The organism is Paenarthrobacter sp. AR 02, assembly GCF_021538675.1.
GTDB lineage: Bacteria > Actinomycetota > Actinomycetes > Actinomycetales > Micrococcaceae > Arthrobacter.
Map to the genome: position 1 here is coordinate 1 of NZ_JAJUKH010000014.1, position 56447 is coordinate 56447.

The window sequence follows — 56447 nt, forward strand, 5'->3', positions numbered from 1 at the left end:
GGCTCCCCGGCGGGGCATTGGTCCAAATCGATTCCGTGCGCCGCACTGGCTACGGCTACGACGAACGGATCGAGATCATGGGCTCCGAGGGGATGGTGGAAGCCCGCCGTCACCGTAACGGCGCAGTGTCCAGATACTCTCGCAGCACTGTGGTGGACGACGGGCTTCACCCGGGTTGGTTTGAGCGCGTGCAACCGACGTATGCGGCGGCCCTCGCCGCTTTCGTGTCCTCGCTGGATGGCAGCACGGCGTCCATTCCTTCGCTGCAGGACGGACTGAAAGCCCAAGCTATCGCCGAAGCAGCCGTGCTTTCCCTGCGCTCGGGCCGCATGGAACCCATTAAGTACTGAAGCAAAGGGACACACGGTAGGAGCTGGACGTTCCATCTATCCGCAGTTCGACCGGAGCGCCGACAGGCGCAATTCCGTCGGCTGATACTGCTGTTCGTTTGAGTCGAACGTCCAGGCATCCAAGATCGGAGACGCTAAGCCACGTGCGTCAGGGCATGCCGAAAATGCCCGCTGAGGTCCTAACCAGGCTTTTTCAAAGTTTGTTCCTTTGGGCCGTGCAGCCGCCGGAGCGGCCATGACGCTCTGACACTGTGTGTGCCTGGCGCCGCGGGGTCATTTGGGTTGTGGGGAACGGCTTCAGGCTCGGCCGCGGCCGGCGGGGCCCTCCGCATGCGTGCTCATGCTGGGGTTATGCGTTCTTCTCTTGATTCGTCCGATAGGTCGTGGTTGTCCTCAACCTCTGCAGGGGCAGGGGCAGGGGCAGAGGGACCGAGCGCAACGTGGCGTCGAGATGCTCCGTCAAAGTTAGTGGTTGGGCTGGTTGCTGCCGCGAGGCGACCGACCCCGGCCGGTCCTTTTGTCAGACCAAAGTGGGAGCGGACATTGTCCACCTAAATCGCCTTTATCGAGCGAAGGACGTGAGAACGTGTTCGCGGTCAACATCCGGGCGTCTTTATAGGTTCCGAGGCCATAGACCACTTGAGCGGCGATTGGCGATCATCAACATCATCTCCACTGCCGGCGGATGTAGGAAAGACTGTCTGAACCCATCCCTCAACATCATGTCCATGTGGTTCTCCATCGCATCGATCGACCACAGCAGGCACAGCATCAAAAGGTGTTGCGGATTCAGGAAGACCGGGGGTTGCCACGTACAGTCCGCCGGATGTGGTCCGGGGTAAGCCCGGTCAGCGAAGCAAGTTCCAAGTCATCACAGACCTGCTTCCGGCGTGCCATGAGAATGAGGGCTTCGCGGCGCCCAAGGATCTGGTCCCGATGAGCTTCGGCGGTCCGGAGCTCCTCGCTTTTCGCCCGTAACGGGGACAGATGGGCCTGGCGGGGGAGTCCGCTCGGATAAAGCTCTTCATAAGCCAAAGCGATGGTCCGGACTGCTTTGATGTTCTCTCCGGCGACGGCAGCAACAGTGCCGACGGGAAGCCCGTCTTCTATGGCTTGGGCGATCAACTCGTTTCTTGCTGCGGTCAAATTCCGGATGGCACTTGCCGCGTGGGAGAGGAGTTGCCGGTGGGCGGCGAGGGCGCGCGTGAGCTTGGCATGTTCCTGGTCGTCCGCAGCTTCGGGTCGGACGGGTTCCTTGGCGCGATAACTGTATCTGCCAGTAGGCGGTCGGCTCTGGACTGACCCGACTTGGGCGCGCATTGTCTCTCTCTCCGACGATTGGCGAACACTTCTGAGCTATGAATCTAGGCAGCCTTCGTCCAGCCGCGGAAATACCAATAACGTGTGAGCCCATAAGCAAAGTGCATAGCCACAACCCGTCCGGGCTGGAAAACACCCTAATCAGCACACGGATCACCGGTACAAGGCCGGACGTCATAAGACCCTCTTATGAATCCACGCACATTAGGTCTTATCCACAGCGCCCCCGGATCCCTAGTCTCGAAAAAGGGATACGCGAATCCGCGCGTCCCGAGTTCCACATTCCTGGAGGAGACATGTCTGAGTTCCTGCCGGCGTCGAGGGTCACGCGTATCAAGTCCTCCGCCAGCGTTGCCGCGGCCGCCCGCGTCCGCGAACTGAAAGCTGAAGGCATCCCGATCATCGACCTTACTGTTGGCGAGCCGGACTTCGACACCCCGGACCACATCAAGGCCGCCGCCATCGAGGCAATCCACGCCGGCGAGACCAAGTACACCTCGGTGACTGGTACGCCCGAGCTGCAGACGGCCATCCTTCGAAAGATCGAAGGCCACACCGGGCACCACTACGAGCGAAACCAGCTCACTATTGGCGGCGGCGCCAAGCAGGTCCTGTACGTCGCACTCATGGCATCGCTCAATGAAGGCGATGAAGTAATTGTCCCGGCGCCGTACTGGGTTTCCTACCCGGACATGGTCCTGGCCAACGACGGCACGCCCGTGATCGTCGCGTGCGGCGAAGACACTGGCTTCAAGCTCACGCCGGACGCGTTGGAAAATGCCATCACCCCCAAGACCAAATGGCTGATCCTCAACGCGCCATCCAACCCGACCGGTGCGGTCTACTCCCGCAAGGAACTTCAGGCTCTTGGAGCGGTCCTCGGTGAACACCCCCACGTCTTCGTCCTCACCGATGAAATCTACGACGAAGTCAACTTCGGCGACGGCCGCGTAACCAGCTTGGTCACTGCCGCTCCGGCTCTCAAGGATCGGATCCTGTTGGTTAACGGCGTTTCCAAGGCCTACGCGATGACCGGTTGGCGGCTGGGCTACGGCGTCGGGCCGGCGCCCTTGATCGCGGCGATGAACAAACTGCAGTCCCAGACGTCGTCGTGCCCGTCGTCCATCAGCCAGGCAGCCGCAGCCGCCGCGCTGAACGGCGATCAGTCCTTCGTTCGCGACAGTGTGGAGGTTTACCGCAAGCGCCGGGACGCCGCCGTCGAGGGTTTGAACGCAATCGACGGCCTGTCAGTTGCGCCGGCGGAAGGTGCCTTCTATGCCTACGTGAACTGCTCAGGGGTAATCGGCAAATCCGCGCCTGACGGCCGGATCATCGAGAACGATCAGGATTTCACGCTCTATCTGCTGGACGCCGCGCGCGTGGCCGTCATCCAGGGTTCGGCCTACGGCCTTGGTCCCTACTTCCGCATCTCCTTCGCCACTTCGCTGGAGACCATCAACGCCGGCGTGGATTCCATCCGCGATGCCGTCAACAATCTCACCTAGAAAGACCCAGGAAATGATCCACGTCAAGACCAAGTTCGAGCGGCCCGAGGCTGATGTCGTCAGCCGCCTCGCCGCCTTCTCTTCTGCAACGATCCATGAAGCGCAGGGCCGCCGGGGCGCCTTGAGCTCCAAGATCAAGCCGATTGACCGCTCCATGTCCTTCTGTGGTCCGGCCGTCACCGTCGCCTGTGCACCGCAGGACAACCTCATGCTCCAGGTGGCCATCCACTATGCACAGGCGGGTGACGTCGTGCTTGTTGGCGCACAGGAAATGGCCGAGGCCGGCACGTTCGGCGACGTCCTGGGCAACGCCATGAAGGCCAAGGGAATCGCCGCGATGGTCACCGATTCCGGCGTCCGCGACACCCAGGACCTGATCGCGCTCGGCCTGCCCGTCTTCTCCGGCAGCATCAGCATCAAGGGCACGGTGAAGGAAACGCTTGGCCCGATCAACCACCCGATTATCTTCGGCGACGAAATCATCTACCCAGGCGACATCCTTCGCGGTGACGCTGACGGGGTAGTAGTAGTTCGCCGCGAGGAGGCCGAGGAAGTCATCGCCTTGTCCCAAGCCCGCGACGACCATGAGCGCGAACTCATCAAGCTTTACCACGACGGCGGCAACACCATTGAGCTGTGCGGCCTGACGGAGAAGCTGAAAGAGAAGGGCCTCCTGGTCGAAGACTAGGAGCTCCGGCCCGGACCGGCCGCTGCTGGTACATCAGCAGCGGCCGGTCTTTGGCGTGCCGTTGACTCTTTGGCTTGCTGTATTCGAGCACAAGAAAGGCGCCTTGCCGGTGGCAGGGCGCCTCAACGTGGTGCAGATTCGGTTAAGGTACGACGGCGGGTGGCCGGGTCAGTCGAGGCCGGCGCGACCGGGCCGGGTGTCCAACAAGTGCCATTCAATGCTGTTGCCCGCGTGCGCCGGCATCAGGCTTCCTTCAAAGACGAACAGCGGTTCGCCGATCCCGCCAAGTGGGCGCCAGAAGCCGTTCCGTGGGCAATGGAATCCGGTTCGTGCGCTGAGGGTTCCGCGGGTTGGATTCGACACCCATCCGGCTGTGCTGATCTTTTTCACCGTTGTTTCCTTTGAACGTGCCCGCGGAATCCGTGAGCTGGTTTCGAATTGTTTGCTAATTCGATATTAGGAAATTAGAACGGTCTTGAATAAGACCAAAGCTGTCTGTCCGGATAAGGCTTTGTTATGGATGGGCCGGGAGTTGCACGGGGTCGGTCCCGTACTTGTTGATCAGTTGCTGATGGAGCATCTCTTTGACCACCAGCAGCACGGCAGACGCGGCCTCGGACAAGGGCTCGTGGTCCGGGGTGCACAGGGCGATCTTGCTCTGCAGGCCGGGTTCCACGATCCGCAGCACCTTGAAGTCCTGGTCCGGGAAGAGGGCATCCGCTGCTGATTTGGGCAACACCGTGCCGCCGAGGTTCGCCCGGATGAGCCTGGTCAGGGAAGGGACGGATTCCACTTCGCCCACCAGCCTCAAAGGCAGGTCCTGGTCCGCCAAGCCTTTTTCGATGAGCTGGCGAAGGGTGTGGTTCTTCTCCGGCAGGAACAGCCCTACTGTGCTGGCTTCCGCAAGCGTGATGGTGTTCTTGCCGTCTTTGCCGGGGGCGAGGTCCACGTCCGGGTGCACCACCAGGTGGAGGTCTTCGACGATCATGGTGGTGAATTGAACGCCCCGGATCTTTCCAGGCTCGTAAATCAACGCCATGTCGAGGCGGCCGTTCTTGATGGCTTCGCTCAGGACTCCGCCAAAAATTTCGGTCAGGTGGACCACGATATCCGGGTAGCGGCGGCCGACCTCGCTGATGATCTGGGGAGTCAGGCTGGAGGCCATGCTGTACGGCGCGATGGCAATGGACACCCGGCCCGAGGGTGCGGCGCCGGAGGAAGCGACGTCCTGGCGGGCTTGCTCCACCAGCCGCAGGATCGACTGTGCATGGCGGTAGAGCGTGTGCCCGGCTGCCGTGGGTTCGACGCCTTGCTTGCTGCGGATCAGCAGCCGCTGCTTGAGATCGTTCTCCAGTGCCGAGACTTGCTGGCTGAGGGCCGGCTGGGCCACATGGAGGGCAGCCGCGGCCTTCGTGATGCTCCCGGAGTCAACGATCTGAACGAAGTATGAGACCTTCCGCGTGTCCATGGATGTACCTTCCTGGAGCCGTGCCCCGTGGGTGGGAAGTCCCCTGGGTGGCAGGTCCCGATGTTCAAATATAGACGCATCTCCCAGCAGGGTTCCGCTGGGACCCATGCCACAGGGCCGGGTGGTGTACGTCATAACGGAGACCTATCACGGGATAGCTATTAGGTCTTTGTGCAGGGGTCCCGACGGGTGCGAGACTTTTGGAACGAACTTCAGGCAACGCCCCCGATTTACTCCGGCGACTGCCATTTACCGGGAATTCTTTTATGACCCATTACGCGGCGTTGGCAAATTCCCGCATTACCTGCAGAACCACACGGAAAGAGAACCACGTGAACCCGATAATTGATCTTGTAGCGGATCTTGGAGAGGGATTTGGCGCCTACACCATTGGCGACGATTCCGAGCTCCTGGAGATCGTTTCAAGCGCCAATATCGCGTGCGGGTTCCATGCCGGTGATCCGGACATCATGGCGGCCACGGTGGCTGAGTGCGTTCGCCGCGGAGTCGGCATCGGGGCACATCCAAGCTTCCCTGACCTGCGAGGGTTCGGACGGCGGGACATGGGCCTCACTGCCGACGAGGTCCGGAACGATGTTCTTTATCAGCTGGGCGCGTTGAACGGCTTCGCCGCTTTCCACGGCACCAAGGTCACGCACCTGGCCCCGCACGGCCGGCTTGGCAACCTCGTCGCAGTCCGCGACGACTATGCCAAGGCTGTGGCTGAAGCCGCGGTCCGCGTCGACAACGAACTGATCGTGGTGGCCCAGGAAGGCGAACTGGCTGCAGCGTCACGCGACGCCGGGCTGGACGTCGCAATCGTGGGCATCGTGGACCGCGCCTACCAGGAAGACGGCACGCTGGTTCCCCGCAGCCAGCCCGGTGCCGTGCTGCATGATCCTACGGAGATCGTGGACCGTACCCTGCGCATGGTGGTTGAGGGCAAGGTCCGCTGCGCCAACGGTGCGGACCTGGACATCGCCGTGGACACCCTCCTCCTGCACGGGGACAACCCTGGCGCCGTGCAGCTGGCACGTCGGATCCGTTCGGAACTCATTACCGCCGGTGTCCACATCGCACCCCTGGCTGAGGTCATGGACGCAAAGAAGAAAGCGGCCTGACATGTCCGTCCTCACAGCGTCTCCCACCGAGATCTACGAGTCCGGAGATTCCGCAGTGCGTGTGGTTGCCATCTCCGAAGCGAGCGAACAGAACTGGCTCACCGTCCATGGGCTGGCCAACTGGCTCGAAAACTGCGGTGCCGAAGGTCTACACGGCGCGGTTCCCACCTACGATTCGGTGTTGGTGGAGTTCGATCCCCTCCTCGTTTCTGCCCGCCAGGTCCGGGCCTTCGTAAAGCTGGGACTGTTGGAGCTCGCCCACGCCGACGAGTCCGCAAAAGCACCCCGCGAGTTCGATGTCCCCGTCGTGTATGGCGGCGGGTACGGCCCCGACTTGGAGCGCGTCGCTGAGCACCAGGGGATCTCCGTGGAGGAGGTCATCCGCCTCCACATCGAAAAGACGTACACCGTTCGCTGCCTCGGCGCGCCCGCCGGGTCCCCGATGATGGACGGGCCCGCATTCCCCAAGCCCGTGCCGCGGCTCAAGGATCCCCGGCTCAGCGTCCCGGCTGGAGCCGTCTCTGTGGCCGGTCGGCAGGCAGTCATCGCTCCGGCAATGGCCCCGGGTGGTTGGTGCGTCATCGGACAGACTCCCTTTTCGGTACTGAACATTCGCCGCGAGCCTCTGGTGCCTTACAAGCCGGGGGACATCCTGCGGTTCCGCCAGATCCGCCCAGAGGAGTTCAGCGACTACGCCGGCCTGGAGCTGGAACCCTTGGAACCAGGGGTGCAGCCATGACCGGCGAAATCCTCATCCAGCAGCCAGGCAACTCGGTGGTTACTGACCTCGGCAGGACCCGTGGCCCCCGCTTCGGCCTTCCGGTCAACGGGGCCCTGGACCAGTACTCGGCCCGTGCCGCCAACATCCTGGCAGGGAACCTGGACAACCATCCCCTGGTGGAGATCACGGCCCTGGACTTCCGGATGAAGGCCACCACCGACATCCTGATCGCCGTCACCGGGGCTCCACTCACGCTCACAGTTGGCGGACGTCCGGCCAGCCAGTGGGAGCCCGTGTCCGTACGGGCCGGCGAATCGGTTTCCCTTCGCGGGATCCATCGTGGCCTCCGCGCCTACCTTGCTATCCACGGTTCCGTCGAGGCAGAGACCTTGCTCGGCAGTGCAGCCCCGGACACGGTCGTGGGCTTCGGGCTTCAGCTCAAGGAAGGAACTACGCTGCTCACCCGCAGGAGCGTGGGCCCAGTACGCCAGCCGTACTTCGACCTTCCCCTTTTCCGGCTCGGCCTTGAACGCCCGAGCATGGGATCAGACTTGTTGGTCGACGTGACCGACGGGCCGGATGTCGCCGAGTTCGGCGAATCCGGTGAATTGCTCTTCACCACCGAGTACGCAGTCAGCGGCCGCAGCAACCACATCGGTCTGCGACTCGGCGGGGAGCTTCCGGAAAGAACCACCACCGGTGAGGTGCTTTCCCGCGGCGTGCCAGTGGGCGCCGTCGAGGTTCCCTCAAGGGAAGAGCTGCTGGTACTGCACCGTGGACGTGGCGTCACCGCCGGGTATCCGGTACTCGCAGTAGTCACCAGCACCGGACTGGATGTCCTGGCCCAAGCGAGGCCAGGGGACAAAGTCCGTTTTCGGAAAACAACAGTGGCGGAGGCAACTGCCGTCCACAGGCGCTCGCGGGCCCAACTCGAAACCCTCCGCGAATCCGTTAACACCGTCTTCGGACTCCTCGGCATCGGATGCCGTCCCCAGTGGCAGGACCTACCAGTTGCGGCATGCAGCTAAAACCCTGTCGTCATACCAGTAGGCGTTGCTACGCTCATCTCAGTAAGGAAAAGTCATGACCGCAAGCACCAACGCTGCGCCCGCGCAGCATGAGCGGCTCACGGGCCGCCAAACCCGCAAGGTTGTCACCGCAGGTTGTGTTGGCATCTTCGTGGAACTGTACGACAACGGCATTTTCGCCTTCATGGCGGGAACGCTGGCCCTCGTCTTCCTGGCGCCCGGGAACCCGGACAACGCCCTGCTCTTCGTGTTCGCAGGATATGCGGTCTCTTTCTTCGTCCGCCCGCTCGGCGCCGTCGTGTGCGGCTACCTCGGGGACCGGATCGGCAGGCAAAAGCTCCTGGTCTTCGTCATTCTCCTGATCAGTGTTGCCACGGCCGGCATCGGCCTCTTGCCCTCCTACGCGGCCATCGGCATCGCGGCCCCCATTCTGTTGGTTCTCCTGCGTCTCCTGCAGGGCTTCTCCGTCGGCGGTGAAGCTGCCGGCGCCATGACCTTCCTCGCTGAGCACGCCCCGGAAGGCAAGCGCGGCATCATCACCTCCTACGCCCAGATCGCATCCTTCGCGGCACTGCTTACCGGTACTTTGGTCGCTTACTCCATGTCGCCGTGGCTCACCCAGGCAGCGATCGACGGCGGGGGCTTCGGCTCGTTCGCATGGCGCATCCCGTTCCTTGTCGCCATCCCCATGGGCATCATTGGTTGGTACATTCGCAAGGCCATCAGCGACACCCCCAACTTCGTCAAGCTGAAGGAAGAGGGCGGCCTTTCCAGGAACCCGCTCAAGGAAGCCTTCAAGTCTGCCGAGCACCGCCGGGCCATGCTCCTGGCACTCTTCATCCCGCTGATGAACGGCTCCGGCTACTACGTCCTGTTCTCGTACATGCCCACGTTCCTCAAGGGCAAGCAGCTGAACTTCACCATTGGCGAGGCACTGCTGGTTACCGCGTGCAGCCTGGTTGTCATCTGCATCGCCATCCCGTTCATGGGCGCCCTCTCCGACCGAGTGGGCCGCAAGAAGGTCATCGCCGGGTCCGCCATCGCCATGGCAGTCCTCGGCATCCCGTCCTACGCATTGATCGCCACCGGGGAAATGGGCTTGGCCATCCTCGGTGCCTGCATCATGGCAATCGTCTTCGCCGGCCACACGGCAGTGATCCACATCCTCATCGTCGAACTGTTCCCCACACGCGTCCGCTACTCCGCTTACGGCCTTGGGTACAACATCTCTTCGGCACTCTTTGGCGGTACGGCCCCCCTTCTCATGACTTGGTTGATCAGCAGCACCGGCAACATCTACATGCCGGCGTTCTACGCAGTGATCACAGCGCTGGGCACCCTCATCGCGGTCAGCACCGTCAAGGACCGCGCCCACGAACCGCTGCGCGACGCCTAACCCTTCCTAAATAGCGAAGTGCGCCGGATCACCCGGTCCGGTGCACTTCGCCTACCGATTCCCCACCTTTTTGGAGAACCCAATGTCTTTTTCTGACTACACCACAGCCCTCGTCACCGGAGCTTCAACCGGTATGGGTGCCGCCATCGCCGAACGACTCGCCAAGCGCGGCCTCACCGTCCACGCCGTCGCCCGCAACGAGGAACGCCTCGCCGAACTGGCCGACCGCACCGGAGCAGTTCCGCACGTGGTGGACCTGACCGACACGGCCGCCCTGGCCGCCGTCGTGAATGACCTCAAGGTGGACGTCCTGGTGAACTGCGCCGGAGTTTCCCGGCCCGGCAACATCCTGGACTCGTCCGAAGAGGATATCGACGAACTGGTGGACGTGAACCTGCGCGGCCTGCTGCAGCTCACACGGCTGGTGCTGCCCGGAATGGTGGAGCGCGACCTCGGCCACGTCATCAACATCAGTTCGATTGCAGGCACCTACAACTTCTACGGACACACGGTTTATCACGCCACCAAAGCCGCCGTGCACCAGATTTCCCGCCAGCTCAGGAACGACACCGTCGGCAAGCGAATCCGCGTCACCGAAATCTGCCCGGGCCGTGTGGAGACCGAGATCTTCGGCCGCAACATGGGTGGCACGCCCGAGGCCATGGAAGAAGCCTGGCAGACCTACTACGAAGGCTACGAGTCATTGACCACCGACGACATCGTGAACGCCCTGGACTACGCAATCGAAACTCCCCGCCACGTCAACGTCGGCATGCTCGAACTCATGCCGACATTCCAGGTCCCCGGCGGCCTCACCTTCGACCGCCGCTAGCCGCAGCCCCCACCAGACCGATTGATAGGTTTACCCATGCAAACTGTGCGCACCGTCAGCCTCCCGGACCGGCAGCTCCTCGATGATCTCTCTCCTTTACCCGAAGGGCTGCGGGGGGTGGTCTGGGACCTGGAAGCAGATCCCGACGGCGGGACGCTCGCAGAGATTGACGGCGTTGTCCTCCCGTACATCAACGCCGGCGCAGTGTTGGGTTCCCTCGCCAAGGTTGAGTCCCTGAAATTCGTCCAGACCCAGTCGACCGGGTACGACGGCGTGATTGAGGCAGCGGGTCCGGCGGTCGGAGTCGCCAATGCCTCCGGCGTCCACGCGGCAGCCACGGCAGAACTAGCCATCGGGCTAATCCTTGCCAAGCTGCGCGGTATCGACCAAGCGGTCCGGGACCAGCAGTCCGGCCTCTGGCGGCCAGAGCGGCGCCAGTCCCTGGCCGACCGGCGCGTCCTGCTGGTGGGAATCGGAGGGATCGGGCAGGAGATCCTCCGCCGCTTGCAGCCTTTCGAAGTCACGGTCACCCGGGTGGGCAGCTCCGCCCGCACCGATGAGCACGGTAACGTGCACGCCTCCTCGGAGCTCGTCGCGCTTGCCACCAGCCACGACATTCTTGTGTCGGTGCTTCCCCTGAACCAACACACCCATCAACTGATCGGTGAAGAGGTTCTTGCCGCCCTCCCGGATGGTGCCTTGGTGGTTAACGTGGGCCGAGGCTCCGTGGTGGACACCTCGGCGCTGACCAAGGAGGTCCTGTCCGGTCGCCTGCAGTGCGCCATCGACGTCGTCGATCCCGAACCGCTGCCGAAGGACCATCCTCTGTGGTCCACTACCAACGCCTTGATCACGCCTCACGTGGGCGGCAACGCGTCAGCGTTCCAACCGCGGATCCTGAAGCTCCTCCGGAAACAGCTCAAAGCCCTGGCAGATGGGCAGGCTCCAGCCAACCTGGTGCAGACAGGGCCGTTTTCATGAGTTCACTTTTCGACCTGACAGGTCGGGTTGCCTTGGTAACAGGTTCGAGCCGGGGGATCGGCAACGGACTGGCACGGGCTCTCGCCGACGCCGGCGCAACAGTGGTGCTGAACGGCGTCACCGAGGAGCGGCTCAAGGACGCCGCTGCCGCCATGGCAGCCGACTACGCGCCCGGCCGGATCCACAGTGTCGCTTTCGACGTTACGAGCGATACCGGAGTGGCGCGGGGCATCGCCTGGGTGGAAGAGCACGTAGGGCCGCTCGGGATTCTGGTGAACAACGCGGGCATCCAGCACCGCGTGCCGATGCTGGACCTGGACGTGAAGGACTGGGATCGGGTCATCTCCACTGACCTGACCAGCGCCTTCCTGGTGGGCCGGGAAGCAGCCCGCTTTATGATTCCCCGCGGCCACGGCAAGATCATCAACATCTGCTCGGTGCAGACCGACCTGGCCCGGCCCACCATCGCCCCGTATGTAGCGGCGAAGGGCGGACTGCGGAACCTCACCCGCGCGATGACCGCCGAGTGGGCTTCGTCCGGGCTGCAGATCAACGGGATTGCGCCGGGCTACATCCACACCGAAATGACCCAAAACCTGGTGGACGACGAGCAGTTCAATTCCTGGATCCTTGGCCGGACTCCGGCGAACCGGTGGGGGACTGTGCAGGATCTGGCGGGCCCGGCAGTCTGGTTAGCATCCGGCGGCTCGAACTTCGTCAACGGACAAACCATCTTTATCGATGGCGGAATGACGGTGGTGGTCTGATGAGTATTGATACAGCCCTTCCAGTGACAGGTCCCGCCGTGGTTGCTCATGCCGCCGGCGACTTACGGATCGAAGAACTCACCCTCGCCGCTCCAGCTCCAAACGAGGCAGTCGTTGAAGTTCACTACGGCGGTGTTTGCGGATCGGACCTGCACTACTGGCTTCATGGCGCAGCCGGGGAGTCGATCTTGAAGGCGCCGTTGGTCTTGGGGCATGAAATTTCCGGGACCGTGCTCCGCCCTGCTGCGGACGGAACCGGTCCCGACGCCGGGACCCCCGTGACGGTTCATCCCGCCACCCCCGGCCCCGGTGTTGCCCGGTATCCGGCAGACCGCCCCAATCTCTCGCCGGGCTGCACGTACCTGGGCAGCGCGGCGCGCTACCCACACAAGGACGGGGCTTTCAGCCGATTCGTGAACCTCCCGACGAGGATGCTCCGGGCGCTGCCCAACAGTATCGACCTGCGCACTGCGGCGCTGATCGAGCCCGCTTCCGTGGCCTGGCACGCTGTAGAGAGGGCCGGTGACGTCAATGGAAAGACGGCGCTCGTGATCGGCAGTGGCCCCATCGGCGCACTTGCGGTCGCGGTCCTGAAACGCGCCGGTGCGCGCCGGATTACCGCCGTCGACATGCATGAAAAGCCGCTTGAAATTGCCAAAGCGGTGGGGGCGGACAACGTCATCACCGCCGAGGACGCTGAGGCGATCGCTGCCGTGGAGGCCGACGTCGTGATTGAATCTTCCGGCAACCACCACGGCCTCGCCTCCGCCATCCAGGGCGCAACCCGCGGGGGCACGGTGGTGATGGTTGGGCTGCTGCCCACCGGCCCGCAGCCGGTGCTGATTTCCCTGGCCATCACGCGGGAGCTTGAGCTGAAGGGTTCGTTCCGGTTCAACGACGAGATCGACGAAGTCATTGAAGCACTCGCGGACAGCTCCCTGAGTATCGGTCCCATCATTACGCACGACTTTCCTGTGGAACAGGCGCTTGAGGCTTTCGCTGTGGCCCGCAACTCCGCTGAATCAGGGAAAGTGCTGCTGAGCTTCGGTACAGGAAGTGCATCGTGACGGTGCTGCCGCCGCTGGTGGTGATGGGCGTGTCCGGGTGCGGGAAATCAACGGTCGGGTTGCTGCTGGGGGAGCGGCTGGCCGTTGACTTCTTTGACGGCAACGACTTCCACCCTACCGCAAATAAGGCCAAGATGGCCGGCGGAGTTCCGCTGAACGACGACGACCGGGCGCCTTGGCTCGCAGAAAACGGCGCCGCGTTGGCCAACCCGCCCGCGGGGGGCGGACTCCTGCATCATCGCGTGCTCTGCGCTCAAGCGCAGTTACCGCGACCTGCTGCGGAGCCTCGCCCCGGATGTCGTGTTCATCCACCTCGCCGGGGACGCCGTCACCATCTCGAATCGGCTGAGCAGCAGGAAACACGAGTACATGCCCGGAAGCTTGCTGGGCTCCAAGCTGGCTACGTTTGAGGGTCTTGAATCCGACGAGGCGCACATCCCCGTAGACATCAACGAGGAGCGAGAAGGACTGGTGAATCGAATCGTGGCCCAACTGGTCCACGTTTCGGGCAAGGTTGTTAGTACATCCCTGAATCGCCGTTAGGTTCGTAGCACTGAGCCCCGGCTTTGACCTAAGCGATGTCTCTTGAGCGTCTGCAAAACGAAGTGCACGGCGGCTGGCCTGCTGCGACGTGGATCGTTCCTCTGTCAACGGACCTGCTGCTGTGGTCTCCCGGTAGATCTGGAATGGTGTGGCTGGGAAAGTCCCGCTTTTTTAGGCCATCAGGTTGAGCCCTGATTCTTATGGCATGTCCAAGTCGTTCCGGTAGGCGGTGTTTTTGTTGGTGTTCCAGCTTGGGATGATGCCGGCGCCGAGCATGTGGTCGGTGAGGCGCGAAGCGGTAGCCGGGGTCGGTGTCGAGGGCTAGTTGGAGGTATGGGTGGCCTTTGGATCCTCTGCCTTCCCACCAGTTGATGTAGCCGATGGTGGGGATGGGCGCGGCGTGCTCGGGGCTGGTGAGTGTGCAGTTAGCTGCCGCCGGCGGACGGAACTGGATGGTTTCCATGTGGTGTTCGACGGCGGCCGCGTCCTCTGGCCTGTGGGTCGCCGCCGGCAGGGTGACGCGGATGGTGGGTGCGATTGTGCTGCTGCGGTATACGAACTCAGCGTTGACCTGTGAGTATTCGGTGGAGCTGATCGGGATGGCGATGTTATCCCCTGGGGTGTCGTAGGGGGAAGTAGGTGGTGTTGGTGACCTCTGGCCGGCAAACGACAACACCGCCCCTTCTTTCGAGAAGAGGCGGTGTTGTCGAGAAGTGTTCAGGAGGCGGCTTCGGCTTCTCCGAGCGAGAGCATCAGCCGGTTGGCCCAGTTGAAGAATGCCGCGCCGTGGACGACGTCTGAAATCTTCAGGGGCTGGGAGCAGGACCAGCAAATAGCCGGTCTCCTGGAAATTGCTGATTTGCTGCCAGCGGATCTGACGTGCCGTTATACCTACTGCTCTCCAACGTGACCGCGAAAAGACCGGGCCGCATCGACCGTAAGGCGTGGCAGAACCAGCGCGGCCCACCGCTCGCGTACCGGTTCTGCCTGATCCAAAGGCACTGCCGAAATCGGATAACGCCGCCGCCGCACGGGTTTCATCGATGTCCGCGGCAGCCCCAAGAGCAGGAGCGGCAGATTTCGCGGCCGCGTTCAGCGCAGAAATCCGGACGACCTCGCGCAGGAACGAAATGATGATCAAAAGTGGCGAACCACGGCCGTTCTTGGCGTGATCGAGCGCCGACTCGGCTTCGACGGTGATTTGCTCGACGTACTCAGCGAGCACAGCCCCCACCAGATCCGTCTTCGTTGGAAAATGCCGATAGAGAGTCCCTAGGGAAACGCCGGCCAATTTAGCAGAAAAGTGTCCGCGGTCAGCAGGCAGAGTTCCGGGTTTATGCCCGCGCCGGCCAGTGCGGTGCCCACCAGCCCGCGCCGCCGCACTGTAACCCTGATTCACTGGCGTCGACATCGGCATTCTCTCTTGTGGTGACCACCGATCACTGCCAGACTGGGCAGTGAGTCGCGCCGCTCCCTCGATAGGTTGAGGTGGTTCCACGAGGCCCGTTCGGTCCGCATCATCCCAACGCAGTACCGTTCCAAGGAGACTCGCCATGAAAACTGTCGTGCAGTATGGAATCAACGGGATCCGGCTGGGTGAGCAGCATGATTGAGTTTGCGTTGTCGGTGACCTTGAAGGCCAAGCCCGGCAAGGAGAAGGACGTCGCGGATTTCCTCCGCAGCGCACGCTCCGTCGTAGAACAGGAGCTTGGTACGCGCGCTTGGTTCGCCCTCCAGTTTGACGAATCGACCTTCGGCGTCTTCGATGTATTTCCCGATGACGAGGCCCGGCAGGCCCACCTGGCCGGGGGTGTCGGGCAAGCTCTTGCCGCTCACGGAGCCGAGCTGTTCAGCGTGGAACCGAACATACAGAGCGTCGACGTGCTCGCTTACAAGCTGCCCGGCGACGACGCCTAGAGGCTTTCCGGCGTCACAGCACCAGCGAAAAAGCACCCAGGGCCAGCTGATCCTCAGGCATAGGAGCAGAAGGTGACTCGTTCAGACACCGGCCGTGCCGAGGCGTTCAGTGACGCTGTTATCGCGATCGTCATAACGCTCCTGGTACTTGAACTGCAGCCGCCAGAGACCGAGCCCGGGGGGGGGGGGGGGTGCTGGCGGCATTGCTGGGTCAATGGCCGACATATCTGGCGTACGCGGCCTCCTACCTGTACTTGGCCGTAATCTGGCTCAACCATAAATCCGCCTTCACCCGAATCCGGGAGATGGACATCGGCCTGCACTGGTCTAACCTGGGAATCCTCGCGACGCTGGGCTTTTGCCTTGGCCCACCGCGGTTATCATCGATACCGGCAAGACGGGCAACCTGACCGACGAAAGGGTCGGCGTCGCACTGTACGCGATCATCGGGGCCCTGCTGTGCCTGTCATGGCTGGTGTTCTTCTCACACCTTGCCCGGCATCCCGAACTCACCGAAGAGGAGGTGGAGGATTCCTACTTCGCACGTGAGCGGCCCCGTGCTGCGGCCGGCGTCGTGCTTTACCTTGCGGCGGGGGCGGTGGGTGTCCTCGTCCATCCACTGATCGCGTCGGTGATTTTTGTGATCCTGCCCGTCTTTTATGGCCTCACCAGCCACGGGATCGAGCACCGGCCAACCTTCCTCCGAGGTATTTAGGCCCCATGGCAGGAAAGCGGTCAGTGTGGCCCGCATGACGGCCGGCCGGGCTTCACGCGCGACGGATTATTCGCTTTGGTCGGCCGACTGTCGACGATGACGTTCCCGTTGGCCGTACGCCGCCCGAAGAATGTCATCCTTTGACTCGAATCCCGAGCCCAACGCCCCACCGATGAGCACCGCCGACGTCGTCATCCATGCGACTTCCGCAAAGTCCCAAACGGTCACCGGATGTTGCAGGGTCTGCGCCAATAGATCTGCGTCGATGGTAAACGCCGCCGCCAGCAGCACGGCGACGAACAACAGGACGTAGCTGATCACGACGCCGATCACCAGTGACCACACCGTAGAGGTGTTGTACAAGGAAGCCTTGTAGCGTTCGAGGGCATTGTCTCGCCGGGGGCTTTCCCATAGGTCGTGTTGGGTGATGATCCAGAACACCATCGAACAGATCGAAAGGATCATCAGCAAAATCAACCTCGTCGCACCCAGCAAGTCTGCGAGTTGCCAGATTGTGTTCGTGACAAGCGCGAAGGCACCCGTGGCAATGGCGGCAGCCATTGCGCTTCTCAATCCGAAGACCAGACGCCAAGGACGGTTCGCCCGGAGCATGCCCGCCAGCAACCGCCCCCGCCCGAGACGGGTTGCTGAAAGGTAGCGAAACCCGATCGGCCCCTCGTCAAGGACCGCACTCTCAATACGCCGCGATTGGTGCAGCGATGGTGGACCGAAATCCCCGTAGTCATCCTCGGGATCGAAATGGCGATGCATCGCCCACCCGAGGTCGGTGACGGCGGAGCGGACTCGGCGATCAATGTTGACGGCGCCGAGCGCGGGCAAAGAAACCAGGGAGATGGGCTCCCCGAGCGCGACTTCCGCGACCACAGTCCGGCCCTCAAGACGAATCGGAAGATCGGTCAGGCAAACCATGACATCCCATGCACGGTGGGTCCGGTGTTTCGCCAAGGAATCCAACATCGGGGTCAACCCGTTGCCCGCCGTAAAGTCCTGGTACTCGACTACCACGGACCAGTTGTGGCGTTCATCGGCAAGGTTCAGAAGATGGCCCACTTCTCTGCCGTTACGCTCGGCAAACTCGGCGGTGACCTCCGGTTCTGCGAGCACGCCCAGCGTACGGGCCGTTGTTGGGTCTGCGTCGCCTGAACTTTCCGGCACGCCTTGCCTCCTAAGGTTCAGTGTTTGGTAGCGGGTCCATTCCGAAGGAGGCGCAGGTGTTCGTGGATCATTGCCACTGCTGTTGAGCCTTCGCCGGCGGCAGCCGTTACGCGTTTCACCGAGCCATGCCGAACGTCTCCGGCAGCGAATATGCCGGGCACGCTGGTTTCCAAGGGCAATCGTCTTCGCCCCAAGTGGCTGAACTCGGGAGGAAGGTCTGCGAGGTCAGCCCCGGTGAGAACAAAGCCGTGGTCATCCAGGGCCAGGGTATCCTGCAGCCATTCTGTGTGTGGCTTGGCTCCGATGAAGATGAAGAGGTATCGCGAAGGGAAAATGCGTTGTTCGCCCGTGGTCTTCAGTTCTACGACGATACGTTCAAGGGCGCTTGGACCAACCAGGCCCACGATGTTCGCCCCCAGCAGTACCTCTATGCCGTGATGCTCTTCGATTCGATCCGCGAGGTAGCCGGACATGTCCGTCCGGAGGTCTTCCCCGCGCACCACCAGCCGTACGGGCGTTCCCGTGCCAGCCAGGAAAAGAGCTGCCTGGCCCGCGGAGTTTCCGCCACCGACGACGGCCACGGGCCGGGTTCCACAAAGCCTGGCCTCATGGACAGTGGCGGCGTAGAAGACGCTGATTCCCTCGTATTCCTCCAGCCGGGGGACTGGCAGACGGCGGTAGTGGACCCCCGTGGCGAGGAGCGCGGCACGTGATAGAGCCGGGCCGCTCTCGTCGAACTCGGCATGGAAGTCACCGTCCCGCAATGTTATGGAGTTTGCCTGGCATCCGACGTTGACCTGGACTTTGAACTTTCGGGCCTGCATGATCGCCCTTTCTGTGAGTTCCCCACCCGAGATTCCGGAGGGAAAGCCGAGAAAGTTCTCAATCCGTGGTGACGTGCCGGCTTGCCCACCTATCGCATGGCCATCCTTGAGGACCACCGATAAGCCGTCCGACGCCGCGTACACGGCGGCCGCCAGCCCGGCCGGACCGGCCCCGATCACCATGAGATCGTAGGGGGCAGAATGCTCCTTCACTGCCCGCAGGCCGAGGGCAAGGGCCAGTTCCGCGTTGGACGGGTTTTTGAGGACATGTGAAGCGTTCAACACCACTGCGGGCAAGTCACTGGCGAGGATTCCCGCTCGGTTCAGGATCGCCTGTGCCTGCCCGTCATCCTCCAGATCGACGAGGCGGTGGGGCAGGCGGTTGGCAGCTGCAAAATCCAACAGCCGAAGCGTGTCACGGCTGAAACGGGATCCGACGACGCGGATGCCTACGCCCGCGCTGATCAGGAAGACCCGACGCTGAAGATATGCGCGCAGGATGGTCTCACCGACTGCGGGGTCCCCCAGCACCACACGACGCAGAACGTCCCCGCTGATTTGGAGCACCTCACCTGCTTCGGCAACCACAGTACTGACGAAGGCCGGTTGACCCTCGACCAGTCCGAGTTCCCCAAGGAAACGTCCTGGACCGTGAACCTCGAGGATCCGCGTGCCCCGGCCCTCCGCAAGCTCTCTGCCTTCGGCGGCATGCAGCCCCTCCACCACCAGTACCGTGCCCTGGAGTACGACGAAGAAGTCCGCCTCGATGTTCCCTTCGTGAATGAGGACTTCGCCGACGGAGGTTGCCCGCCTGGTGCCGGTACGTCCCAACAATTCGATCTGGGCCTGGCTGAGCCGTGGATAGGCGCCGGAGACATCCGGCGTTTCGATCGGCGTCGATTCTGAAACAGGTTCCATCAGATGGTTGCACCCCACGGTGTACTAAACGAAGGCCTCATGGGGATAACACCAGCGCCAGTCTTCACCGGGCTCCAAGGAACGAACAATTGGATGCAACTCTGTAGCGTGGGCCCGGGCGTGCCGCATGGGTGAGGAATCACAGCACCCCACATGGCCACAGGTGAGGCACAAACGCAGGTGAACCCAGGGAGTTCCCAAAGACAGGCATTCCTCGCAGCCCTGTGGTGTACGTACCCGAACCGAACGAATCCGGGTGATATGTGGATCGTGAATTCCTGGAAACATGTTGGCTCCGGCGTTGGTTGGGGTATGGGAACGTTCCTAGCCCATGGAGAGCTCTCCATGGGGATTTATACCGCGTTGGCGAAGGCCCAGCCCCGTGGCCAGCAAGAGTATTCCGAACAGAATTGCGAAGGACGCAAGCAGCCCCAGGAGTCCGAGTATGCCCGGGCCGGGAAGAATGACCAGGAAGAGGCCGAAAACCGTGGTGACGATACCTGTGATCAGCCAGAGCCACCATTGTCCACCGCTCCTTTTGCCTTCCAGGGACAGTGCTATCTGAGAGACTCCGAGGATCACCGCCCACAGACCAATGACGAGCGCCAGCGAGAGGGCGGTGATGCCCGGCCAGACGAACGCGAGGAGGCCAGCGAGCACGGACACGATCCCGCCCACTACTTGCCAGACGGACCGGCGTTCCTTATGTCTGAAGTAGTGCACGATGTTCGTGACGCCGTCAACGACAGCGTAAGTTCCGAAGATGATCACCAGCGCGAGTACGGAGACGCCGGGCCAGGCGAGAACCAAAATGCCGAAGAGAACGGCAGCAATGCCCCGGATAATCAACGCGGTTCCTGACCCCTTGAGCAACTGTTGCGGCAATGCGTCAGACATGGGGAGACCTCTGTTTCTGGAAATGGATTTTTCGACATTTTGATGGTCGGGCTGCTCGAACAGGTCTATCCTTTCGCTGTGCTCCCCAAAGTCGCTGTCACTGACTTGTTTTCCTTGCCGCGCTGGAACTCGATGACGGACTGCTGTCCGGGATCTTTCTTCCGGATGCCGGCCAGGAGATCGGTCACACTGGCAATTTTCTGGCCGTCAAACTGGGTGATGATGTCTCCCGGCTGCAGCCCCGCGGAGGCCGCCGGTCCTCCTGGGGCAACTCCGATGACCAGTGCGCCCGACGCCACAGGCAGGCCGAAGCGGTCTGCTATCTCAGGCGAGATGTCGCTCGGGACAATTCCAAGGACAGGGTGTATGGCCGATCCGCTCTTGAGTATCTGTTCAGCGACGTCCGTCACCGTTGCCGTGGGGGTCACGAACCCGATGGACACGGCACCCGAACTGGGTGGCAGATAGGCCTCTGACAGGCCGATGATCTCCGAACTGCTGTTGACCACAGCTCCCCCCGAGTTGCCCGGAGAGATGGGGGCATCTGTTTGGATCAGGTCGATCAGGCCCTGCGGTGACTCTTCAGACGGTGGCATATTACGGTGCAGTGCTGAAACGATTCCCGCCGTCACGGTCTGCTCCAGCCCCAGTGGACTGCCGATCACGACGGTCAGCTGCCCAACCTGGGGGAGGGCCGTTGAGAACTTGGCAGCCGGAAGATTGCCCCGATCAGCCTTGACCACTGCCACATCGGTTGCATCGTCAACACCCACCACGGTAGCCGGCGCTTCAGACCCGTCCGCGAAGCGGATCTGCACGTTCTTTGACGGCTTCTTTTCCTGGTCCTCCACCACATGGGCGTCGGTGACTATGGTGCCGTCGCTGCGGTAGATGACGCCGCTGCCGATGCCGCCTGATGTTTGAATCGTCACTACTGAGGACTCGACTTCCCTGACGATCCCCGGAACGGCGGAAAGGTCCCCGGTGGAACCCGAACCCGCAGGGGCGGTGGTTTGTGATGGGGGCATCGGAGGCGACCCTGTGCACGAGGACATGAGGATGACTAACCCGGCGCCGAGAATGGCGGTCCACGCCCTGCCTGACATCGTTCCTGCGTCGGCCGCTGGTCTGCTCATGCTCATTGGATTCCCATTGCCTGTCCTGGCTGGTTGGATTCGACATGCACCACTTCGAGTCTCCACCACCGACACCAGGCCCGCATTGCCCTTGGGCGTCCAAAAACCGTCCGGATTTGAATCCCCCAGGTCAACTCCCGGCCAGCTGGCCCAGGTTCCGCAGCTTCCCGGAGCCCCTGATGTCTCAGCGCGGCCGCGCGCTTCGCAAGCGCCAGGCACGTGTGGCAACGTGCAGGTTGAGGCGGGTCTCGGGGTCACCAAGTTCAAAACCGGTGATCTGGCTGATGGACTTAAGTCTGTATCGCAGCGTGCTCCGGTGAATGGCAAGGCTGTCAGCCGCCTCGTCATAGTTGCCGCCGTGATCCAGATACTGCGCAAGGGTGTGCACCAGGTCAGAGCCCCGCCGGGCATCGTTGCTCTGCAATGCACCCAGCCACTCCTCGACGTAGCCGGAGAGGTCGATTTCGCTGCCCGGCAGGTCAAGGATGCGGTAAATCCCCAACTGGTCGTAGCGCGTGGACCCGTAGGGGTCGGTGGAGTGTACGCGGACGTGCAGCGCTCGCATTGCCTCCGCGTAGGAGCGGGGGATCTCTGTGACATCCCGGCTCGGCCCCCCGATGCCCACGGCTCCGGTGGCGCTGCGCAGGGTCCTTGCCGCAATGCTGAAGAGCTCTGTATCCAGCGGATCTCCCGCAACCACGGCCAGTGCCATGTCCGCGCGTCGCGAGACGAGAGCAGGGATCTGGAGTTCGTTGAGTGTCCTTCGCAAGGCGATCACCACAGTATCGTCCGTTCTGGGCGGTTGCCATTGTGCGACTATGACGTGCTGCGGACCCCTGATGTCGTATCCCAATGCCTCGGCACGCAGGGCGGCGGTTTCTTCATCCATTCCGGACACCAGTTCATACACAAGGTCGCGCCCCAGTTTCAGTTCCAGCTGGGCAATGTTGCGGCGGTGCGCCAGCTCGACCTGCAGAAGCCGAGTTGCATACTGCAAGGCGAAGACGTCTTCAGCTGTGTAGGGCACGCCGTTCTCCAGCAAGCACATTGCCCCGAGCACGTCCCTCTCCGGCAGAACCAGCGCCACGAGCCTTTGGGGTTCCTGGACCGGTAGCCCGGAAGCGACCCAGAGTTGGGCTGTGCGAGACCTGTCGGCCGTGCTGGGCCGGGGGTACGGGCGCTCGGATTTGGTCCCGGCCGTTGCGCGGATGTTGCCGAACCGGTCCTCGACGCAGACGGAGCGCCCCGTCACTACTGACAGCACTTCCGCCAGGAGGGAGTTCCGCGACTTCATTTGTCCCAGGGGAGCGGTAAGTGTGCCATCCAAGGCGTTCTGGACCGACGTCCGGGTTTCGAGTTGCATAACCGTGGCCGAGAGGAGACGCAATCGTTTGGCAACGGCCTGACCATTGGAGAGCGGCGCCATGTCCTCCTGCTGGTGTGTTCCTGACGTTTCTTCAGCTGGACCGGGGACTGTTCTACGGGCCGTTGCACGGAGCTCGGTCATCTGGGCCGGGCTTGGAACAGCGCCGGCATGCAGGACGAGGCATCCGTTCAATTCTCCGCTGTCGCCAAAGACAGAAAGCGCGAATCGCCACACCGGCCCCGCGGCTGAGGGTGCCTTATCCGTGTCCTGGAGTTGGTTGGCATCACGGTCGGGGATCGTCGGTGCCAGGTTGGCGCTCGGGATCAGGTGACCGTCCACCACGAGATAGGCAGCTGCTATGAAGCAGAATTCCAGAGCAGAAACAGATCGTACGGCCCTGCCGAGGACCTCCTCGGCCCCTCGTCGATCGAACATTAAGTTGCCCCGTCGTCTCTGTACACAGCTAGGACTCGTCCGCGCCGAGATGTGTGGCAACAGACCCCAAAACGATCCCGATACCTTCGACACTACGCCTGCGAGGTCTATTCTGGTAGGTCAGTTTCCTGGAGCAGATTGGACCCGGGAGGTCATGCCGCCGTTTCGCCCTACGGGGCAGACTCGACCTATAAGGCCACATGACAAAAGCCCTTCGAGCCTCACGGCACGGCAGACGGGGCGCGTAATCATGGGGTGGAATCTCGGGCGGACGCCGCCACAGGAGAGGGTCGCGCCCACAAGAACCGGAGCGAGTCATGGCCAAAGCAGTAGGAATCGATCTTGGAACAACCAACTCAGTAATCGCTGTCTGGGAAGGCGGGGAAGCCCGCGTTATACCCAACGCAGAAGGAGCCCGGACCACGCCGTCGGTCGTGGCGTACACGGACAGCGGGGAAAGGCTGGTGGGGCAACTGGCCCGCCGCCAGGCGATTCTCAACCCCAAGGGAACTATTACATCGGCCAAGCGGTTTATCGGCCGGCACTATGACGAGATCACGGATGAAGCCAAGGCCGTGAGTTTCGACGTCGTAGCGGATGACAACGGTGTGGCGCGTTTCCAGGTTCAGGGCAAGAAAGTAGCACCCGAAGAGGTCAGTGCGCTTGTCCTTCGCAAGCTGGTGGACGACGCCGCAAAGCAGCTTGGCGAAAAGGTGACGGAGGCCGTCATCACGGTCCCTGCGTACTTCAACGACGCACAGCGCACCGCCACCAAGGACGCGGGCAGGATTGCCGGGCTGGAGGTACTTCGCATCATCAACGAACCGACCGCAGCGGCCCTCGCCTACGGCATAGACAAACGACAGCATGAGACGGTTTTGGTCTTCGACCTCGGCGGCGGAACCTTTGATGTGAGCCTGTTGGACGTGGGGGACGGAGTTGTGGAGGTTCGCTCCACGGCGGGTGACACGCACCTTGGCGGAGACGATTTTGACCGCCGCCTTGTCGATTACCTGGCCGACGAATTCCAGAAGCAGGAGGGCATCGATCTGCGGTCGGACCCACAGGCGTTGCAACGCCTCTTTGAGGCGGCCGAAAAGGCGAAGGTCGAGCTCAGTTCCGTGAGCCAGGCTCAGGTCAACCTTCCCTTCGTCACCGCGGGCGCATCGGGCCCCAAGCACCTGACCACCACCATTCGGCGCTCTGTTTTTGACGAAATCACCCATGACCTGGTGGAACGCACCATGGATCCGGTCAAGCAGGCGATGACGGACGCCAAGGTTACTGCCAACGACATCGATGAAGTAATTCTGGTAGGTGGCTCCACCCGCATCCCCGCGGTACAGAACCTCGTCCGGCGCCTGACCGGCGGCAAAGATCCGAACATGAGCGTCAATCCGGACGAGGTCGTGGCTATCGGTGCTGCGATCCAGGCCGGCGTGCTTAAGGGAGAGGTCTCGGACGTCCTGCTGTTGGACGTTGTCCCACTTTCTTTGGGCGTCGAGACACGCGGCGGCGTCATGACCAAGATCATTGAGCGCAACACGACGATCCCCGCCCGTCGCAGTGAAGTATTCTCCACCGCCGAGGACAACCAGCCCGCCGTCGACGTCGTGGTCTTGCAGGGGGAGCGCGAACTGGCGGCGGACAACCGGGTGCTGGGCCGGTTCCAGCTGAGTGATATCCGGCCGGCGCCTCGCGGGGAACCGCAGGTCGAGGTTACTTTCGACGTCGACGCAAACGGCATCCTGAACGTCACGGCCAAGGACAAGGACACCGGCAAAGAACAAGGTATCACCATCAGCGAGGGCTCCAACCTCGACACCAAGGAAGTCGAGCGAATGGTTGCCGAGGCTGAGTCCCACCGAAACGAGGACCTGCAGAACCGGGAGCGGATCGACACCCTCAACGAGCTCGACGCGGTGGCTTACCGCGTTGAGCGGGCCGTCAATGAACTCGGCGACGCCGTCCCCGCGCACGACAAGGCACGGGCGGAACTGCTGATCGGCCAGGCACGCGACGCGGTCAGCAACCAGGCGGAGGTCGCCACCGCGAGGGAGCTCATTTCGGAACTCGAGCAACTGCAGGCGGCGCTCCGTGCCTCGGCTGCCTCCGCGTCCACCGCCGGGGCCGGGGCTAGCCAGGAAGCCGGAACGGGCCAGCAGGCCGGAGCGTCCAGCGATGCCGATGACGACGATATCGTCGACGCGGAATTTGACCGCGGCTAGGTAAACCGATGAGCGACGAGACTGCACTCGGGGGCCAGGCTCACGAGGGAAACGGGCAAGCGGGGGCCACCGAAACTCCGGAAACGGAAGCACAGTCCACGGCGCAGGCGGACGCCTTGGCCAAAATGGAGGACCAGTGGCGCCGTGCGCTGGCCGACGCCGACAACGTACGGAAGCGTGCGGCCCGGGACGGCGCACAGCTGAGGGCACAGGAGCGCGCCGCGGTTGCTTTGGCGTGGCTGCCTATCCTGGACAATCTGGAGCTTGCCCTGTCGCACGCGCCCGCGGGTGCCGCGGACCCGCTGGTCGAGGGCATAGCCTCCATCCGGGAACAGGCCATTGACACCCTGGCCCGTCTGGGCTATCCCCGCATCGACGCCGAGAATGTCCCCTTCGATCCGCGGCTGCATGAGGTTGTCAGCGTGGTGGAAACTGAAGAGGTTCCCCCGGGGACCGTGATGACCGTGCTGCGCCCCGGCTACGGCGGCCCGGAAAACACGCTCCGGCCAGCCGCCGTCGTGGTAAGCCGGGCGGTGACCCCCGACCGTGGCTAAGGACCACTATTCGGTTCTCGGCGTCCCGCGGACAGCGGAGGCCGACGAGATCCAACGCGCATACCGGAAACTGGCCCGAAAATTCCATCCGGACGTCAACCGTGAGCCGGACGCCGCTGACAAGTTCAAGGAAATCGGCGAGGCCTACGACACGTTGTCCAATCCCGAGACCCGGGCGCGCTATGACCGTTTTGGGGCGGACTACCGGCAGTACGCCGGCAGTGGCGCCGGGGCGTCGGGCGGAGGACGGCGAGGGGGTTCCGGTGGCCCCCGGCCTGGCCCGCGGCCTGGACCCCGGCCAGGTCCCCGGCCGGGTCCGGGCCCGTACGGAAATGGCGACGGCGGTATGGGGAGCGACGTTGACTGGGAGGACCTCCTCGGCGGCTGGTTCCGGCAACAATCAGGAGGACCGGCCCAAGGGGCAGACCAGGAAGCCGAGCTATGGCTGACGCTCGAGGAAGCCTTCCGCGGCGGCAAGCGCAGTATCCGGTTGGCCCAGGCCGACGGCGAGAGCCGGAGCTACGACGTCGACGTGCCGCCCGGTGTGGTGGACGGCCAGCGTATCCGGCTGGCCGGTGAGGGCGCCCCGGGCAGGGAGGGAGGCCCATCCGGCGACCTCTTCCTGACCGTACGAATCCAACCCAGCCCCAGATACCGGCTCAAGGGCCGGGACATCTACTTCGATCTTCCGGTGTCGCCCTCAGAGGCCGCACTCGGGGCCAAGGTCCCCACCCACGCGCCGGCCGGACCGGTCACAGTCACTGTTCCTGAAGGCTCCTCCAGTGGGCGCAGGCTGCGGCTCCGCGGGCAGGGGATGCCCAATCCTCGGGGGGTGCCGGGGAATCTGTATGCGGAGATCAAGATTATGGTTCCCCCCAGCCTTGGCAAGGAGGAGCGGAAGTTGTACGAAAAGCTCGCCACGATATCCACGTTCAATCCGAGGGAGGAAAGATGAGCGGCGTCTATCCGCTTGCCTATCCATGGCGCATGAATCTCGATGCGGTAGCCCGAAGCGCCGGCGTTCACCCCGACGTCGTCATGCGGTTCGTGGATCTGGATCTCATACGGCCGCTGGGCAATTCGCCTGGTGGCCCCTGGTTCAGTCCGCGGTCCCCGGAACTCATAGGGCGCGTCATGAGGCTCCATTCGGAGCTGTCGCTGAACTACGCGGCAATCCCGTTGGTACTTGATCTGTTGGTTCGGGTCGACGCGCTTGAACGACGATTGGTTGAAATCACGCAGGTCGAAGGGACTGCTTCACGATGAACATGGAGAGTTTGACACAAAAATCCCAGGAGGCCTTGGCGGAGGCTCAGCGGATAGCACAACGCAATGGGCACACGGAGACCGACGGTGAACACCTGCTGGCGGCCCTGCTCGAGCAGGAAAATGGACTGGTTCCACGGTTGATCGTGGCCATGCAGGTTGACGTGAACGAGCTGAAGACGGCGGTCGAGGCAGAGCTGAGGCGTAAGCCGAAGGTCACGGGACCGGGGGCAGCGCCAGGCCAGGTGTATGTAAGCCGCAGGCTGGGCACACTCCTCGATGCGGCTGAACGGGAAGCCAAGCGGCTTAAGGACGAGTACGTCTCAGTGGAACACCTGCTGGTGGCGCTGGCGGAGGAAGGGCGGTCGACGGCGGCCGGCAGGGTGCTGGCCGAGCACGGCATCACCCGCGAGGCGTTCCTCTCGGTCCTGACGCAGATCAGGGGAAACCAGCGCGTTACGTCTGCGACGCCGGAACAGACGTACGAGGCGCTGGAGAAGTACGGCCGTGACCTGGTGGCGGACGCCCGCACCGGAAAACTGGATCCGGTCATTGGCCGCGACGCCGAGATCCGGCGGGTTGTGCAGATCCTTTCCCGCAAGACCAAGAACAACCCTGTACTGATCGGGGAGCCAGGCGTCGGCAAGACAGCCATTGTGGAGGGACTGGCCCAACGGATCGTCCGCCAGGACGTGCCGGAAGGGCTGAAGGACAAGACCATCTTCTCGCTCGACCTGAGCGCCCTCGTGGCGGGGGCCAAGTACCGCGGAGAGTTCGAGGAGCGGTTGAAGGCGGTGCTCGCCGAAGTCCTGGCGGCGGAGGGAAGGATCCTGCTCTTCGTCGACGAGCTGCACACCGTCGTAGGGGCAGGAGCCAGCGAGGGGTCGATGGACGCCGGGAACATGCTCAAGCCGATGCTCGCCCGCGGGGAACTCCACATGATCGGGGCCACCACCCTGGATGAATACCGCAAACACATTGAATCGGACGCGGCCCTGGAACGCCGCTTCCAGCCCGTAATGGTTGAGGAACCCGACGTCGAGGACGCCATTTCCATTCTTCGTGGGCTCCGCGAGCGGCTTGAGGTTTTCCACGGCGTACGGATCCAGGACAGTGCCCTGGTGGCTGCGGCCACTCTGTCCCACCGGTATATCACTGACCGGTTCCTGCCGGACAAAGCAATTGACCTGGTGGACGAGGCGTGCGCACGGCTGCGGACCGAGATCGATTCGATGCCGGCGGAACTGGATGAGCTCACCCGTAAGGTCACACGGCTCGAAATAGAAGAGGCGGCACTCTCCAAGGAGTCCGACCCGGCCAGCAAGAACCGGCTCGAGGAGCTGAGACGCGAATTGGCGGACCTGCGCGGCGAGGCTGACGCGAAGCGGGCCCAATGGGAAGCCGAACGCCAGGCGATCCACAAGCTGCAGGATATCCGCAGTGAACTGGAGCGGGTGCGGCAGGAGGCTGAGGAAGCAGAGCGGACCTACGACCTGAACCGGGCAGCGGAGCTGCGTTACGGCAAACTTGCCGACCTCGAACGGCGCCTGGCCGCCGAGGAGGAACGACTGACCGCGAAACAGGGGGAGAAGCGCCTGCTACGCGAGGTGGTGACGGAGGACGAGATCGCCGACATCGTCGCGGCTTGGACAGGCATTCCGGTGGCGCGGCTGAAGCAGGGAGAACGGGAGAAAGTCCTGCATTTGGACGAGATCCTGCGCGCCCGCGTGATCGGCCAGGAAGAAGCAATCGGTGCGGTCACGGATGCCATCATCCGCGCCCGCTCCGGCATCCGGGATCCGCGTCGGCCCATCGGATCGTTCATTTTCCTGGGACCGACCGGCGTCGGCAAGACCGAACTCGCCAAGGCCCTTGCCGCGGCCCTTTTCGACAGTGAAAACGCGATGATCCGGCTGGACATGAGCGAGTACCAGGAGCGCCACACCGTGAGCCGGCTCTTGGGTGCCCCTCCGGGCTATATCGGTTACGACGAGGGCGGCCAACTCACCGAGGCCGTACGCCGCAAGCCGTATTCGGTGGTGCTTTTCGATGAGGTGGAAAAGGCCCACCCGGACATTTTCAACACCCTCTTGCAGGTCCTGGACGACGGCAGGGTTACGGACTCCCAGGGACGGACCGTTGATTTCCGCAATACCGTGATCATCATGACCTCCAATATCGGTTCCCAATATCTTTTGGAGGGTTCCACCGAAGGCGGGACGATCACCGAGGAGGCGCGCAGTATGGTGTTGGGGGAGCTCCGGGGCCACTTCCGTCCCGAGTTCCTGAATCGTGTGGACGATACCGTGCTGTTCACGCCGCTCGGCCTGCCGCAGATCGAACGCATTGTGGACCTGCAGTTCCAACAACTGCGCCAGCGGTTGGCCGAGCAGCAAATAGAGCTGCACCTGACCGAGGAGGCTCGTGTGTTGATCGCCGAACGTGGGTTCGATCCCATCTACGGAGCCCGCCCGCTACGCCGCTACATTTCCCATGTAGTGGAAACCCAAGTGGGCCGGGCCCTGCTGCGCGGCAGCATCGCCGAGGGGGGAGTCGTGACCGTGACCGCGGCCGAAGGCGAACTCCTCGTGGACTACACCGCCAGCGAAATGGAAGAGGCCCGAACCCCGTGAACAAAGCCATTACCAAATGTCCCCATTGTGGCAAGTCCAACCGCGTGCCGGCCGCTGCGGAGGGCCGGCCGCGCTGCGGGAATTGCCACCGGGACCTTCCCTGGGTGGTTGAAGCAAGCGACGACGACTTCGGCGACATCGCCGAGCGGTCCGGCGTTCCGGTGATGGTGGACTTCTGGGCGGTCTGGTGCGGACCCTGCCGGATGGTAAGCCCGGTACTGGACCAGTTGGCGCACGAGCGTGCGGGGCAAATCAAACTTGTGAAGGTCGATGTGGATCACTCTCCACAGCTCTCCGCCAGATTCTCCATACAGGCCGTTCCAACGTTGATGGTTATGGTCGACGGCAAGGTCATCGCCCGGCAGGCCGGCGCAGCTCCGGCCCCGGTGCTGAGGTCCTGGCTGGAAGATGCACTCAGGAAGTAGCGCAAACAGCGGATGACGGCGGGCAGTTAGCCCGCTGAGGGTCAGCGGCGCGGCCTTTACGCGCGGTCGAGCAGGTTATCGCGTGGCGGGGTCTGGCTCTGAGGAGTGCGCCTTTCGTGGGTGATGATAGTGGCGGCCAGAGCGATGGTGAGACCAATAACCGTCTCGAGGGCGCGCTGGCTCAGGAGGATGTCGATCGGGGCTGGCAGCATGAGATCGCCGAGCAGGAGGGCCATCGGGGTGAAGAAGACCAGGCCGAGGCTGTAGTTCCGCCCGGTCGTCAGCTCGGTGCACGCCTGAAGCACAGCGATCAAGATGATCGCGGCATAGCTGCTTGGGTGGGCGGCCAGGACGAGGGCTGCGACGCCGAGGCCGGCGGCGGTGCCGATGACCCGCTGGGCGGCGCGGATGAGACGGGCGTGCAGGTCGGGTGCCGACATGGGGACGGATGCCGTGACGTAGGTCCAGTAGGGGTGGCCGATGCCGGTGGTCGCGACGGTGACGCCGGCGGCGGCGATGCCGAGCAGATACCGGGCGGCGTGGCTGCCCACCGGGCTGGACGGGCGTAGGTCGCGCCACGACAGCCGGGGCCGCTCAGGGTCGCCGAGGTCTCGCGGGCTTCGACCGGGGAGGGCGAGCAGCAGTGCGAAGACGGCCGCGCCGGCCGCGGCGAGGGCTGCTGCGGGCACCGTGCTCAGCATGATCGGGACCGTGGCCGAGGCTGTGAGGGCGAAGACCGGGTTGAGGGCTCCGGCCGGATGCCATCGGCCCAGCTCGGCCAGCACTACCGCGAGGCCGGCCCAGGCGGCCGCGACCGGGACGAGCAGCCAGAGCCTGAACGGGACGGTCGCCACCAGGGCGCCGACGACGACGCCGACCACCAGCACCACGCCCGCCTGCGCCTGCATGGCCAGGCGTAACCGAACCGGCTCGTGTCGGCCGTAAAGGGCGGTGAAGGCGCCGATCGCCGCATACAGCAGCAGATCGCCGCGGCCGGACGCCAGGCAAGCCACCAGCGGCACGAAGATTGCCAGGCTTGCGCGGAGGGCGGTCCAATGGGCGCCGGCATGCGGGCCCAGGTCGAAGACTGCCGCCCACCAGGACCGTGCGGCGGTGGCTTGCGTCATTCTAACCTTCCAAAGTAGTACAGGAATGAAGTACTTCAAGGTTACTACACTTGTGAATTACTATTGTGGTTGACCGTGGCGGGGTGGGAGGAGTCGGATGGATCAGGACCCGGACGTACTTTCCGATCACGGCGACGTCGTGGATCAGATGCAACGTGAGTGGGCCCGGCTGCGCCCCGACCTGAGCTTCGCCAGCCTCGGGGTGATCCACCGCGTGCTGCGCGCGTCCCGCCTCATCCTCGAAGCCAGCGACGCCTTCCTCGCCGATTATGGGCTCACCCGCGGCGAGCTGGACGTGCTTTCGGCGCTGCGCCGCACGGACGAACCTCTGAGCCCAACGACACTGGCCCACACGCTGCTTGTCCCGCGTTCCGCGATCACCATGCGGCTGAAGGCCCTCCAGGTTCGGGGATTGCTGAGCCGGACGGCCAACCCGGCCGACGGCCGCTCGTCCCTGCTCGTCCTCACGGACGCTGGCTCAGCGCTGGTGGACGAGGTGATCCCCGCCCAGCTCGCCCTCGAAGATGCCCTGCTTGCCGAAATCCCGCCCGGGGTTGTGGAAGGCTTGGTCGATCCCCTGCGAGCGCTGACCTCCGTGTGGGAGCAAGGACGCGGCCACCAAGCCGGGTCCAGCAAGAACGGGCGGAGCGGCGCAGCGCCAACGTCCCCGGGCCGCTAAAAGTCCTCCAGGCCTCCACTGACTCGTTCAATAATCAGCGCACTCTGCGTCCGGATTGCCGGCAGTTCGTTGCCACGTCCGCAGATGATGAGCCCGGCGTCTGCGGCCTCGAGGGGTGAACTTGGAAGGACCAGCCCATCCGCGCGCAGGTTCACCAGCGATTCGATGAGGCGGAACACAAGGTCTCCGGGGTTCCCGGCCGCGCCCGAGGAGGGAGCGCTGGCGAGGACTCCCAGAGTCCCATAGATCGCGCGAAGTTCGCGCCGGCTTGCCAGGAATTGTTCGTATTGACCACCTCGGGCTTCTGGGAGGTGGTACAGGATACCCAGGTTCCAGCGGGAGCTGCAGAGTTGGGTGCCGTCGTAGAGCGCAAGGGCGTGCAAGACCACCTCGGCGGACGCTGAACCGCTGGAAACGCTGGACACAGCCTTCGCGAACGACAGGCTGGCGGCCACCGTACTTTCCAAGAGGTCCTTGAGAATGTCGTCCTTGGTTTTGAAGTGGTGGTACAGCGAGGACTGCCTCATTCCTACGGCGTCCGCAATTGAGCGGGTGGAGGTGTTGGCGAAGCCTTGGGTGGTGAAGAGTTCTGCCGCTGCGTCGAGGATTTCTTCCCTGGCGGTGGCGCCGGGGCGGGATGGTTGCTGGTTACGTGGGCGTCCTGGTCCGGCTGAAGTCACCCCTCATTCTTGCACCCACCGGCCCGCCTTAGACGCCGCGGAACCGGCGCCGGAATAGCGGTGAGAAGGCGGAAATCCAACTGAAACACAATGTCTATGCGCCTTTTACAGAGGTGAAACTGTTTGGGGACATCGCGCTGGAAAACTATCAAGTGACCGGTAACCAGCAGCTTTCGGCCGAGCGCTGCAGTGCCGGACGGTTTTTACCCTTCATCCCGTTCCAGCCCCGGAGAAACCGATGACCTCAACCGTAGTTCCAGCCGTCCATGTGGATGATGCGGACCTCACGTCACTTGGCTACGAGCCCACTCTGCACCGCAAACTCGGCCGTTATGCCTCGTTCGCTGCAGGCTTTTCGTTCGTCTCGATCCTCACCACGATCTTCCAGCTGTTCGCTTTCGGCTACTCATTTGCCGGCCCCGCGTTCTTTTGGACCTGGCCCGTCGTTCTGGTTGGCCAGCTCCTGGTCGCCTTGAACTTCGCTGAACTCGCCGCCCGCTATCCGCTCTCCGGAGCCGTCTACCAGTGGGCGCGCCGGATGGGCGGTGAAGCGGTGGGTTGGTTTGCCGGCTGGTTCATGGCCATCGCCCAGGTCGTTACCGCCGCGGCTGCTGCCATTGCCCTGCAGGTGGTCCTGCCCCAGCTTTGGGACGGCTTCCAGGTGGTAGGCGGCGATCCGGCCCTCAACACGGTCACCGGCGCCTCGAACGCAGTCATCCTGGGCGCCGTGCTGCTGGTAGCTACCACCATCATTAATTCCCTTGGTGTGAAGCTCATGGCCCACGTGAACTCTGTCGGCGTTACCTGCGAAATCGTCGGCGTGGCCGCCGTCGTGCTTGCTTTGATCAGCGCGGCTCAACGCGGTCCGGAGGTCGTGGCGGACACCACCGTGCTCCAGTCCTCGGACCTTGGCGCTGTGGGCGCCTTCCTGGTTTCGGGCCTGATGGCCGCCTACGTCATGGTCGGCTTCAACTCGGCCGGTGAACTGTCCGAAGAAACCAAAGACCCCCGCCGGACGGCGCCACGCACTATCCTCTCGGCGCTCCTGATCTCCGGAATCGGCGGTGCCCTCATGATCATCACCGCCCTGATGGCCGCGCCGAGCCTCGACGACGGCCGGCTCGCCACCGAAGGCCTTCCCTATGTCCTCACCGCAGTCCTTGGCACTTTCTGGGGCAAGGTCCTGCTGGTGGATGTGGCCATTGCCATCTTCGTCTGCACCCTGGCCATCCAAACCGCAGGCTCCCGCCTCGTCTTCTCCATGGCCCGCGACGGCAAGCTCCCCGCATCCGCGCTTCTTTCCTCAGTGCACCCATCCCGCGGCACGCCCATGTGGCCGTCCATCGCCATCGGCGCCCTCGCTGTTGCCGTGCTGGCCATCAACGTCGGCAATGCAGCGCTGTTCACCACGCTCAGCAGCGTCTGCATCGTGATGGTCTACCTCGCATACCTGATGGTCACGGTGCCGCAGCTGGTGAACCGGCTCCGCGGTGACTGGGGCCGCGTGGCACAGACCACCCCCGCAGGTCTCTTCTCACTGGGCCGCTGGGGACTGCCGGTGAACATCCTCGCCGTCCTCTATGGCGCCGTGATGGTGGTCAACCTGGCCTGGCCCAGGCCGGAAGTATACGACCCCACAGGCGAGAACCCGGTCCTCCTCTACTCGGCACCGCTCATGGTGGCGCTGGTCCTGGTCCTCGGTCTCTGGGTCCGGCGCCGGACATTGGCAACCAAGGCGTAAGCAGCGAATTCCCCTGACCTCAAGAAACCAGCACAGGATTGACATGACACAAGTAACCGATCGCCCCGCAGGCACAGCCACCACGGCAGGCGCACGCGCCCACGCCAGGGAACAGCACGGCAGGACTGCCAAGACAATGCGCCACGTACCTGCCGCATCCGCTCCCGCCCACCTCCTGGACGCAGCGCCCGACGGCGTGGTCCCCACTTGGGCGGAATCGCTCGCTTTTGGCCGGTACACCACCATGGCCCTGGCACGGGGCACCAGGGTCAAGCTCACCGACGTCGGCGGGGACGCATGTGTGCACACACTCCTTTACCGCAGTGGTGCACTGCATGAACGCCTCAACGTGGCCGACACCGTGAAAGTCCCTTGGCAGGCTTATCCCGCTGCCGGACATCCGCTGCTCTCTGATGCGGGCCGTCTGATGGCCACGATCATCACGGACAACTCCGCACACCATGATGCGTTGACGGGTGCCACCACGCTGGCCGGCAACACTGCGAAGTACGGAGCCGGAAGTCCCCACAGTGCCTCACCGGCCGCACGTGAACTGCTCACCCTGGGCGCACTCAAGAACGGCTTGGGTGTCCGGGATGTTGCCCCGTCAATCTCCTTCTTCAAAGGCATCAAGGTGGACCCCAGCGGCACCATCACGTTCATCGGAAGCTCGGGGCCACGTGCCGCCGTCGAACTGCTCCTCCACATGGACGCAGTTCTGGTCCTCGCCAACACCGCCCATCCGCTGGATCCGCGGGACGCGTTCAGCGGCACGGCCGTGGACATCACTGCCTGGCAGGCGCCACAGGACCTTGTCGCCCTGGAAGCCGGCACCCTGCTCGGCCCGCTCGCCCCGGAGCACCTGCAGGCTCTCCGCAACACCGAACACGACCTCACCGCAAGGAACGCCCGATGACCACAGCAATCACCACCCAGATGTTTCCTGGAGCCTCCGAAACCGCCCTTCCCGTCGGCCCTGTGATTCTGGACGAGTTCGTTCAGGCGCGTGGCCCTTGGTCGGCAGTCGTGGCCGCCGGGGACGTGCTGACCATTGTGGACCTGGAAGGCAACCAGGCGGTGGACTGCCTCCTCTACGCAGCCGGAGACACCACGGTCCGCTACTCGGCAGCCGTTACCATCGCGGCCCAGGAATCGATTGTCCTGACCACTGGTTCGGTCCTCAGGGCGGACACGGGCGCGCCACTCATGACCGTGGTGGCAGATGAAGTTGGCGTCCACGACACCATCGGCGGGGCCTGTTCGCAGGAATCCAACACCCTCCGCTACGGCCAGCACACCCGCGAACAGCACGCCTGCGTGGAGAACTTCCTCATCGAGGGCTCGCGCTGGGGCCTGGGAAAACGAGACCTGGTGTCCAACATCAACTGGTTCATGAACGTCCCGGTGGACCCCGACGGCGCCCTTGGCATAGTTGACGGGCTGTCCGCCCCCAGCAAGAGGGTTGCCCTGCGCGCCGAGATGGACACGTTGGTTCTTGTCTCCAACTGCCCCCAGATCAACAACCCCTGCAACGGATTCAACCCCACGCCCGTCCGCATGATTGTCACCCGACCGGAGGCAGCACGATGAACACCTTTGACACCCTCCTGATCGCCAACCGCGGCGAAATCGCTTGCCGAATCATCGAATCCGCCAGGAAGCTGGGACTACGGACAGTAGCGGTCTTCTCGGAAGCAGACCGGGGCGCCAAGCACGTCCTGCTTGCCGACGAAGCCGTCCTTCTGGGGCCGGCACCCGCCAAAGACTCGTACCTGCGCGTCGACGCGATCCTTGAAGCGGCCAGGTCCACCGGCGCCGGTGCGATCCACCCCGGCTACGGCTTCCTGTCGGAGGACGCAGGCTTCGCCGAAGCCGTGGAGGCGGCCGGGCTTGTCTTCGTCGGCCCCACGGCCGCGCAGCTGCGCATTTTCGGCACCAAACATTCCGCGCGCGACGCCGCCAGGTCGGCCGGGGTGCCCATGATCGCCGGGTCGGGGCTGCTTGAGAATGTAGATGCCGCCGTCGCGGCAGGCCAGGAGATCGGGTTCCCGCTGATGCTCAAGGCCACCGGTGGTGGTGGCGGCATAGGCATGACCGTGTGCCGTTCCGAAGCAGAACTCGCGGAGAGTTTTCCCCGTGTTGCCCGCCTCGCAGACGCAAGCTTCGGGACCGCCGGCGTCTTCGCCGAACGGTATGTGGAAAACGCCCGGCACATCGAGGTCCAGGTCTTTGGAGACGGCAAGGGGCGCGTCATCAGCCTTGGCGACAGGGACTGCTCCCTCCAGCGACGGCACCAGAAGGTCCTTGAGGAAGCCCCTGCGCCCGACCTTCCGGATGAGCTGCGTGAAGAACTCCACCGCACCTCCCGTGCCCTCTGCGCTTCCCTTTCCTACCGCTCCGCCGGCACCGTCGAGTTCGTCTACGACTCCACGCGCCAGGAAGCGTCCTTCCTGGAAGTCAATGCCCGGCTCCAAGTCGAGCACCCGGTCACCGAAGCTGTGACCGGCGTCGACCTGGTGGAGTGGATGCTGCGCCTCGCCCAAGGCGGCGCGCAAGCCGACGCCGTCCTCGCCGACGTCCCGGACGCCATGCCCGTGACCGGCCACGCCGTTGAAGCTCGTGTGTATGCCGAGGACCCGGCCCGAGGCTTCCAGCCGAGCGCCGGCATCATCACGAACGCCACCTACCCGGGCGCGGAAGCAGCACGGGTTGATGCATGGGCAGGGACCGGAACCGAGGTTTCCACCAACTACGATCCGCTGCTCGGAAAAATCATCACTTCCGGCACGGACCGGACGGCCGCCTTCGACCAGCTGGCCCTGGCGCTTCGCAGCACGAGGATCGACGGCATCGAGACCAACCTGGGTATGCTCCGTGCCGCCGCCGACCTGGATGAGGTCCGCAGGGTCCGTCACTCCACCAGCACCCTGGACAACGTGGGGGACCCTGAACCACGCATTACCGTTAACAGCCCCGGGCTGCAGACGAGTGTCCAGGACTGGCCCGGAAGGACCGGTCTCTGGCAGATCGGCGTGCCGCCGAGCGGACCGATGGATGATCTCTCCTTCCGCCTGGGGAATACCGCACTTGGAAACGCCGAGGGCGCGCCCGGCCTTGAGTTCACCATGACAGGGCCGAGCCTCACCTTCACCCACGCGACCACCGTCTGTGTCACCGGGGCCGAGGTTGCGGTCACTGTTGACGGGCTCGACGTACCCGCCTGGACACCGGTCACTGTGCCGGCAGGCGGAACACTCGACGTCGGCACGGCGAACGGCAGGGGCCTGCGAGGCTACATCCTGTTCCAAGGCGGGCTGGACGTGCCCGAATACCTGGGCAGTGCCTCCACCTTCACACTTGGCCAGTTCGGTGGCCACGCCGGGCGCGTCCTGCGTGCCGGTGACGTGCTTCGTACGGTGACCTCCGCCGTCGGGCATGTACCGACGGCGGTTGTTCCGCTGGACAGCCGTCCCGCGCTCACCTCCACGTGGGAACTGACGGTCGTCGAGGGGCCGCACGGTGCCCCCGAGTTCTTCCAGCGCGAGGACATCGAGGAGCTGTACGCCACGGACTACGAGGTGCACTTCAATTCGGCCCGCACCGGCGTCAGGCTCATCGGACCCAAGCCGCGTTGGGCCCGGACCGACGGCGGCGAGGCGGGGCTGCACCCCTCCAACATTCACGACACCGCCTACTCAGTGGGCGCCCTGGACTTCACCGGGGACACCCCCATCCTGCTCGGGCCTGACGGCCCCAGCCTTGGCGGCTTCGTTTGCCCGGTCACCGTAGTCACCGCAGACCGATGGAAGCTCGGCCAGCTTCGGCCAGGGGACAAAGTCAGGTTTGTCCCGGTCACAGTCACCCAAGCCCCCTCTGCCAAGGACCTTGGCCCCGGCCGCCAGCTGGTGCTGCCGGGGGATGCTGCGTGGTCGTCGTTGACGGGAACTACCAGCCGTCCTCCCCGCGGCGACGGCGACGACGGCGTATTGGGCAGGGTGCCGGAGGCCGACGGCAGGCCTGCCGTGACTTACCGTCGTTCCGGCGACGACAACCTGCTGGTGGAATACGGTGAGATGATACTGGACCTTGGGCTCCGTGCCCGGGTCCACGCGCTGCACCAGCATCTTGAACGGCTTCGGGTTCCCGGGATCGTTGACCTGACCCCCGGGATCCGGTCGCTGCAGATCAAGGTTGACCCCTCTGTCCTGTCCACGAAGCGGCTGCTCGATGTGGTTCGGGAGGTCGAAGCCGTGCTCCCGGCAAGCTCCGAACTGGTGGTCCCGAGCCGGACGGTCCGGCTTCCGCTCTCCTGGGACGATCCGGCTACTCGCGAGGCCATCGAACGGTACATGGCCGGTGTTCGGGATGACGCACCGTGGTGCCCATGGAACATCGAGTTCATCCGCAGGATCAACGGCCTCGACTCCGTCAATGATGTCTTTGATACGGTTTTCGACGCCGACTACCTGGTCCTCGGGCTGGGGGATGTGTACCTCGGCGCGCCAGTGGCCACCCCTTTGGATCCGCGGCACCGGCTGGTGACTACCAAGTACAACCCGGCCCGCACCTGGACCCCGGAGAACGCGGTGGGAATCGGCGGGGCGTACATGTGCATCTACGGCATGGAGGGACCCGGCGGCTACCAGTTCGTTGGCCGCACCACCCAAGTGTGGTCCCGGTACGCGGACTCTGCGCCCTTTGAGCCTGAGTCGCCATGGCTGCTTCGCTTCTTCGACCGCATTTCCTGGTACCCGGTCAGTCCCGAGGAACTCCTGGACCTCCGGGCCGACATGGCAGCCGGCCGCGGCCGCGGCGTGGAAATCGAAGACGGCACCTTCTCCCTGGCCGAGCACGAGGCTTTCCTGGCTGAGAACCACGAGTCCATTGAGGCATTCCGCCAGAAGCAGGGCGCAGCCTTCGCAGTGGAACGGCAGGCATGGGCCGATGCCGGCGAGTTCGACCGTGCGGAAGCGTTGGTCGGCGTTGAGGCCCCCGCTGCAGAGGAGGCAGTAGTCCCCGAAGGCGGTTCCCTGGTTTCGGCGCCCTTCGCTGCCAGTGTGTGGAAAGTGGACGTTGCGGAAGGCGAACGGGTAGCGAAGGGCCAGCCGCTGGTGTCATTGGAGGCCATGAAGATGGAAACCATCCTTGAAGCCCCCTGCGATGGCGTGGTGCTCCGTGTCCTCCCGAAGGCCGGATCCCAAGTGGTAGCCGGGGAAGCGGTTGTGGTGCTCGGTGGGATGGAGCTGGAGCCCGACGGCGACGACCGGCAAGCACCCGAACTGGAAGAAGCAGCAGTATGAACACGGTGATGAACGGCAGCGCTACCACCCGTGTGCATGCTGCACTGGCAGCGATCGTCACGGTGGACCGCCCCGAAATCTGGATCACGCTACGGACACCGCAGGAGCTGTTGGCCGAGGCGGCGAGCGTTGACGCCGCAGTTGCCGGGGGCGCGGACCTGCCTTTGGCCGGTCTCCTGCTGGCGGTGAAGAACAACGTTGACGTCGCCGGAATCCAAACTACGGCGGGGTGCCCCGGCTTTGCCTATACACCGACGGAGGACGCGGAAGCGGTTGCCCGTCTCCGGGCAGCCGGCGCACTCGTGGTCGGAACAACCAACCTGGACCAGTTCGCCACCGGCCTGGTGGGGACCCGCAGCCCCTACGGTGCAGTTCGGGACTCACGGCGCCCGGAGTACATCTCCGGGGGTTCCAGTTCCGGTTCCGCTGTTGCCGTTGCCCTCGGACTGGTGGACATAGCGATCGGAACAGACACTGCAGGCTCCGGTCGTGTCCCCGCAGGCCTGCAGGGCATCGTGGGTATCAAACCGACCCTGGGTATCGTCTCTACCGTCGGTGTTGTGCCTGCCTGCCGGTCCTGGGACGCCGTCACCATCTTCGCCCGGCACCTGGCCACCGCCGAACTGGCCATGGGCATCATGGCCGGAAACTCGCGGGCTTGGCCGGCGGACATCCGGCTCGCCGCGCCGCAGAGACCCCGGGTGGCTTACCCGGCGGCCCTTCCGGCCCTTCATGGAACCTGGGCGACCGAGTTCGCCCGCCACGTGGACCGGCTGCAGGCTTCCGGTGTGGACATCGAACCCATCGGATTCGACGCTTTCCTCGAGGCAGCCCGGTTGCTGTACGACGGCGGCCTGGTCGCCGAACGCTACGCCGCGGTGGGCAGCTTCCTGGAAACGCTCGACGCCGGAACAGAGGCTTCCGGGAACATCGATCCCACTGTTGCGTCCATCATCGGGGCTGCCAGCAACGTGCCGGCGCATCGGTATGTTGCAGACACTGCCCGGCTGGAAGCGCTGAAACGGGAGGCCATGGCGGCCCTCGACGGCTTCGATGCGCTGCTGATTCCCACCACAGTCTTCCACCCAACAATTGCTGAAGTAGCCCCTGATCCCGTCGGCGTGAATTCGCTGATGGGCACCTACACCAACTTCTGCAACCTGTTCGATCTGTGCGCCGTGGCCGTCCCGGCAGGGGAGGTGGACGGTGCCCAGTTCGGGCTGACCTTGGTGGGCAGGACTTTCGACGACGCCGTCGTGGCCAGCCTTGCCCGCCGCCTCGAAGCGACGCCCGCACCGCCGCCGCTATTTGTTTCCGGAGCCGCCCCGGAGGCAGGCGCGGAAGGCGGCAGGCCGTCGTCGTCCCTTCCTTGGCCGGTGACTGCGGGTGCGGAGGCTGTTCCGTTGGTGGTGATTGGGGCACACCGCCGGGGCCAGCCACTGGCACCACAGCTGGAGGAACTCGGCGCCGTTTGGGACGGGCCCGTTCGGACAGCACCCCGATACCGAATGGTCGCCCTTGACACGAATCCGCCGAAGCCCGGAATGTACCGCTCGACGGATGGGACCGCGCTGGCAGGGGAGCGCTGGTACGTTTCCGAGGCCGGATTGGGACGGTTCCTGGCAGCCTTGCCCGAACCTATGCTCCTTGGCTCGATCGAACTCGACGACGGCACGACGGCGGTCGGATTCGCGTGCGACGCTGTCGCCTCCGCGGCCAGCGCGGACATCACCGACTACGGCGACTGGCTCGAGTATCTTCAAGAATCGGCCAATGCACACGGGAGGCCGTCCCGGAGTCTACGGCAGGGCCTGGGTGACGCCGTCCTGGCGGGGTTTGCCCGCGGCGGTCCCAGCTAGGACGGACCGAGTATTCATTGACGTCCGCTTCGACTCTGAAACCGATTACGACGCGTTCATGGCCCGCATCGAACCCATCAAGTCAATTGTCGATGCCACTCATATGACTGCGCCCTACGACTACCTCTGCGAGCGCAGGCGTGAGCCGGCCCATCGCCGCCCGACCGGGCAGTCAAAGGATGTCAGTCCGGCAGAAGCAGCGCCTCGAGTTCGGGAAGCCGCTCGAACAGGATAGGGAGCCCATGGATCCCGTTGTTCACGGACTCATGCGACAGGGCGAGTTCAGGGCCAGTGGTCGCCTCGACACCGGCGAGACACCTGAGGATGTTCCACCTGTCCCTGTGGGTCAGCACGACAGGACCCGGACGTCCGCACGTGTTGACGAGGTTGGTGATGGTGAGAAAGTTCTCGACGTGAGACGCGAGTTCGTCGGCCCATGGCTGTCTGGTTGCCTTCGCTCGCTTTGCCAACAGGGGCCAGTCCTTTGGCGCATGGTCTTGGACCGGCGGATGGTTCCAAGCGCTGTGAAGTGAATGAATGCCCGCGAGGATCTCACTTACCTCAAACGCGTACGCCTTCGATACCGGCGCTTCAGGCTTTTTCGGCGGCGGGGCTCCCTATGACAGCTGGGTGGGATGTCTGCCATAAGTCCGGTCTGAAAAGCCAGTCCAGTGACTTTCCGTTACCTGTTGAGGCTGTTGCATGGGTCACTTTCATTTGCTTCCAGCCGCAAGGACCCTGATCCTTGCAAGACCTAGTTTTTTCAGCGCTTGTCAGAGCGTGCCCAATGGAGGACACAATTTATGACTAACGTTCTTTGGTTTTCTGAGCTTGGCTTGACCGACCTTGACCAGGTTGGCGGCAAAAATGCATCACTCGGGGAAATGGTTCGGAATCTCGCCTCGGCTGGGGTGAAGGTTCCGGACGGATTCGCGACGACGGCGGACGCTTACCGGCGTTTCCTGGCGGAGTCGGGGCTTGATACACGGATTGAAGCCATCCTGGAGGGCTTGGACAGCGGCGACGTGGCCGCTTTGGCCAAGGTCGGCGGGCAGATCCGGGACCTGATCCGTCAGACGCCGTTCCCTGCCGGTTTCGAAGAGGAAATCCGCGCGGCCTACCAGCGCCTGACCGAGGAGCATGGCGGGGATGTGTCATGGGCGGTGCGTTCCAGCGCAACAGCCGAAGACCTTCCTGACGCCTCCTTTGCCGGCCAGCAAGAGACGTTCCTGAACATCCGCGGGATCGACAACATCCTGCTGGCTATCAAGGACGTTTTCGCATCCCTGTACAACGACCGCGCGATTGCTTACCGCGTTCATCACGGCTTCACGCATTCGGAAGTGGCACTTTCGGCCGGTGTGCAGCGGATGGTGCGTTCCGACGTCGGCGCTTCCGGCGTGATGTTCACGATGGACACAGAGACCGGTTTCCAGGATGCGGTCTTCATCACCTCCTCTTACGGCCTCGGCGAGGCCGTGGTCCAGGGGGCCGTGAACCCTGACGAGTTCTATGTTTACAAGCCGGCATTGGCGGCTGGCAGGCCGGCAGTTCTCAAGCGCGGGCTGGGGGAGAAGGCCGTGCAGATGGTGCACACGGATTCGGACGAAGTTGGCAGGACCATTGACTTCATCCCGGTGCCCCAGGATTCCAGGAGCCGTTTCAGCCTGACGGATGCTGAAGTCGAGCAGCTTGCACGCCACGCCGTAGCGATCGAGCAGCACTACGGCCGTCCCATGGATATCGAGTGGGGGAAGGACGGGGTGGACGGGGAGCTCTACATCCTGCAGGCGCGGCCCGAAACCGTGGAGTCCCGTAAAGCAGCGGGCGTCACGTCCCGCTACACGCTCGCTGAGCGTTCAACGGTTTTGGTCGAAGGCCGCGCGATCGGTCAGAGGATCGGCGCCGGGCAGGTGCGGGTGCTGTCCTCCATTGAGCAGATGGCCTCCTTCCAGGAGGGTGATGTCCTGGTGGCGAACATGACGGACCCGGACTGGGAACCGATTATGAAGAAGGCCGCCGCGATTGTCACGGACCGTGGCGGGCGGACCTGCCACGCTGCGATCATCGCCCGCGAACTGGGGATTCCCGCCGTCGTCGGAACCGGCTACGCGTCCCAGATCCTCAAGGACGGCACTCCCGTGACAGTCTCCTGCGCCGAAGGCGAAGCCGGGCTGGTCTACGAAGGGCTGCTGGAGTACACGCTCCAGGAAACCAGCTTGGAGACTATGCCCGAGGCCCCGGTGAAGATCATGATGAACGTCGGGACACCGGAGCAGGCGTTCAGTTTCGCCAAGCTCCCCAACCACGGTGTTGGTTTGGCCCGCCTTGAGTTCATCATCAACCGGCAGATCGGCGTCCACCCCAATGCCTTGCTGGCCGTCGCCGGCGAGATCGAGCGCCCGGCGAGCCTGGATGACTACACCGTCCGGCTGATACAGGAAAAGACGGCGGCCTACGATGGTCCCCGCGACTACTATGTCCGCCGCCTGGCTGAAGGCATCGCGACCATCGCGGCCGCGTTTGCCCCTGAACCTGTGATCATCAGGCTCTCGGACTTTAAGTCCAACGAGTACTCCAATCTGGTCGGCGGTCCTGCGTTCGAACCCGAGGAAGAGAACCCGATGATCGGGTACCGGGGTGCGTCGCGGTATCTCTCAGCGGCGTTCCGGCAGGCTTTCGAACTCGAATGCGAGGCGCTGAAGTACGTTCGCAACGAGATGGGCTTGAGCAACATCAAGCTCATGGTCCCGTTCGTGCGGACATTGGACGAGGCCAGTGGCGTGATCGACCTCCTCGCCGCCAACGGACTGCGGCGCGGCGAGGACGGACTGGAGATCGTGATGATGTGCGAGCTGCCTGCCAACGCGCTCCTTGCGGACGAGTTCCTGGAGTACTTCGATGGGTTCTCCATCGGTTCCAACGACCTCACCCAGCTCACTTTGGGCCTGGACCGGGATTCTGCGCTTGTGGCTGAAGGCTTCGATGAGCGGAACCCGGCAGTGACCAAGCTGCTGGAGATGGCCATCAGTGCTTGTCGCGCCAAGGGCCGGTACGTCGGAATCTGCGGCCAGGGCCCCAGTGACCACCCGGACTTCGCGGAGTGGCTCCTTGCCTGGGGCATCAGCTCCATCTCGCTGAACCCGGACGCAGTCACCGAGACCTGGTTGCGCCTGGCTAAGACCACCAGCACCGCGGTCTAAGTGGCAGACAACCAAACCGTGGGGGCGGGCGCGGCGTCCGCCCCTACGGTGTTCTTTCTCTCTGACAGCACCGGTATCACCGCTGAAACGCTGGGCAACACCTTGTTGACCCAGTTTCCCGGCCAGCGGCTTGAACGGCGGACCATTCCCTTCATCACCACCATTGAGCAAGCCCGCGAGGTGGTAGCGATTATCGACAAGGTGGCAGCCTCCGGTCCTGTGCCGATCATTTTCTCCACTGCGGTGGGACAGGACATTCGTGCCGTGCTGTCGGAAAGCCGTGGTCAGTTCTTCGACTTGTTCGGATCCCACATCGGGAAGCTCGAACAAACGCTTGGCGCGGCCGCCAACGGAAAACCGGGCCAGGCACACGGCGTGGGCGACGCCGTCCGGTACCAGTCCCGTATGGCCGCCGTCGAATATGCCATTGAGCACGACGACGGCCAGTCGCTCCGTGCGCTCGAACGCGCCGAACTGATACTGATCGCGCCCTCCCGTTGTGGGAAGACACCCACCACGATGTACCTTGCACTGCAGCACGGCATCCTGGCAGCGAACTTCCCGTTGGTCGAAGAGGACTTTGATGTCATGGCGCTGCCGAAACCCTTGCTGCCGTTCGCGGACAAGTGCTTTGGCCTGACTTCCCAGCCCGTCCGGCTGAGCCAAATCCGCCAGGAACGCCGGCCGGGCAGCAACTACGCGTCGCTGAACCAATGCACCTTTGAACTTCGCAACGCGGAGGACATGTACCGTGCAAACGACATTCCCTACGTGAACTCCGCCTCCATGTCCGTGGAAGAAATTTCCGCCACGGTCCTTCAACGCATGCAACTGCACCACTGACAATCGGAGGCTTCGGGACTGTCCCAACAGCGGTGGGTTGAGTCTGGCTTGATCCGAGGAGGCAGTCGTATCACTCACTGTTACTTCATCGAAGTTGCTGCTGAGGGATCGATCTCCGTGGCCGCCGATCTTCTCTATGTAGCGCAGCCGACAATATCCGCCGCGATGAAGGACCTTGAGGCCCGGGTTGGCGTTCGCTCCGCTCTCGCTGGTGTCCACCAGCGTCAGTAGGCTCCCTGTTGCCGTCGACGCCGGCGGTTCACGGAGTCGGAAACTGCAACGCCTATGAGGGGGAGAACAGCCGCGAAAGCGGCAAGGAAGACGGGAAACAGAAAGCTCAAACCTGCCAGCACTACCAAGGCTCCAATGCCGACAAGATCGGATGGTCGGCGGGTGCCGAGTACTTGTCGAATAAAAAGGCCCCGGCCAGCAAGGAAGAGAGCCGGCCCGCCGAACAGGAGCAGGACCGTCGGCAGATTGGAGTGGGCTGCCGGGTCGGTGATCACGAGCTGATCCCCAACCGCCACCAGAATCAGGCCAGCCAGTAACGCGAGCAGGGTGTTTCCCGCCAAAATGCCGGGTCGGAACTGATCATCGACAGAAGCAAGCTTCTCCAGAATGTCCTGTTCGAGGCCATGGAAGTAGCACCACCAGATCGCGACGCTTCCTGCCAGGCTGATGGTCCCGGTCAGGAATATCAGCGGGTCCTCAAGATTGCCTGCAATGGCCAAACCCGTGGAGAGGATCGTCTCGCCGAGCGCGATCAGGTAGAACAATCCGAACCGTTCAAAGATCCTCTCTCCCGGCAGCGGGACCCGGCTTCCTTCGGTTTTCCGGCCCGGCAGACGGTGGGCCAGCATGTGTCCGCCCAGATCGATCGCGGCAGCGACACCCCAGGACATCAGGCGAAGTTCCGTACCGAAGAGGACGCCGGCAATCCAGAACGGCATGCTCATGCACCCCCAGATCAGGGTGCGCACAAAATGGTTGTGGGTAGTCCTGTCGAGTCCGACGCTCAGCATCCACGCGCCGCGGCCCAGTTGGACCAACAGATAGCTCACAGCAAAGAGCCAGCCGAAGGCACCAAACGCTGAGCTGATGGATGCGTTCATGAACAGCGTGACGAGCATGACGGTCAGCAGCATCCACTGCACCTCAAGCCGCGAAGTGTCCAGCAATGTCGCCGACCAGGTCGTGTAAACCCACACTTTGTAGACCGCGAGAAGAAGCACGAACGTCTCTCCGGCACCCACCCATGAGAGATGTTCCAGCAAATGATGTGATAGCTGCGATAGTGCGAAGACAAAGACCAGATCGAAGAATAATTCAACGCGGGTAACACGGTCGTCGGAGGCCGCGGACCGAATCAGCGACCTGGCACGGACCATCAGTATCCTCCACTGGACCAGGAACGGACGGACGCCCCCTCCTGCTGTCTGCAAGAGTGACGACGGTGCGGAGGAAAGTCAAGAGAAACGGAAGATGCGGTTCGCCTGGGCCGGCCCGGTTTGGGGGGGGCGCCCCTGAGCGGCCGGTCCAACTACGGTCTAGCGGCGGTGCGTCATCGGTGCCGGCCAGCAACAGGCGGTTCTTAGCGAATCAGGTTCAGCGCAGCGTTCACGATGGATGCCTCGTCGATTCCGTGGATGCTGTAGGCGTCCTGCAGATCTGAGGACTGCCCGAACTCCCTTACTCCCAGGGAGACTGTGCGGTCCCCGCGCGCCCCAGCCAGGAAGGACAAGGTATGTGGGTGTCCGTCCTGGACCGTGACGAGCGGCGCTGGGGCGTGACGCGGAAAGAGTGCGTCAACGATGTCGAAACCGATCGCATTGGATCCTTGGTTCAGGGAGTTGCGGTTCTGGAGGGATTCGAAGACCAGGTCAGGGCTGGTGAGGCAAACGACGCCGGCATTGACGCCAAATGTCTTCAGCCGCGCGGCCGAGGCGATGACTTCGGGCATCATTGCTCCCACTCCGACCAGGGTCACAGTGTCCTCGGCCGGGTCATGGCCACTTAGCCGGTAACCGCCGGCCACCGCATGCCTACGGCGTCGCTCCAGCAGCACCGCGTCCGTCGGTATGGCAGCCAGGGCTTGATCCAGTGGACGGGTCGTGAGCCGGAAGTAGGCCGAGCGTCCTCCGGGAATGCCGATCCGGCTCATGGCTTCGAGCATGCACCATTCCAGATCCTGCGCGAAGGCTGGCTCCCAAGCTGTACATTCCGGCTGTTCCAGCCCGATGGAGGGAGTGGTGAGAGACTGATGGGCTCCGCCTTCCGGGGCCAGGGTCACACCCGAGGGCGTTCCAATCAGGATGGACTGCCCGCCAGCGTACATCCCAAACGACCAAGGTTCGAGGGCGCGGGCCACGAACGGGTCGTAGATGGTGGCGATCGGGATCAGCGGTTGGCCCCAACGGCTCCAGGTCGTTCCGAGTTCGGAGACCAAGCCCACGAGATTGGTTTCGGCGATGCCGAGTTCGATGTGTTGGCCTTGGAAGTTCTCAATCCAGCGGAGGACCCGTTCAACGTCGTCCGCGAACCAGTCCTGGCGTTCGCCAACGGACCAGACCCCGGTTTTGTTGATCCAGCCACCAAGGTTGGTGGAGGAGGCGACGTCGGGACTGCAGGTAACGACACGGTGGGCCACCTCAGGCGCTGCCCGCTTCAGGTCGGACAGGAACCGTCCCAGCGCGGCTTGGGTGGAAATTCTGTCACCGTAGCTCCATGGCAAAGAATCGGGGATTGGGAGGGTCGGAGCCGGATCGGGTTGCCGGCGCCGGAGCCGGAGGGACGTACGGGCGCAGGCTTGTTCTTCGACGGTGTCCGGCTGGAATTGTTGCCATGGATCGCCAAGGTCCATCCCGGAGGTCTTGGCCAGGGCTTCCATTTGATCCTTGGACAGGAGCGCCGAGTGGTTGTTTGGATGTCCTTCCGTGGCTAGGCCGCGGCCCTTGATGGTGTAGGCAAAGATAACGGTGGGCCGGGTAGGGTCGACTTGCTTGTAAGTGTCAAGCAGCAGTCCGATGTCATGTCCGGCGAGATCTCGTACCGCGGCGGCCTGTTCTGTGGCGGTGAGCGAACCGAGAAGGGTTTCCATGGCGGGGGTCGAACTGCTGGAGCGCAAGCGGTCGAAGATCTCAGAATCGGCTGAGCGGAGCATGCGCTGGTATTCCTCGTTCGGCATGGTCTCGAGCCGGCGGCGTAGATCCGCACCTCCCGGGCGGGCGAAGAGTTCCTGAATCCGGGTTCCCCATTTCCGGGTGAGGACCTGCCAGCCTGCGGCTTCAAACATGCCTTGCAGGCGCATGATCTGCGAGTCCGGTACCACCCGGTCCAAGGACTGCCGGTTCAAATCAACGATCCAGAGCAGTTCGCCAAGCTGCCCAACGGAGGGGTCGGCGACAGCTTCCCAAATAGCACCCTCGTCCAGTTCGGCGTCGCCCAGAAGTCCGATGAAGCGACCCGATTTCCGTGATGCGGCGTACCTGTCGCTCACGAAGCGGTGTGACATGGCCGCCCAGATGGTGGCCGTGGCTCCGATCCCCACACTGCCGGTGGAAAAGTCCACGGTGTCCGGGTCCTTTGACCGGCTGGGGTAACTCTGCAGGCCGCCCTTTTGCCGAAGCGTGCTGAGTTTGCTTTCGTCCAGGTCACCAAGGAGGTAACTTATGGCATGCAGGACAGGAGAGGCATGGGGCTTGACTGACACGCGGTCCGCCTCGGTCAGCTCGGAGAACCAGAGGGAGGTCATGATTTCAACCATGGAGGCGCTGGAGGACTGGTGACCGCCGACCTTGATGCCGCTGGTATTGGTGCGCCCGCGGTTGGCAGCATCCACAATTGCGGTGGCGGTCCAGCGCACCCGCCGGGCAATACTCTCCAAAACTGCCGTCGTGGACCCTGCATCCCCCAGACCGGCAGCGCCGGGACGTGTGGCTTTAATCTGAAAATCTTCGACCCTCATGGTGGTCTCCTCTACAAGTACGCGTTGGGGCACGGTGCTGAACTGCTCTGGTCATCCGGGGGAGCCCCTGAGGGGGCTTCCCCGGATGACGGTCCATCACAGCGGTAAAGTTCTCGGGGCTATTCGCTTAGCTGACTGCGAGTTCCCCCAGCTTCGACCAACCTTCTACCTTGACGTTGACTATGTCCGGCGTCGCAGAAAGATATCGGGGAAGCTCCTCGCAGGCCTTCCTGAAGTGGTCCGACTGCACGTGGGCTGCGCCGGACTCATCGTCGCGGAAAGCCTCGACCAGGATGTAGGTGCTCGGATCTTCGACGGAGCGGGCCCATTCGAAGAACAGGCAGCCCTCCTCGGCGTTCGTTGCGGTGGTGAAGTCCTTGGAGATTTCGGGCCACGCATCGGCGTGGGCAGGCAGGATGGCAAATTTTGCGGTGATGAAGATCAACTCTGTTTCCCTCTTGATAGGCCCGTTCGGAAGGACAAGGTCCGACGTTGCGGGTGATTGGTCAGGCTGTTTCGACCGGACGTTTCTGCCCGGCGGTCGTAGGCGCAGCGGGGGCCTTGTTGATAAGGGCTTGTATGCGGTCGCCCAGGAACGCCGAGGCCCAGCCCAGTCCGGCGCCGATGATGAGGGCAATGACGGTGGGCCACAAAGACAACTGTGTTCCGAAGAACACGGCGGTCCCGGCGAACGCTCCCGGGATGAAGGAGAGCGGCGCCCAGCCTGCCTGCAGGCACATGGCGAGTGCGGCAAGGGCCACGGCAACGGCGAGCACGCCGGGGAATTGCACCCAGGTGGTCAGAAGCGCCACCAGCCACCCGTAGATGACGCCGGACAGGTTGGCTGCAAGCCCTCTGGAGAATCCTGTCCTGTTTCCTCCTGCGGCGAAAAAGCATGCCCACGCGACGAACGCCACCCAGGTGATGAGGCCAAGTTCTGTGCTTACCTGCGTCCAGAGCCCGGCTAGTGCACCGACGGCGATACCCACGCCAATGTATGGTTTCATGTCGATTCTCTCTTTACGTTGATGCGAGCCCCCAGGGTTTGTTTGTTCCAGGGTTTGCTTGTTTCAGAGTTTGCTTGTCAGGGCACAAGGATCGCCCGGCCACGGACTTTCCCTGCGTCGAGGTCGCTGATCGCTTGTTGGAAGTCATCGAGGGCGTATTTCTGGGTATGGAGGGTGACGGCACCTCGAGCCGCCAGGGCCATCAGGTCCTGAAGGTCGTTGTAGGAGCCGACGAGGTTGCCGATGATGTTGATCTCGGCTGAGACGATGTCGATGGTAGGGACATCGATGTTCTCGCCGTAGCCCACAACGTAGTAATCCCCTGCCTGACGCAGCATGGCGAGGCCTTGGGCGGTGGCGCCGCCTTCGCCAACGAAGTCGATAAGTGCCTCCGCTCCATGACCCCCGGTGAGGGCAAGGACCTGCTCGACCTGTGACCCGTCGGCCAGGACGCCCTCATGTGCTCCGATCTTCTTGGCCAGGTCCAGGGCAGCCGGGTTACGGTCGACGACGATGATGCGGGCCGGTGTTAGGGCAGTCAGGACTTGGATACCTATGTGGCCCAGCCCTCCGGCGCCGATGACAACGGCCGTATCCCTTGCGGTCAGCCGCTTGGCAGCCTTGGCGGCAGCGTGATAGGCGGTGAGGCCGGCATCGGCCAGGGCTGCGACATCGGCAGGCTCGAGAGAGTCGTCGATTTTGACGACGGAGCGGGCGGATGTCAGCAGGTATTCGGCGTATCCGCCGCTGGTGTCGATACCGGGGAACTTGCTCTGCTCGCAGTGCACGTCGTCCCCGGAACGGCAGGCACGGCATAGGCCGCACGTGATGAGGGGGTGCAGGATGACTTTGTCGCCTTCTTTCACATTGGTAACGGCGCCACCGATTGCGTGTACCCAGCCGGCGTTCTCGTGGCCGATGGTGTAAGGCAAGTGGACCTGGGATTTTTCCGCCCACTGGCCCTCCAGAATGTGCAGGTCCGTGCGGCATACCCCGGCTCCGCCGATTCTGACGACGACGTCAAACGGTCCGGTCACCTGGGGAAGTGGCACTTCTGCCATTTTGAGGCCTTCGTGGTAGCCGACGACCTGTACGGCCCGCATGGTGCTCATGGGTGAATCTCCTTGACTGTCAGTGGAAGTAGTTCGTGGTGGTCCGCCGCTTCCGCGCCCTCGGTTCGTGGTGTCTGGTCCGCGCCGTATCCCTCATAGCGTGTCCGCAGCAGACCCCGGCAGAAATGTGCGTTTCCGTCAATGGAAATGCGTGTCGAGCGTGCACGACGCAGTGCCATCGGCACCGCATCCGGTGGATAAAGCTGCCCTTCGTGGTCAACCAGGACAATCGACTCCGAACCGTCCGGCAATCCAAGTGCCTCTCGTCGGCGCAGCAACGCTTCCTTATTCCGTCCAGGTGGAAGATCCCAGAGACGAATGGTTCCCATCATCGTCTCCTCGATGCCGGCGTTGGTGCGCAACAGATCAGTGAGGCATCGTTCCATCGCGGCGGTGTGGGCCTTGCGCTGGAACAATTGCCGCAGCTCGTCCAGGCTGTCCTCGGCTTCATGCAGGAACGTGCCCCTATAGCCTGCGTCCGCGGCGAGCCCGGCGTTGATGAGATCGGAGTCGTGGTGGTCATCGAGCTCCACCACCACCTGCGTCACCGCCGGCAGCGCAGAGATCACATCCTTGCTGTCGGACGCCATGAGGTAGGCGAAATTGGGCGAGCAGAAGGAGGTGGGCAGGCGCAGGTGAATTTCCACCCTGGCGCCACCGGCGACGGTTGTGACGTTGAGGGAGCGAACAAAGCCGAGATCGGTGATCGGTTCATCCAGTTCCGGGTCGAGCACCGCGCCCAAGGCATGGCGGATGTCCTCCTCCGTGACATCCCAGCGGGATGCAACTGCTGGACCGACGTGCAGCGCCGTCACCGGACGCCTGCCAGATCTGCGCGTTCGGGCTGCCGGGGTCCTGTCTTCGTCTCATCTGCAGCGGGGAGCTGCAGCTCAGCGGGCACCGGGATGTCGTACATCTTTGCGGCGTTGAGTCCCAGAATCTTCTTCTTTTGGGCTGTGGTGAGCGGGGCATACTCGGTCATGTCTTCCGGAATCTGGAAGTCAACGAACCGCTCAATCAGCCAGCGGGGCGTCCAAATGGCGTAGTCACTGGAGAATTGGATCCGATCCTCTCCGATCCAATAGATGAGCTCTCCGATGATCTGGGCAAAGTACCGCGGCCGCGTGTGCATGAAAGGCATCGCGACGGCCAGGCCGCCATGAACATTGGGCTCCTGAGTGGCTATCCAGCAGAAGTCTTCCAGTCGGGGCAGGCCGACGTGCTCGACCACAAAGTTCAGGTCTGTGAAGTCTGAGGCTGCATGGTCGACGTCGGCGACGTCGAAGGCGTCACGGTCGAGCGGGCGTACGGTAGGTCCTTTGTGGATATGGATGTTCTTGATGCCGAGTTTGCGGCACTCCTCGAAATACCTGTAGGACCACGGGTCCGAGAGTTTGTACCCACGCGATTCGCCGTGCCACTCGGCGGTGTACAGCTTCACGCCTTTGAAGCCCATCTTCTCGTGATCGGCGCGCAGCCGGTCTAGGCCCGCCTCACCATCCCGGGGGTCATAACAGTGGTTGTACGTGAGCTTGTCCGGATTCGCAGCGGCCAAGCCGTACGCCTCCTCGACCTGCGCGAAGCCGTTCTTGTAGAAGGCGCCAAGGTAGGCCGGCTGAAAGATCGCGTGGTCGACGTAGCCGTCCTCAAACAGATCCTTCATGAGGCGCTGACCGCCTTGGTAAAGGAACTCCTCATAGCTCCACTGTTCCGCGTCGGGAGAGAGGTTGCGGTGGTAGTCGTAGAAGCAGTCGATGAACTGCTTACCAGGGATGTTCCGCTGGTTCTCCGGGCGAGCGTCCCACAATGCGATGTGGGCGTCGACAATAAAGTAGTTTTCGCCGTCTTTGCTGTACATGTCCGGTCTCCTTCTGGCGACTGCCGTAGTCGCGACAAGTTCGAGAGTAGGCTGATGGAACAGGCGTCAACATGTGGTGTGTGTCTCATTTTGAGACGATCCTTTTCTGATTGGTCTGGTGAGACCAAGTAACCTCGAAACATGGAGACGAGGAGGTCGGCGATGATGCCGAACAAGGACGAGGGGACTGCCGGCTTCGCGCACGATGACGTGAACCAGCTCGCCACTCCCGCCAAACGCCTCCTTGCTTCCTGGCAACGGAGCGAGGAATACGGGGTTTCCGCCGAGGCAGTAGATCCGACGTGGGCTGGCCCTGCAGGGTCCGACTCGCTGTTTTTCCAATGCGGCCAGGAAGTGCTCACCAGCCTCTACGGCACGCTGGCAAACGAACCCCTAAGCCTGATGCTCACCGATGCCAACGGCCGGCTCCTCAACCGCTTCAGCGGAGATACTTCCCTCTTGAGGGCGCTGGACAAGGTGCATCTGGCACCAGGCTTCGCCTTCTCCGAAAGGGATGCCGGGACCAATGGCATGGGATTGGCACTCGCGGACCGCATCCCGACCCTCGTACGCGCGGAAGAGCATTACAGCGCCAGTCTTCGGACGTACACCTGCGCGGCTGTACCTGTCTTCGACCCCGTCACCGGCTTGCTGGAAGGCAGTGTCAACATCACAACATGGTCCCGCTCATCCCCGCAGTTGCTGCTGGCTTTGGCGGAATCAGCTGCGGGCAACACCTCAGCCCTGATGCTTTCAAGATCACAGGGCCGCAAAGGAAAAACCGGACCGAAGGGCGGCGTTTTCCGCATCCAGAGAGGCAAGCTCGAGCCGGCAGCGGGCACAGTGCGGAAAATCTCGTCGGCCTGGACAAACGCCCTCGACCAGGCCAGTGGTGCCTTGGCGGCAGGACGGGTTGTTGCCGCCGTAGGGGAGCAGGGTGCCGGGCGCGCAACTCTCCTGGCGCAGGCGCTGCGGCATGTTCAACCCGGGAGCCGTATCATCTCAGCGGCCGTCCCTGCTCCTGCCGACGTCGAAGCGTGGCTGTCCTTATGGGCGCCGGAACTGGCCAAACCCGCTACCGCTGTGATCGTCGAAAACGTAGATTTGCTGCCGGCTTGGGCGGCGCAGGAACTCCACGCGCAAGCCCTCCGGGCGGTTCGGTCGCTTCCACTCTCCCAGGGCGGGAGCACACCAACACTCGCATGGGGTGTCACAGCTGCAAGTCATGACGGTATCCCGCAACCCCTGGCGGGCATGGTCGATACGGTGATTCCTGTTCCTGCCCTGCGGGATCGCGGCGAGGATGTCCTGCACCTGGCCAGCTACGCCGCCCGCCAAACCCGCCTGCGGGAAATCAACTTCACCGGCGCGGCAGAAAAAGCACTGATGGCCCATAGCTGGCCAGAGAACATTGATGAACTTTTCAGCGTTATTCACGCCGCCGCTGTCCAGACAGAGACCATTGACGTGAGTCACCTCCCTGCTTATCTTCTGGGCGGGAGCAGCCGCCATCTCAGTCGGATCGAGGTGGTGGAACGCGACGAAATCATTCGCTGCCTTTCCACGCCGGGGGTAACAGTAAGCGGTGCGGCAGCAGAACTGGGCATCAGCAGGGCCACCATCTACCGTCGTATGGCCAGGCTTGGGATCGCAATCCCGAAGTAGGCAACCACCGGCCCGGCCCCTGGCACGGCTCCTTTGTCGACGAGTCGCACATCGTCGTCAGCTGCTCCAAAGGAAAGCGTCGCTCCATCCGCGGGAGCCCGCTGGCCGGAAAAGCCGAAGGCGGTCCGCAGCATCAGCTCCGGACCGCCTTTCCCCCAATATGCTTCGTGCGTGCTACTTCTTTTGCCCCTGCTTGGCCAGGACGTAGTCATAAACTACTTCCTCACCAATGCCGTCCTAGCGGGTCTCCGAGGTGGTGGTGCACCACCACGACCTGGATACTGCCTGGACCATCGAGGAAGCCGACCCGGATTCGCTGTTGAACGCCATTGAGGCCGTGGTGCGGACGATGCGTGCCAAGGGCGCGCCGGGGATGACCCTGCTTACTGAGGAACGCGACGAATGGGTGGTTGGCGACGGTGCGCTGCGGATTGAATCGGACCGGGAAGGCCTTCTGAAGTGGTTGGCCCGCGGTGATGCCGGTTTCATCGAGGCCGAAGGTCCCGTGCCCGTCCTGCCGCGCTGGTAGGTGACTCTCCCTCCTTATTTTGATCAAATCAAAATAAGGAGGTAAGCTGGGTATAGGCCAGAGCCGCCCTTGAGTACCGCACCGGTGAACATTCCCGGGCCGGCAGGGCGCGCCACAACCGCAAACACCCTTCCGCTTGAGCGGTACTGGAATCCCGGACTGGCCATGATCCTGAACCCCAAGGAGAACCCATGACTTTACTGACTGAACGTCCCGCAACGCCCGCACCCGCCTCCGACGCAGCTGCGGCAGTCACCGTGTCCAAAACCGCATTGATCGGCGGCAGCTACGTAACCCTGCCGACTGCCCTTTCCCGGACGCATAGTGAAGGTGCCTACGTCACCGCCCCCGGCAACCGAAACGTTTCCCTTGGCAGTTACGTCACAGTTCTCGGCGTCCACAAAGACCCAGTCGGTGGCAGCTACGTCACACTTTGCAAGGCAGCCTAAAGGCGGCGTCTGTGCTTGATGGCACTACGCGGCTTTGAAAGGGGGCCGACGACGACACTTTGTGCCGCCGTCGGCCTCCTTTTGTGCAAACGTTTGTTGGCGAAGCCTGTTCGGGTTTCCGCCTCACGTTGATGCTGTGCCGCTCAGCCTTCGA

The 56447-nt window shown here is 63.3% G+C and carries 54 protein-coding genes and 2 pseudogenes (1 of these 56 running past the window's edge); 34 read left to right on the forward strand and 22 right to left on the reverse strand.

Annotated features, from left to right (window positions below; all coding sequences use genetic code 11):
• A partial coding sequence (locus LRQ04_RS19090) for a Gfo/Idh/MocA family oxidoreductase (protein WP_235521886.1) occupies positions 1–350 on the forward strand: 350 nt, incomplete at its 5' end.
• A gap of 789 nt (positions 351–1139) precedes the next feature.
• Here LRQ04_RS19090 and LRQ04_RS19095 read toward each other — a convergent pair.
• On the reverse strand, positions 1140–1670 hold the full coding sequence (locus LRQ04_RS19095) for a hypothetical protein (RefSeq protein WP_235521887.1): 531 nt from the start codon (positions 1668–1670) through the stop codon (positions 1140–1142).
• A 296-nt stretch (positions 1671–1966) separates the two neighbouring features.
• On the opposite strand from LRQ04_RS19095, the gene LRQ04_RS19100 reads away from it, so the two are divergent.
• Entirely contained in the window at positions 1967–3175 is a 1209-nt protein-coding gene (locus LRQ04_RS19100) for an aspartate transaminase (RefSeq protein WP_235521888.1), read from the forward strand.
• Positions 3176–3188: 13 nt separating this feature from the next.
• Positions 3189–3863, forward strand: a complete 675-nt coding sequence (locus LRQ04_RS19105) for a 4-carboxy-4-hydroxy-2-oxoadipate aldolase/oxaloacetate decarboxylase (RefSeq protein ID WP_235521889.1) — start codon at positions 3189–3191, stop codon at positions 3861–3863.
• Between the two features lie 168 nt (positions 3864–4031).
• Here LRQ04_RS19105 and LRQ04_RS19110 read toward each other — a convergent pair whose 3' ends face one another.
• Both LRQ04_RS19110 and LRQ04_RS19115 read right to left on the reverse strand, forming a co-directional pair.
• Positions 4032–4253: a hypothetical protein gene (locus LRQ04_RS19110; RefSeq protein WP_235521890.1), complete on the reverse strand. Its 222-nt coding sequence runs from the start codon at positions 4251–4253 to the stop codon at positions 4032–4034.
• A gap of 124 nt (positions 4254–4377) precedes the next feature.
• Positions 4378–5331, reverse strand: coding sequence for a LysR substrate-binding domain-containing protein (locus tag LRQ04_RS19115; RefSeq protein WP_235521891.1), 954 nt, complete (start codon positions 5329–5331; stop codon positions 4378–4380).
• A gap of 332 nt (positions 5332–5663) precedes the next feature.
• Between LRQ04_RS19115 and LRQ04_RS19120 the strand changes: the two genes are divergently transcribed.
• From LRQ04_RS19120 to LRQ04_RS19165, 9 genes are all read left to right on the forward strand, one after another.
• Positions 5664–6452 (forward strand): LamB/YcsF family protein, encoded by a 789-nt coding sequence (locus LRQ04_RS19120; RefSeq protein WP_235521892.1) that lies wholly within the window; start codon positions 5664–5666, stop codon positions 6450–6452.
• 1 nt (position 6453) lies between these two features.
• Positions 6454–7191 (forward strand): allophanate hydrolase subunit 1, encoded by a 738-nt coding sequence (locus LRQ04_RS19125; protein ID WP_235521893.1) that lies wholly within the window; start codon positions 6454–6456, stop codon positions 7189–7191.
• Positions 7188–8201: a biotin-dependent carboxyltransferase family protein gene (locus LRQ04_RS19130; protein WP_235521894.1), complete on the forward strand. Its 1014-nt coding sequence runs from the start codon at positions 7188–7190 to the stop codon at positions 8199–8201. The genes LRQ04_RS19125 and LRQ04_RS19130 overlap by 4 nt, the downstream gene beginning before the upstream one ends.
• A gap of 55 nt (positions 8202–8256) precedes the next feature.
• Positions 8257–9597 carry an MFS transporter gene (locus tag LRQ04_RS19135; protein ID WP_235521895.1) on the forward strand — a complete coding sequence of 447 codons (1341 nt, stop codon included), beginning with the start codon at positions 8257–8259 and terminating at the stop codon, positions 9595–9597.
• A gap of 82 nt (positions 9598–9679) precedes the next feature.
• Positions 9680–10429: an SDR family oxidoreductase gene (locus LRQ04_RS19140; RefSeq protein WP_235521896.1), complete on the forward strand. Its 750-nt coding sequence runs from the start codon at positions 9680–9682 to the stop codon at positions 10427–10429.
• A 36-nt stretch (positions 10430–10465) separates the two neighbouring features.
• Positions 10466–11410: a 2-hydroxyacid dehydrogenase gene (locus tag LRQ04_RS19145; RefSeq protein WP_235521897.1), complete on the forward strand. Its 945-nt coding sequence runs from the start codon at positions 10466–10468 to the stop codon at positions 11408–11410.
• The gene (locus tag LRQ04_RS19150) at positions 11407–12177 is read left to right on the forward strand and encodes an SDR family oxidoreductase (RefSeq protein WP_235521898.1); all 771 of its coding nucleotides are present in this window, start codon (positions 11407–11409) and stop codon (positions 12175–12177) included. Before LRQ04_RS19145 ends, LRQ04_RS19150 begins: the two co-directional genes overlap by 4 nt.
• Positions 12177–13244 carry an L-idonate 5-dehydrogenase gene (locus LRQ04_RS19155; RefSeq protein WP_235521899.1) on the forward strand — a complete coding sequence of 356 codons (1068 nt, stop codon included), beginning with the start codon at positions 12177–12179 and terminating at the stop codon, positions 13242–13244. Before LRQ04_RS19150 ends, LRQ04_RS19155 begins: the two co-directional genes overlap by 1 nt.
• Before the next feature lie 300 nt (positions 13245–13544).
• A complete protein-coding gene (locus tag LRQ04_RS19165) occupies positions 13545–13787 on the forward strand; it encodes a hypothetical protein (protein ID WP_235521977.1) in 243 nt (80 codons plus the stop codon).
• Between the two features lie 28 nt (positions 13788–13815).
• Here the strand turns inward: LRQ04_RS19165 and LRQ04_RS20805 are convergent, their stop codons facing one another.
• Positions 13816–15012 (reverse strand): hypothetical protein, encoded by a 1197-nt coding sequence (locus LRQ04_RS20805; RefSeq protein ID WP_374198984.1) that lies wholly within the window; start codon positions 15010–15012, stop codon positions 13816–13818.
• 6 nt (positions 15013–15018) lie between these two features.
• Positions 15019–15342 (reverse strand): annotated as a pseudogene (locus tag LRQ04_RS20810) (helix-turn-helix domain-containing protein); the annotation flags it as partial.
• A 50-nt stretch (positions 15343–15392) separates the two neighbouring features.
• Here LRQ04_RS20810 and LRQ04_RS19175 point away from each other — a divergent pair.
• From LRQ04_RS19175 to LRQ04_RS19185, 4 genes are all read left to right on the forward strand, one after another.
• Entirely contained in the window at positions 15393–15704 is a 312-nt protein-coding gene (locus LRQ04_RS19175; protein ID WP_235521975.1) for a putative quinol monooxygenase, read from the forward strand.
• 72 nt (positions 15705–15776) lie between these two features.
• Positions 15777–15968, forward strand: coding sequence for a TMEM175 family protein (locus LRQ04_RS20630; RefSeq protein WP_308194999.1), 192 nt, complete (start codon positions 15777–15779; stop codon positions 15966–15968).
• Positions 15896–16114, forward strand: a complete 219-nt coding sequence (locus LRQ04_RS20635) for a TMEM175 family protein (protein ID WP_308195000.1) — start codon at positions 15896–15898, stop codon at positions 16112–16114. The genes LRQ04_RS20630 and LRQ04_RS20635 overlap by 73 nt, the downstream gene beginning before the upstream one ends.
• Positions 16063–16419 carry a hypothetical protein gene (locus LRQ04_RS19185; RefSeq protein ID WP_235521900.1) on the forward strand — a complete coding sequence of 119 codons (357 nt, stop codon included), beginning with the start codon at positions 16063–16065 and terminating at the stop codon, positions 16417–16419. The genes LRQ04_RS20635 and LRQ04_RS19185 overlap by 52 nt, the downstream gene beginning before the upstream one ends.
• A 66-nt stretch (positions 16420–16485) precedes the next feature.
• Here LRQ04_RS19185 and LRQ04_RS19190 read toward each other — a convergent pair whose 3' ends face one another.
• The 6 genes from LRQ04_RS19190 to LRQ04_RS19215 form a co-directional block, all read right to left on the reverse strand.
• Entirely contained in the window at positions 16486–17595 is a 1110-nt protein-coding gene (locus LRQ04_RS19190; RefSeq protein WP_235521901.1) for a hypothetical protein, read from the reverse strand.
• Positions 17596–17612: 17 nt separating this feature from the next.
• Complete coding sequence (locus tag LRQ04_RS19195; RefSeq protein ID WP_235521902.1) at positions 17613–19337, reverse strand: FAD-dependent oxidoreductase; 1725 nt, start codon at positions 19335–19337, stop codon at positions 17613–17615.
• Between the two features lie 24 nt (positions 19338–19361).
• Positions 19362–19625, reverse strand: a complete 264-nt coding sequence (locus LRQ04_RS19200) for a UBP-type zinc finger domain-containing protein (protein WP_235521903.1) — start codon at positions 19623–19625, stop codon at positions 19362–19364.
• 36 nt (positions 19626–19661) lie between these two features.
• Positions 19662–20234 (reverse strand): HdeD family acid-resistance protein, encoded by a 573-nt coding sequence (locus tag LRQ04_RS19205; protein ID WP_235521904.1) that lies wholly within the window; start codon positions 20232–20234, stop codon positions 19662–19664.
• A 65-nt stretch (positions 20235–20299) separates the two neighbouring features.
• Positions 20300–21370, reverse strand: coding sequence for a S1C family serine protease (locus tag LRQ04_RS19210; RefSeq protein WP_235521905.1), 1071 nt, complete (start codon positions 21368–21370; stop codon positions 20300–20302).
• 184 nt (positions 21371–21554) lie between these two features.
• Positions 21555–23171: a CdaR family transcriptional regulator gene (locus LRQ04_RS19215; RefSeq protein WP_235521906.1), complete on the reverse strand. Its 1617-nt coding sequence runs from the start codon at positions 23169–23171 to the stop codon at positions 21555–21557.
• Between the two features lie 317 nt (positions 23172–23488).
• On the opposite strand from LRQ04_RS19215, the gene dnaK reads away from it, so the two are divergent.
• From dnaK to trxA, 6 genes are read left to right on the forward strand one after another with little or no spacing between them, the layout of a single operon-like run.
• A complete protein-coding gene (gene dnaK / locus LRQ04_RS19220; protein WP_235521907.1) occupies positions 23489–25399 on the forward strand; it encodes a molecular chaperone DnaK in 1911 nt (636 codons plus the stop codon).
• An 8-nt stretch (positions 25400–25407) separates the two neighbouring features.
• The gene (locus LRQ04_RS19225; protein WP_235521908.1) at positions 25408–25953 is read left to right on the forward strand and encodes a nucleotide exchange factor GrpE; all 546 of its coding nucleotides are present in this window, start codon (positions 25408–25410) and stop codon (positions 25951–25953) included.
• Positions 25946–26908 carry a DnaJ C-terminal domain-containing protein gene (locus LRQ04_RS19230; RefSeq protein ID WP_235521909.1) on the forward strand — a complete coding sequence of 321 codons (963 nt, stop codon included), beginning with the start codon at positions 25946–25948 and terminating at the stop codon, positions 26906–26908. Before LRQ04_RS19225 ends, LRQ04_RS19230 begins: the two co-directional genes overlap by 8 nt.
• The gene (locus LRQ04_RS19235) at positions 26905–27219 is read left to right on the forward strand and encodes a chaperone modulator CbpM (protein ID WP_235521910.1); all 315 of its coding nucleotides are present in this window, start codon (positions 26905–26907) and stop codon (positions 27217–27219) included. Before LRQ04_RS19230 ends, LRQ04_RS19235 begins: the two co-directional genes overlap by 4 nt.
• Positions 27216–29852, forward strand: a complete 2637-nt coding sequence (gene clpB, locus LRQ04_RS19240; protein ID WP_235521911.1) for an ATP-dependent chaperone ClpB — start codon at positions 27216–27218, stop codon at positions 29850–29852. The genes LRQ04_RS19235 and clpB overlap by 4 nt, the downstream gene beginning before the upstream one ends.
• On the forward strand, positions 29849–30277 hold the full coding sequence (gene trxA, locus LRQ04_RS19245) for a thioredoxin (protein ID WP_235521912.1): 429 nt from the start codon (positions 29849–29851) through the stop codon (positions 30275–30277). The genes clpB and trxA overlap by 4 nt, the downstream gene beginning before the upstream one ends.
• Positions 30278–30333: 56 nt before the next feature.
• On the opposite strand, the gene LRQ04_RS19250 is transcribed toward trxA, so the two are convergent.
• The gene (locus LRQ04_RS19250; RefSeq protein WP_235521913.1) at positions 30334–31404 is read right to left on the reverse strand and encodes an FUSC family protein; all 1071 of its coding nucleotides are present in this window, start codon (positions 31402–31404) and stop codon (positions 30334–30336) included.
• A gap of 97 nt (positions 31405–31501) precedes the next feature.
• Here LRQ04_RS19250 and LRQ04_RS19255 point away from each other — a divergent pair, with 97 nt between their 5' ends.
• Positions 31502–32083, forward strand: coding sequence for a MarR family winged helix-turn-helix transcriptional regulator (locus LRQ04_RS19255; RefSeq protein WP_235521914.1), 582 nt, complete (start codon positions 31502–31504; stop codon positions 32081–32083).
• On the opposite strand, the gene LRQ04_RS19260 is transcribed toward LRQ04_RS19255, so the two are convergent.
• Complete coding sequence (locus tag LRQ04_RS19260; protein ID WP_235521915.1) at positions 32080–32763, reverse strand: TetR/AcrR family transcriptional regulator; 684 nt, start codon at positions 32761–32763, stop codon at positions 32080–32082. The two genes, LRQ04_RS19255 and LRQ04_RS19260, sit on opposite strands and share 4 nt — an antisense overlap.
• A gap of 238 nt (positions 32764–33001) precedes the next feature.
• Between LRQ04_RS19260 and LRQ04_RS19265 the strand changes: the two genes are divergently transcribed.
• From LRQ04_RS19265 to atzF, 5 genes are read left to right on the forward strand one after another with little or no spacing between them, the layout of a single operon-like run.
• Positions 33002–34504, forward strand: coding sequence for an amino acid permease (locus LRQ04_RS19265; protein ID WP_235521916.1), 1503 nt, complete (start codon positions 33002–33004; stop codon positions 34502–34504).
• Positions 34505–34547: 43 nt separating this feature from the next.
• Positions 34548–35420, forward strand: coding sequence for an urea amidolyase associated protein UAAP1 (locus LRQ04_RS19270; RefSeq protein ID WP_235521917.1), 873 nt, complete (start codon positions 34548–34550; stop codon positions 35418–35420).
• Positions 35417–36094, forward strand: coding sequence for an urea amidolyase associated protein UAAP2 (locus LRQ04_RS19275; RefSeq protein ID WP_374198983.1), 678 nt, complete (start codon positions 35417–35419; stop codon positions 36092–36094). The genes LRQ04_RS19270 and LRQ04_RS19275 overlap by 4 nt, the downstream gene beginning before the upstream one ends.
• Entirely contained in the window at positions 36091–39804 is a 3714-nt protein-coding gene (gene uca, locus LRQ04_RS19280; RefSeq protein WP_235521918.1) for an urea carboxylase, read from the forward strand. The genes LRQ04_RS19275 and uca overlap by 4 nt, the downstream gene beginning before the upstream one ends.
• Positions 39801–41663: an allophanate hydrolase gene (gene atzF / locus LRQ04_RS19285; RefSeq protein ID WP_235521919.1), complete on the forward strand. Its 1863-nt coding sequence runs from the start codon at positions 39801–39803 to the stop codon at positions 41661–41663. Before uca ends, atzF begins: the two co-directional genes overlap by 4 nt.
• 182 nt (positions 41664–41845) lie before the next feature.
• On the opposite strand, the gene LRQ04_RS19290 is transcribed toward atzF, so the two are convergent.
• Positions 41846–42133 (reverse strand): hypothetical protein, encoded by a 288-nt coding sequence (locus LRQ04_RS19290; protein WP_235521920.1) that lies wholly within the window; start codon positions 42131–42133, stop codon positions 41846–41848.
• Positions 42134–42466: 333 nt separating this feature from the next.
• Here LRQ04_RS19290 and ppsA point away from each other — a divergent pair, with 333 nt between their 5' ends.
• From ppsA to LRQ04_RS19305, 3 genes and pseudogenes are all read left to right on the forward strand, one after another.
• Positions 42467–44866, forward strand: coding sequence for a phosphoenolpyruvate synthase (ppsA, locus tag LRQ04_RS19295; RefSeq protein ID WP_235521921.1), 2400 nt, complete (start codon positions 42467–42469; stop codon positions 44864–44866).
• Complete coding sequence (locus tag LRQ04_RS19300) at positions 44867–45709, forward strand: pyruvate, water dikinase regulatory protein (RefSeq protein WP_235521922.1); 843 nt, start codon at positions 44867–44869, stop codon at positions 45707–45709.
• A gap of 48 nt (positions 45710–45757) precedes the next feature.
• Positions 45758–45901, forward strand: a pseudogene (locus tag LRQ04_RS19305) (LysR family transcriptional regulator); the annotation flags it as partial.
• A gap of 32 nt (positions 45902–45933) precedes the next feature.
• Here LRQ04_RS19305 and LRQ04_RS19310 read toward each other — a convergent pair.
• The 7 genes from LRQ04_RS19310 to LRQ04_RS19340 all read right to left on the reverse strand — a co-directional run bounded on the left by LRQ04_RS19310 (position 45934) and on the right by LRQ04_RS19340 (position 53650).
• A complete protein-coding gene (locus LRQ04_RS19310; RefSeq protein ID WP_235521923.1) occupies positions 45934–47097 on the reverse strand; it encodes a low temperature requirement protein A in 1164 nt (387 codons plus the stop codon).
• 203 nt (positions 47098–47300) lie between these two features.
• Positions 47301–49673: a pyruvate dehydrogenase gene (locus LRQ04_RS19315; RefSeq protein ID WP_235521924.1), complete on the reverse strand. Its 2373-nt coding sequence runs from the start codon at positions 49671–49673 to the stop codon at positions 47301–47303.
• A gap of 127 nt (positions 49674–49800) precedes the next feature.
• Positions 49801–50118 carry a putative quinol monooxygenase gene (locus LRQ04_RS19320; protein WP_235521925.1) on the reverse strand — a complete coding sequence of 106 codons (318 nt, stop codon included), beginning with the start codon at positions 50116–50118 and terminating at the stop codon, positions 49801–49803.
• Positions 50119–50179: 61 nt separating this feature from the next.
• On the reverse strand, positions 50180–50680 hold the full coding sequence (locus LRQ04_RS19325; RefSeq protein WP_235521926.1) for a DUF1097 domain-containing protein: 501 nt from the start codon (positions 50678–50680) through the stop codon (positions 50180–50182).
• A gap of 77 nt (positions 50681–50757) precedes the next feature.
• A complete protein-coding gene (locus tag LRQ04_RS19330; RefSeq protein ID WP_235521927.1) occupies positions 50758–51792 on the reverse strand; it encodes an NAD(P)-dependent alcohol dehydrogenase in 1035 nt (344 codons plus the stop codon).
• Positions 51789–52607: an iron-sulfur cluster assembly protein gene (locus tag LRQ04_RS19335; RefSeq protein WP_235521928.1), complete on the reverse strand. Its 819-nt coding sequence runs from the start codon at positions 52605–52607 to the stop codon at positions 51789–51791. Before LRQ04_RS19335 ends, LRQ04_RS19330 begins: the two co-directional genes overlap by 4 nt.
• Positions 52604–53650 (reverse strand): amidohydrolase family protein, encoded by a 1047-nt coding sequence (locus LRQ04_RS19340; protein ID WP_235521929.1) that lies wholly within the window; start codon positions 53648–53650, stop codon positions 52604–52606. Before LRQ04_RS19340 ends, LRQ04_RS19335 begins: the two co-directional genes overlap by 4 nt.
• A 162-nt stretch (positions 53651–53812) precedes the next feature.
• Between LRQ04_RS19340 and LRQ04_RS19345 the strand changes: the two genes are divergently transcribed.
• The 3 genes from LRQ04_RS19345 (at position 53813) to LRQ04_RS19355 (ending at position 56293) form a co-directional block, all read left to right on the forward strand.
• Positions 53813–55315 carry a helix-turn-helix domain-containing protein gene (locus tag LRQ04_RS19345; RefSeq protein WP_235521930.1) on the forward strand — a complete coding sequence of 501 codons (1503 nt, stop codon included), beginning with the start codon at positions 53813–53815 and terminating at the stop codon, positions 55313–55315.
• Positions 55316–55574: 259 nt separating this feature from the next.
• Positions 55575–55844, forward strand: a complete 270-nt coding sequence (locus LRQ04_RS19350) for a hypothetical protein (RefSeq protein ID WP_235521931.1) — start codon at positions 55575–55577, stop codon at positions 55842–55844.
• A gap of 191 nt (positions 55845–56035) precedes the next feature.
• Positions 56036–56293, forward strand: a complete 258-nt coding sequence (locus tag LRQ04_RS19355; RefSeq protein WP_235521932.1) for a hypothetical protein — start codon at positions 56036–56038, stop codon at positions 56291–56293.
• Between the two features lie 143 nt (positions 56294–56436).
• Here the strand turns inward: LRQ04_RS19355 and LRQ04_RS19360 are convergent, their stop codons facing one another.
• Positions 56437–56447, reverse strand: the final stretch of a protein-coding gene (locus LRQ04_RS19360; RefSeq protein ID WP_235521933.1) for a flavin reductase family protein. It continues 562 nt past the right edge of the window; only the last 11 of its 573 coding nucleotides appear in the window; its start codon lies off the right edge, out of view; it ends in the stop codon at positions 56437–56439.

Coding starts and splice junctions, on each gene's coding strand:
- LRQ04_RS19095 (WP_235521887.1), bottom strand. CDS start 1,670: ATGCGCGCCCAAGTCGGGTCAGTCCAGAGCCGACCGCCTACTGGCAGA.
- LRQ04_RS19100 (WP_235521888.1), top strand. CDS start 1,967: ATGTCTGAGTTCCTGCCGGCGTCGAGGGTCACGCGTATCAAGTCCTCC.
- LRQ04_RS19105 (WP_235521889.1), top strand. CDS start 3,189: ATGATCCACGTCAAGACCAAGTTCGAGCGGCCCGAGGCTGATGTCGTC.
- LRQ04_RS19115 (WP_235521891.1), bottom strand. CDS start 5,331: ATGGACACGCGGAAGGTCTCATACTTCGTTCAGATCGTTGACTCCGGG.
- LRQ04_RS19125 (WP_235521893.1), top strand. CDS start 6,454: ATGTCCGTCCTCACAGCGTCTCCCACCGAGATCTACGAGTCCGGAGAT.
- LRQ04_RS19130 (WP_235521894.1), top strand. CDS start 7,188: ATGACCGGCGAAATCCTCATCCAGCAGCCAGGCAACTCGGTGGTTACT.
- LRQ04_RS19135 (WP_235521895.1), top strand. CDS start 8,257: ATGACCGCAAGCACCAACGCTGCGCCCGCGCAGCATGAGCGGCTCACG.
- LRQ04_RS19140 (WP_235521896.1), top strand. CDS start 9,680: ATGTCTTTTTCTGACTACACCACAGCCCTCGTCACCGGAGCTTCAACC.
- LRQ04_RS19145 (WP_235521897.1), top strand. CDS start 10,466: ATGCAAACTGTGCGCACCGTCAGCCTCCCGGACCGGCAGCTCCTCGAT.
- LRQ04_RS19150 (WP_235521898.1), top strand. CDS start 11,407: ATGAGTTCACTTTTCGACCTGACAGGTCGGGTTGCCTTGGTAACAGGT.
- LRQ04_RS19155 (WP_235521899.1), top strand. CDS start 12,177: ATGAGTATTGATACAGCCCTTCCAGTGACAGGTCCCGCCGTGGTTGCT.
- LRQ04_RS19175 (WP_235521975.1), top strand. CDS start 15,393: ATGATTGAGTTTGCGTTGTCGGTGACCTTGAAGGCCAAGCCCGGCAAG.
- LRQ04_RS19195 (WP_235521902.1), bottom strand. CDS start 19,337: ATGGAACCTGTTTCAGAATCGACGCCGATCGAAACGCCGGATGTCTCC.
- LRQ04_RS19200 (WP_235521903.1), bottom strand. CDS start 19,625: ATGTTTCCAGGAATTCACGATCCACATATCACCCGGATTCGTTCGGTT.
- LRQ04_RS19205 (WP_235521904.1), bottom strand. CDS start 20,234: ATGTCTGACGCATTGCCGCAACAGTTGCTCAAGGGGTCAGGAACCGCG.
- LRQ04_RS19210 (WP_235521905.1), bottom strand. CDS start 21,370: ATGAGCAGACCAGCGGCCGACGCAGGAACGATGTCAGGCAGGGCGTGG.
- LRQ04_RS19215 (WP_235521906.1), bottom strand. CDS start 23,171: ATGTTCGATCGACGAGGGGCCGAGGAGGTCCTCGGCAGGGCCGTACGA.
- dnaK (WP_235521907.1), top strand. CDS start 23,489: ATGGCCAAAGCAGTAGGAATCGATCTTGGAACAACCAACTCAGTAATC.
- LRQ04_RS19225 (WP_235521908.1), top strand. CDS start 25,408: ATGAGCGACGAGACTGCACTCGGGGGCCAGGCTCACGAGGGAAACGGG.
- LRQ04_RS19235 (WP_235521910.1), top strand. CDS start 26,905: ATGAGCGGCGTCTATCCGCTTGCCTATCCATGGCGCATGAATCTCGAT.
- clpB (WP_235521911.1), top strand. CDS start 27,216: ATGAACATGGAGAGTTTGACACAAAAATCCCAGGAGGCCTTGGCGGAG.
- LRQ04_RS19250 (WP_235521913.1), bottom strand. CDS start 31,404: ATGACGCAAGCCACCGCCGCACGGTCCTGGTGGGCGGCAGTCTTCGAC.
- LRQ04_RS19255 (WP_235521914.1), top strand. CDS start 31,502: ATGGATCAGGACCCGGACGTACTTTCCGATCACGGCGACGTCGTGGAT.
- LRQ04_RS19265 (WP_235521916.1), top strand. CDS start 33,002: ATGACCTCAACCGTAGTTCCAGCCGTCCATGTGGATGATGCGGACCTC.
- LRQ04_RS19270 (WP_235521917.1), top strand. CDS start 34,548: ATGACACAAGTAACCGATCGCCCCGCAGGCACAGCCACCACGGCAGGC.
- LRQ04_RS19275 (WP_374198983.1), top strand. CDS start 35,417: ATGACCACAGCAATCACCACCCAGATGTTTCCTGGAGCCTCCGAAACC.
- uca (WP_235521918.1), top strand. CDS start 36,091: ATGAACACCTTTGACACCCTCCTGATCGCCAACCGCGGCGAAATCGCT.
- atzF (WP_235521919.1), top strand. CDS start 39,801: ATGAACACGGTGATGAACGGCAGCGCTACCACCCGTGTGCATGCTGCA.
- ppsA (WP_235521921.1), top strand. CDS start 42,467: ATGACTAACGTTCTTTGGTTTTCTGAGCTTGGCTTGACCGACCTTGAC.
- LRQ04_RS19310 (WP_235521923.1), bottom strand. CDS start 47,097: ATGGTCCGTGCCAGGTCGCTGATTCGGTCCGCGGCCTCCGACGACCGT.
- LRQ04_RS19315 (WP_235521924.1), bottom strand. CDS start 49,673: ATGAGGGTCGAAGATTTTCAGATTAAAGCCACACGTCCCGGCGCTGCC.
- LRQ04_RS19325 (WP_235521926.1), bottom strand. CDS start 50,680: ATGAAACCATACATTGGCGTGGGTATCGCCGTCGGTGCACTAGCCGGG.
- LRQ04_RS19330 (WP_235521927.1), bottom strand. CDS start 51,792: ATGAGCACCATGCGGGCCGTACAGGTCGTCGGCTACCACGAAGGCCTC.
- LRQ04_RS19340 (WP_235521929.1), bottom strand. CDS start 53,650: ATGTACAGCAAAGACGGCGAAAACTACTTTATTGTCGACGCCCACATC.
- LRQ04_RS19345 (WP_235521930.1), top strand. CDS start 53,813: ATGATGCCGAACAAGGACGAGGGGACTGCCGGCTTCGCGCACGATGAC.
- LRQ04_RS19355 (WP_235521932.1), top strand. CDS start 56,036: ATGACTTTACTGACTGAACGTCCCGCAACGCCCGCACCCGCCTCCGAC.